Here is a 57,671-nt window from a genome sequence, read left to right as displayed (position 1 = left end):
AAATTGAAGCTGAGCAGTCTGCGCGATGACTACGGCACGAGCGTGGCCACGCTGCGCGAAGTGCTGAACCGGCTCACCTCGGAAGGATTCGTTGTCGCCGAGGGGCAGCGTGGCTTCGAAGTCGCGCCGGTATCGGGCCAGAATGTGCGCGAGCTGGCCGATCTTCGGCTTCTCGTGGAGGGCCGGGCGCTGAAGGACTCCTTCAAGGCAGGCGATGTGGACTGGGAAGCGAGAGTAGTCGCCGCTTACCACAAGCTCGCCACCGTCGACACTGACAAGGCGAGCAGTGACCACCGGGTCGCAGAACTGTGGCAGCGATATGATTGGCAATTTCACCAGGCACTGATTTCGGCTTGTGGTTCCGAGGCACTGATGCACCTGCATAACGCAGTCTTCGACAAGTACCTGCGCTACCAGCTCATCGCCATGACCCACCGGGGCCGCATCGCCGCCGACGAGCACCAGGCACTGCAGGAGTGTGCCCTGCGGCGAGACGCGGAGGGCGCACTGACTATCCTGCAACAGCACCTTCGCGGCGGAACGGAGCACGCCCTGGCGACGGGAACCATCGCTGCCTGAGGATTCTCACACCAGCCATCCTCTCGAGGCGAGCGTTCGCCCGGCCTTGTGGTCGGGTGTTACTTGTCCGTCAGTTGCTCGAGCTCTTCAAGGTAACTTTCCAGCACAAGGTTGGGTGGGGCTCCCTTGCGGGTGATGGCGCTGTAGCGTGTCAGGTAGTGCCATCTATCGGGGTTGATAGCGCGCATTCTTCCGTCACGTACCCATCTTTGCGCGTAATGCGTCGGCAGGTAACCGATATAGCGTCCTGACAGGATCAGAAAGGCGATGCCCTCGCGGTCGGAGGCAGAGGCGGCGGCCTTGAGAGGCTCATGGAGTGCCTTGACCTCCGGCGTCTGCGCGTAGGCAGGCAACACGGCATCGCAATTCGCCAGTTGCTTCTCCGCCACATGTTCAGCACCGAACAGCGGGTGGTCAGTCGCACAGTAAAGCCGCGAGACTTCCTCGTAGAGCGATAGATAGTGCAGACCTGGCAACGACTTGATCGCAGGAACCACGCCAGTATGAAGGCGGCCATCGAGAACGCCCAGCTCGATGTCGTTGGGGGCGATCATGCGGATGTTGATACGCACATCCGGCCCGCGCTCCTTCAGCGCACTGAGGGCATCGGTGATATGCATGTCGGGCATGGTCACCAGGTTGTCGGTGATGCCGATGTTGAGTTCGCCCTTGAGCCAGGCATGCAGGCCATTCACCCGGGTCCGAAAGCCTTCCACCGCCGCCAGTAACTGCAGCGTTGCCTGATAGACCTCGGCCCCTTCGTCGGTCAGTGAGAAGCCGCTGCGGCCGCGTTGACACAGGCGCAGGCCCAGGCGTGTCTCCAGATCGTTCATGGCCATGCTGATGGCCGCGCGGCTGATGCCAAGCTCCACCTCGGCCGCAGAGAACCCGCCGCACTCCACCACCTTCTTGTAGATCCGCAGCAAGCGCAGGTCGGCATCGCTCAACTGACCCGTCAACGCCGTCTTGTGGGGGGCCATGGAATGCTCTCCTTTGCGTCAGGCGTGTGGTTGTCGAGATAGCCAGCCCACGCTGAAAAGTTAAGCGATCGCTTGCATGAGCTTCAACAAACTTGAGTTTAACTTACACAAAGTTCGTCCTAGTCTGCTAGTCAGAATTCCCTGCCACGGCAATGGTTACAGGAGGGTGCTGCCATGACCGATCGTCACTTCACTCAGGCTGCGGGGCTAAGCCCCGAGCAGCTGGATGCTTACTGGATGCCCTACACCGGTAACCGCCAGTTCAAGCGTGACCCACGGATCATCGTGGGTGCCCAGGGCAGCTACCTGACCGATGCACAGGGCCGGCACGTCTTCGATGGTCTCTCTGGCCTGTGGACCTGCGGTGCTGGTCACTGTCGTCCGGAAATCACCGAGGCGGTGTCTCGCCAGCTCGGTGAGCTGGATTACTCGCCGGCCTTTCAGTTCGGCCACCCCAAGGCTTTCCAACTGGCCCATCGTCTTCGCGAACTGACGCCGGCCGGGCTGGATTACACCTTCTTTACCGGCTCCGGCTCGGAGAGTGCCGATACCTCACTGAAGATCGCCCGTGCCTACTGGCGCAAGAAGGGCAAGCCGACCAAGACCAAGCTGATTGGCCGCGCCAAGGGCTATCACGGCGTCAACTTCGGTGGCATAAGCCTGGGCGGTATCGGTGCCAATCGCAGCCTGTTCGGCCAGGGTGTCGATGCTGACCACCTGCCTCATACGCTGCTCCCGGAGAATGCCTTCACCAAGGGCATGCCTGAGCGCGGCGCCGAGAAAGCCGAGGAGCTGCTCGAACTGATCGCCCTGCACGATGCCTCGAACATCGCCGCGGTGATCGTCGAGCCGCTGGCCGGCTCAGCCGGTGTGATACCTCCGCCCCAGGGGTATCTGAAACGGTTGCGCGAGATTTGCGACCAGCACGACATCCTGCTGATCTTCGATGAGGTCATCACCGGGTTCGGCCGCATGGGGGCGATGACCGGCGCCGAGGCGTTCGGCGTGGTGCCCGATATCATGAATGTCGCCAAGCAGTTGACCAACGGCGCGGTGCCCATGGGGGCGGTGATCGTGCAGGGCGAGATCTACCACACCTTCATGGAGCAGGGCGGGCCTGATTACATGCTCGAACTGCCGCATGGCTATACCTATTCGGGCCACCCGGTGGCTTGTGCCGCCGCGCTGGCTGCCCTGGACGTGCTCGAGAACGACCGGCTGATCGAGCGCGTTCGCGAGATGAGCCCGGTGTTCGAGAAGGCGCTGCATTCTCTCAAGAGCGGGGGCAAGGGCACCCACTATATCAGCGACATCCGCAACTACGGCCTCGCGGGTGCGCTGCAGATCGAAGCCTACCCCGGTGAGCCGGCCCGCCGACCCTTTGAGATCGCCATGAAATGCTGGGAGAAGGGGGTCTATGTGCGCTATGGCGGCGACACCATCCAGCTCGGCCTGCCCTTCATCGTCGAGCGGGAAGAGATCGACCGCCTCGTCAATGTCCTTGGCGATGCTATTGCCGAGCTGGACTGACGCTATCCACCCGAAATGTTCAATGCGAGAGGTACCCGCATGCCCTGCTCGACCACCTGATCAACGGCGCTCGTGTCGACAGCGAAGGGCGCCGAGATCGTGGGTGATAGAGTGGCGCCATCAGCGACGTGCCTGATGACCAGAAAAAGCTCGCTATGCCCATCATGCGGCTTGCGCGGCTCTCGACCCCGGACTAGGCTGGCGTGAATGTTTTCTCCCGCGCGGCTCGTCCATGACTTGCAACACACTGTCCTCGTCGCTTCTGAACACGCTGACTCGCCGCCAGGACCTTACCCTGATCCATGAACTCTGGGAGCACTTCCCTGAGCACATGTTCTTGATCCGCGTGGAGTCGTCCCAACGCTTTGTGATCGAGGCGGTGAATCCCGCCCAGCAGGCTACCATCGGCTTCCATTGCATTGGGCTTACCATCGAGGAGTTATTACCCGACCCGGCTCAAGCGCGCAGCGTCACCGACCACTACCGTGACTGTCTGGTGTGCAACCGACCGATACGCTATGAGGAAACCGGCCACTTCGACGAGGAGAGCGGCGAGCCGCTGCACTGGCTGACGATGCTGGTGCCACTCCATGACGATCAAGGACGGACTACCCACCTGTTTGGCATTGCCCAGAACGTCACAGAGCTGCGCCTGGCGCGACGGGCACTGGAAGAGCACAACGCTCACCTTGAGGCCCTCGTGGCTGAACGTACCAGCGAGCTCCAGGCCACCAATGCCCGGCTTCAAGAGTTGGTCAGTCTCGACGACCTCACCGGCATTGCCAACCGACGTGAGCTGATCAGTCAAGCCGGGCCCGCTATGCAGCGTGCCCGGCGTCAGCGGGCCCCACTGTCCCTGTTGATCCTCGACATCGACGGGTTCAAGGAAGTCAACGATACCCAGGGCCACCTGGCCGGCGATGCCATCCTGCGGGATGTTGCGAAAACCCTGGCCGAGACCTTGCGTGAGAGCGACCTCCTCGGGCGATTCGGCGGTGATGAGTTCGTGGTCATGCTTCCCGATACCCCAGCGGAAGACGCCAAGCGGTTAGCCGAGCGGCTACAGGCGGCGGTGGCCCAGCGCTGCGGCTGCACCATCAGCCTTGGCATCGCCGACTTTAGCCCCCATGACGACTTTACTTCTCTGGTGGAGAAGGCCGACCGTGGCTTGTTGCGGGCCAAACGCAGCCGTCAGTCACAACGCTGAGTCGTCCGGGCACTAACGCATGACTGGCAAGGCGTGCCGATCACGTTGAGAATCGGTGTCACCGAGTGCCACCCGTGAGACCCTGATGCGTCGAGCCGACGAAGCCCTCTTCACAGCGAAGCGACAGGGCCGCCATCGCATCATCGCCGAGTAACCGAGAGCACGCCATGCACGCCAAGCACGCCAGGAAGGCCATGCTGTCGGCCGAGGACCGCAACCTCCCCTATCGCATCCGCGATGTGGCCATGGACGTTGGCCTGCTGATGATCGCCGCCACCTTTACCCTGCTTGGCGGTGCCGGGCTTGTCGCCCACCTGCTTGGCGTGGCCTACCCGCTGAGTGGGCTGATGGTCGCTGATGCCGCTCTCACGGGATTTCTGGCCGGGCTGTGCCTGCTGGGCTGGCTCTACCAGGCGCACCGGTTACGCTACCTTGCAGCACTGCCGCTGGCTGCCATCACCCTCTACACCTTGGCTCACAACGCTTGGGTCGGCGATCCCTGGCAGGCAAGTTCCTGGGTGACGGGCGGGCCCAGGATCCTCTCGGTGGCGGCACTTCTCCTGTTTCTGGTCGCCTTGTGCAGCCTCCTGGGAATGGATAACCCTCAACGACGCCGGGTGTGGGTGGCGAGCGGGCTGTTGGCTCTGCTGGCCGGTTGCCTGTCGCTGATCATGTTGCTGCTGCCCGCCAGTCGAACCGGCTGGGCCTCGGGGTTCGTGTCAGCCCCCATGCTGGCCACCCTTTACGCACTGCTCGGAGGTGTTGCCCTGATCGGGGCAGCCTGGAGGGGACCGCGCCGTGTACTGCCGGTGGGTACGCTCCCCCAGGTCGCAGCGATTGCCGGGGTAATGACGAGTTGCCTGGCCTGGTACGTGCTGACCTGGAATGCCCAGAGCGCTATCCATCAGCAGGCCAACACTCTGCTGGATAATGTCGAACTCAATGCGCGCCGGGTCATGAACGCGCAGCTGGAACTGATCCAGCGATTAGCGTGGCGGCACGGAGAAGAACCCGGCAGCCAAGCGTCTGGGCTGTGGGATCACGATGTTGAAACCTACTTCCGGCATGCCCCTTATCTGGAGGCACTGATACTGATCGGCCCGGAGGGTCAGGTCGACGATCTGCGCACGCCTCAGCGTCATGAGCGGCAGGCCTTGCTCCAGTCTCTCTCGACGCTGGAAGTACAGGAGTGGCTGGCCATTCCCTGGGATACGCCGCGCTTGATGCACGCGCCGCTGTCGCAGGACATGTTGTTGCTGTCGGCACCCGTTGGCATTCAGGACCGTCAGCTGATCGCCTACCTCGATCTGCCCCGGCTACTCAGGCAGGAGCTCGGCGTCCAGCTCAACCTCATTCGACTTGCGATCAGCACGTCTCAACCCTTGATGGTGCTTCGCCAGCCTGGTCGCATGGCGCCTGTTCCTCTCAAGCGACCGATGCCGCATCTTGGTACGCGGCACGCTGGGTTGCCGGGTGGAGGACGCCTGACATTCGATGTCTTCATGGACTCTCCGACAGAAGAACTACGGGCTGGGTTGATGCCGGGAGGCTTTGCCATCTCCGGCCTGGTCTTGAGTTACCTGCTGGCGCTCAGTCTTGCCTTGGTCCGGCTGGTCCTGGGTCGCTCCCGGGAGCTGTTGGCGGCCCGCCGTCGATTGGAAGCCCAATACGACCTGGAGCAGCGCTTTCGCTCGCTTTATCTCTACCACCCGGATGGCGTCTTCTCCCTGGACCGTGAGGGACAGCTCGTCTCGGCCAACGATGCCTGCAGCGAGATCACCGGGCGACAGAATCAGGAGGTGCTGAGGTCGCATTTCTCGGTGCTGCTCCGCCCCCAGGACAGCGAGCGCATGCAAGCGCTCTTCGCCACCACCTTGGCGGGAGCGCCGGGGCGTATCGAATTTTCGCTTGAACATCGTGATGGCTACCTGAAATCCATCGACCTGACGACCCTGCCAATCATCGTCGAGGGCGTCACCCAGGGCGTGTTTGGCATCGCCAAGGACATCACACGACAACGGGAGCATGAGGCCCAGATCGCCTACCAGGCCAGCCACGACCTGCTGACTGGCCTGCTCAATCGCACCCTGTTCGATGAGCGCTTGGAGGCCGCATTCCTGTATGCACGAGAGAATGCCGCGCCGCTGCTGGTGATGTATCTGGATCTGGACGGTTTCAAGGCGGTCAATGATGGTCTCGGGCATGCCATTGGCAACCAGCTGCTGGTCGCCGTTGCCGATCGGCTACGGGAGCTGGTCAAGCCGGGCGATACCATCGCGCGGCTGACCGGCGATGAATATGGCTTGCTGCTGCCGACACTCAGCCGACAGGAAGAAGCCATCGCCATCGCTGAGCGGATATTGGCGTCTCTGAGCCAGCCCTATTACCTGGAAGGCGCCGCGGTGCACATCAGTGCCAGTATCGGCATCGCGAGTCGTGATGGAGAGCAGGGCCACGCTCAGGAACTGCTGCAACAGGCTGATATCGCGGTAAGCATCGCCAAGCGCCAGGGACGCAATACCTGGCAGTGGTACCGTGGCAACGGCCAGCAGGTGACGGCCGAGGAAGTCCTGCTACGCCACGACCTCTATACAGCGCTGCGTAGTGAACAGTTCGTGCTGTACTACCAGCCTATCGTCGAGGCCAACAGCGGTCGGGTACGCGGTTACGAGGCGTTGATCCGCTGGTATCATCCAGAGCGGGGGATGATCTCCCCCGGGGTGTTTATCCCCCTGGCCGAGCAGACCGGCCAGATCATCCCCTTGGGGGGATGGGTGTTGCGACGCGCCTGCCAGGATGCCACAAGGCTGCTGGCTGAATCCGATGAGCCGGCCACGATGGCGGTCAATATCTCGTCGCTGCAGTTTCGCCGACCGGGCTTTCTTGAAGAGGTTGAGCGGGCCCTGGCGGAGAGCGGCCTGGCTCCGGAACAACTGGAGCTTGAGGTCACCGAGAGCATTCTGCTGGAGGGAGTCGAGCACGCCAGCGAACTGATCCACCGTCTCGGTACCCTGGGGGTGCGGGTCGCGCTGGACGACTTCGGCACCGGCTTTTCGAGCCTGAGTTACTTGCGCGACCTGCCGGTCTACAAGGTCAAGCTGGATCGTGCCTTCATCCATGATATCGAGTCCAACCCACGTAACGCCGCCATTGTGCAGGGAGTGATCACCATGGCTCACCACATGGAAATGGTCGTCGTGGCGGAAGGTATCGAAACCCGTGAACAGCAGCAGGATATGATCCGCCGCGGCTGCGACTTGCTGCAAGGCTTCTACTTCGCGAGACCTGCACCGCTTATCGACATCACGGGACGGTTCCCAGGAGGCCCCAAGCCACTGTAAACGACCGACCGTTGCCGGTGTTCAGCATCGGTGCCTCGTCAGGCGGCAAGGGGATCGTCACGCTGACCATTTCCCACCCTGGCCTGCAGAGTGTAGTGTCATGGACATTTACCCCATTCAGGAACCCACTTTGCTCGCCGCCGCTCCCGCCTACCTCCTCGCCGCCCTCCGTCGGGCGACCCGCCAGGACCATCATGCTCTGGACCACCACCCCCGCCTGAATCGACTGATCCGCCCGGGTTTGGACAGGGCCGGCTATGCCGATAGCCTGTTGGCCTTGTCGGCCGCCCAGGCGGTGCTGGAGGCTCGGGTAACCACGGAACTCGCCACGCTGGGCCATGGCTATGCGATCATGCCACGCATGCCGTCGCTGGAAGATGATCTGGCCAGGCTCGCCGCCGCGCCGCTCTCCCCGGACGGGCACATGGCGCTGCAAGCGACCGGCGAAGGGGCGCTAATTGGCCGGCTCTACGTCCTGGAGGGGGCCCGCCTGGGTGCCGAACCGATCGCCGCCCGGGTTCGCGCGGCCCTGGGAGAAGACGCGCCGCTGGCCTACTTCGGCACCGCCGAGGGCGAGCGCCACTGGCCGGCCTTCCTGGCCTTCGCCGCTAGGGGTGAAGTCGACGACGACATGGCCGATAATGCCGCGATTGCCGCTCAGGAGGCCTTCGCCCTGTTCCATGCGGCACTTGACAGGCGAATGCCCGTACCGGAAACGAAGCACGTATGACTCAGTCCCCCCTCTACAGCACGGTCGAAATCGAGGAGGCCCTGGCTGCCTGCGCTCGGGAGCCAGTGCATATCCCTGGTGCCATCCAGCCGGTCGGTGCCTTGATCAGCCTCGATGGAAAGCTACAACAGGTCCGCCAGGTCAGCGCGAACCTGGCGGACGTCCTCGGCGTGACGGTAGCGGACGCCTTGGCCAGCACGTCCACCGAGTTGCTGGGAAAGCGGCTGATCGCCGCGCTGCGCCGCGAACTCACCCACCAGGAGCGCCTGCCTAGTGCCCTGAACGTTCGGCGCCGTGTCGGAGGCCACCAGCGGCGCCTGCATGTGGTGGCCTATCGCAGCGGTTCGCGGGTGGTGGTGGAGCTCGAGCCGTTGGCCCACCGGGACGAGCGCCGCCTGCTCGCCGTGGTCAACGAATGGCTTCTTGAGGTTGGCGCCATCGACGACTCCGAGACCCTGCTTGAGGCGCTGACGCGTCGCGTGCGGCATCTCACCGGCCACGACCGGGTGATGGTCTACCGCTTCGACGAACACTGGAACGGCCAGGTGGTGGCCGAAGCCCGAAGCGAGCAAGCCGGCAGCTTCCTCGGTCATCATTTCCCGGCCAGCGACATTCCCGCCCAGGTGCGACACCTCTACGACATCAACCGGGTGCGCAGCATCCCCAATGCCACAAGCGACTCCATCCCCCTGGTACCGCTCCAGGACCCCAAGGACCCCGAGCCTCTGGACCTCTCCCGCGGCGGCCTGCGCGCCGTCTCGCCGATCCACCTGGAGTACCTGCAGCACATGGGCGTCGCTGCCTCGCTATCCGTTGCCATGCACGACGAGCGGCGTCTCTGGGGCCTGCTCGCCTGCCACGGCCTGACCCCGGTCGACCTTCCGGCGGCGGTGCGCGACACGGTGCGGGCCTTGGTGCAGATCGCCATGCCCCGGATGATGCTGCTGAATACGCGCGCCGAGTCACGGCTATTGCAGAGCATCCACGACAGCCGCGAGTTGCTGGTCGGCGAGCGGGGGCGGCTGGAGGAACCGGCCGCCATGCTGCGCGGCCACGCCCAGCAATGGCTTGACTTGCTACGCGCCGCCGGTGTGGCCCTGGTGCGGGATGGCCGGGTCAGCGGCGTGGGCCGATTACCCCACGATGACAGCTTGGTGTGCATGGCGGCCTGGTTGGATGAGGCGGCCTCATTCGGCGGCACCTGGAACACCACCGCCCTGCAGGAAACGCCGCTCGGCCGTTACCAGGTCGACGATCTCTGCGGCATGCTGGCCGCCTCCTTGCCAGGGGATGACGCCTCGCGCGGCTGGCTGATGCTGTTTCGCCCCGAACGCCGCGAGATCCGCCGCTGGGCCGGGAAGCCCGAAGATGTACCCATGTTGCGTGACGGCCGACTGGTCCTCACGCCACGGCGCTCCTTCGCTCAGTGGCAGGATGAGTTTGGTGGCCATAGCCTGCCCTGGACCGTGATCGAACGCCGCGCCGCCAGCGATCTAGCCGAGGACTTCGCCGTGCTGGTCTCTGGCCACGAGATCGCTCAGCTCAACCAGCGTCTCGACCGCGCCAACCGCAAGCTAAAGACGCTGGCCTACAACGATGGCCTCACCGGCACCTGGAACCGTTATCGCATGGAGCAGGCGCTTGACGCCGCCCTGAACGCCGCCGACCGACACGGCCAGCCCTTCGCCGTGCTGTTGTTCGACGTCGACCATTTCAAGGACTTCAACGACACCCATGGCCACGAAGCCGGGGACCGGGTGCTCATCGCCCTCACCGAGACCATCCTGGCCCATCTGCGCGAGACCGACACGCTAGGCCGGTGGGGCGGCGAGGAGTTCCTGGTACTCGCCGACCATTGCGACCACGACGGCGCCATGATGCTTGGCGAACGTCTGCGCCAGGCCGCCGCGGGAGTCAGTCTCGAGGGCCTGGAGCCGGTGACCATCAGCATTGGGGTGGCCGCCTGGCGCCAAGGCGACACCCGCAAGGCCCTGGTCGCCCACGCCGATCGCGCCATGTACGCCGCCAAACAGGCCGGGCGCAACCGAGTGGTCGAGGAAACGCGGGAACCTTAGCCGCCCCGCGACCTCTCAGGCCCCCGCCGTGCGGGTGACGCGCTTCGGTTCCAGGTAGGCATCGAGCCCGGCGGGGCCGAGTTCGCGGCCGATGCCGCTGCGTTTCATGCCGCCCCAGCTCGCGTGGGGTGGGGCTACCTGGTCGCAGTTGCACCATACATTGCCTGCGTCCAGGCGCCGGGCGATGGCTTCTGCGCGGTCCGGGTCACCGGCCACCACGGTGGCCGCCAGGCCGAAGTCACTGTCGTTGGCCAGGGCGATGGCCTCCTCGTCGCTGGCTACCCGCCGTGCGCAGAGCACGGGGCCGAATATCTCTTCCCGCCATAGCCGGCTGGTGGTGGGTACGTCTCGGTAGAGTCGCGGTGCCACGAAGCAACCAGACTCGGGCAGGGCGCGGTGTGGCGTATCGCTGTGCAGCCCCTCCTGGTCGGCCAGGGCCAGGTACTCCTGCACGCGGTCGCGCTGGGTGGCGCTGACCAGCGGCCCCATCTCCGTTTCCGGTGCGAGGGGGTCGCCCAGGCGTAGTGCGCCCATGGCCGCGTCGATGGCTGCATAAAGTTCGTCCGCCAGACGCTCGTGGACCAGCAAGCGGCTGGTGGCGGAGCACATCTGCCCGGCGTTGTAGCAGATACCGGCCATCACCAGGTCGCGGGCGAGCCCGAGGTCGGCATCTTCGGTGACCAGGATCGGCGACTTGCCGCCCAGCTCCAGGGAGACCGGGCGTACCCCATGGGTGGCGGCGTGCATCACCCGCTCGCCCACCGGGTTGCTGCCGGTGAAGGAGAGCTTGTCGATGCCGGGGTGGTGGCTCAGCGGCGCACCTATGCCCTCGCCGTCGCCATGCAACAGGTTGAACACTCCCGGCGGCAGGCCTGCCTCCATCACGACCTCCGCCAGCACCCGCTCCGGCAGGGGTGTGACCTCGGAAGGCTTGAACACAACCGTGCAACCGGCGGCGAGTGCCGGCGCCAGCTTCCAGGCGCTGCTGACCAGGGGGAAGTTCCAGGGGGTGATCAGTGCCACCACGCCGATGGCGTCCCAGTAGCGCCGTGCCGAGAGTCCTTCGATGCCGCTCGCGTCGGCCTGGCCCTGGCGCTCGCCAAGGGCACGAGCCTGGGTGGCGTAGTAGCGATAGCAGGCAATGGCGTCGTCGAGGTCCTGGTGGGCTTCGGCCAGGGGCTTGCCGTTGTTGCGACTCGACAGTTCGGCCAGACCCTCGCGGCGCGCCTCGAGCCCCGCGGCGATGGCGTCCAGGTGCTCGCCACGGCGAACTTCCGCAGTGTCGCGCCAGTCGGGAAGGGCGCGGCGCGCGGCGGCCACCGCGACCTCCACGTCCGCCGTGTCGCCACGGGTTACCTCGCCGATTCGCGTCTCGCGATAGGGGTCGTGAACCGGGTGGCATGTGTCGGCTCGGCTGGGCACCCAGGCGTTGTCGATGAATTGCTCGGTCAAGGAGTGCATAGGGCCTCGTCTTGCTCAGCGAATGGGCAACCAGCGGCGCCGTGTCGGCCGCATGCCGGGGAAGTTCAGTTCCACCAGGCGCAGCACCAGGGTCAGCACGATGGTGGTGGCCAGGTAGATGCCGGCGATCAGCAGCAGCGGCTCGTAGACCAGGAAGGTCTCGTCGCGAATGATGTTGGCCGCCTGCAACAAGTCCATCAGCGCGATGGTGGACACCAGGGGCACTGACTTGAGCAGCAGGATCATCTCGCCGGTCAGCGTCGGCAGGCAAAGCTGGATGGCGCGCGGCAGCCAGAGGCGATAGAGCACCTGAAACCCGGAGAGACCGAAGGCCCGGCCGGCCTCCAGCTCGCCCCGGGGCACGCTCTGCATGGCGCCACGAATCACTTCGCCGGAGTAGGCGCCGACACTGAGGATGAAGGTCAGGGCAGCGAAGAAGAACGGGTCGCGTAGCAGTGGCCAGAACATGCTGTCGCGTATGCCCGGCAGGCCTTCCAGCAGTCGCCCCACCCCGTAGTAGAAGAAGAACAGCTGCACGAGCAGCGGGGTGCCGCGGATCACGGTCGTGAAGGCCCAGGCCAGCCAGGCCAGGGGGCGGGGACCGCGCAGCCGGGCCATGGCCACCCCAACGGCGAGGATCAGTCCGCCCACCGCCGAGACCGCCAGTAGCCACAGCGTATTGATGAACCCCTCCCACAGGTAGCCCTGATAGAAGGGATCGCTTAGCCAGGAAAAATCCATCTCAGGCCTCCGTGGGTTGGCCACGGCGCACATGGCGTTCGAGGCGGGCGAACAGCGCCGTGGAGGTCAGGGTCATCAGCAGGTAGATGACGCCGGCGGCGGCATAGAAGAGAAAGTAGGCGCGGCTGCTGGCGGCGGCTTGCTGAATGGTGAAGAACAGCTCGTTGAAGCCGATCACGCTGATCAGCGCGGTGTCCTTTATCAGGATCAGCCAGAGGTTGGACATGCCCGGCAGGGCATTGGGCAACATGGCCGGCAGCACGAAGCGATGGAAGCGGGTCCAGCGCGAGAAGCCGAAGGCGTCGGCGGCCTCCAGCTGGCCCCGCGGGATGGCCAGGATGGCACCGCGGAACACCTCGGTCATATAGGCACCCTGTACGAAGGCCAGCACGCCCACCGCGGTCGCGAAGCCGGTGATCTGCACGGCCCCGGCCATGCCCAGGTGGGCCAGCAAGGCGTCCAGGGCCTGGGCGCCGGCATAGTAGAGCAGAATGATCAGCAGCAGCTCGGGCACCGCACGGATCAGGGTCGAATAGGCGGTGGCCACGCCACGCAGGGGCGCCCAGGGGCTAAGCTTGGCGCCGGCTCCAAGCAGCCCCAGCACCAGGCCGATGGCGTAGGCCAGTACGGCGATCTGCACCGTGGTCAGAGCCCCGCTCAGGATGGGGCCTGCCCAGTCGCCGAGCCCCTCCGGTGTCATGGCAGTCATGGTTGCGTCTTTCCTCGGTCACAGGACGAATCGCCCCCGACGCCGGCAGCGTCGGGGTAGCGGTGACTGGCGGTGATGGCTCAGTCGTAGACGCAGACGTCGGTGCCCAGGTACTCCTCGGAAAGGCTGGCGCAGGTGCCGTCTTCGATCACCGCGGCGATGGCCGCGTTGAGGTCTTCCTGCAGGGCGTCGTCCTCCTGGCGCAGGCCGATACCGATGCCCTCGCCGTAGGCCTCGTGTTGCGGGGCGGTGGCCTTGATCTCGAAGCCCTCGGCTTCTTCGCGGTCGAGGAACTGCACCATGGCGATCTCATCGGCCAGGATCACGTCCAGTCGCCCGGCCAGCAGGTCGTTGTTGACCTGCTCCGCTTGATCGTAGAGGCGGATGTCCACGCCGCTGTCGCGCAGTTCGCGGCGTGCATAGGTGGCGTTGGTGGTGGCGCTCTGCACACCCATCACCAGGCCGTCCAGGCCGTCGGGGATGTCGAGTTCCCGCTCGCTGGCCGCCACATAAGCGCCTGGGGTGAAGTAGTAGGGGCGGGTGAAGTCGATGACCCGCTGGCGCTTCTCGGTGATCGACATGGAGTTCATGATCATGTCGATGCGGCCGGCCTTGAGCGAGGGAATGATGCCGCTCCAGCCGGTGGGGGCGATCTCGCACTCGCGCTGCATGGTCGCGCACAGGGCGTGCGCCAGCTCTACCTCGAAGCCGGTCCAGTCACCGCTGGCGGCCTTGTAGGTGAAGGGCGGGTAGGGCTCACCGGAGATACCCACCTGGAGGGGGTCGCTTGCCTGGGCGGCCTGGCCAAGGCCCAGGGCGGTTAACGCGGTGGCAATCATCATCGGGAATTTCATGGACTTCTCCTGTCATTATGGTTGGTGGAGCGTTCAGGCTGCCGGGGCCATGAACTGGCGGCAGCGGGGGTCATCGAAGACGTCTTCCGGGGTGCCCGAGGCGGCGATGCGGCCCTGGTCGAGATAGACCAGCTGGTCGGAGACCTCCCGGGCAAAGTGCATCTCGTGGGTGACCAGCAGCATGGTGCGGCCCTCGTCGGCGAGGCCACGAATGACGCCCAGCACTTCGTTGACCCGTTCCGGGTCCAGCGCCGAGGTGGGTTCGTCGAAGAGCAGCAGCCGTGGCTCCATGGCCAGGGCGCGGGCAATGGCCACCCGTTGCTGCTGCCCTCCGGAGAGGAAGCCGGGATAGGCGTCGCGCCGGTCGGCCATGCCGACTCGTTCCAGGTAGTGCTCGCCCAGGGCGGTGGCCCGCTTGCGGGAGAGCCCCTTGACGCGCATGGGGGCCTCGATGACGTTGCCCAGGACGCTCAGATGAGGCCAGAGGTTGAACTGCTGGAAGACCATGGTGACCTTGGCGCGCAGCCGCTGCAGCTGGCGCCGGTCCAGATCGATGATGTCGCCCTGGGGATTGCGGGTGAAACGAATCGTCTCATCCGCAATCGCCAGCTCGCCCTGATCGGGTCTTTCCAGCAGGTTCATGCAGCGCAGCAGGGTACTTTTGCCGGAGCCGCTGGCGCCGATGATGGAGGTGACGGTGCCTTCGGGAACCTCTAGGGAGACGCCCTTGAGCACCTCCAGATCGCCAAAATGCTTGATCAGATGGTCGGCCTTCACCGCGGGGGCGGTGGTGGTCGGGGAATGGGAAGAAGGTGGTGGCGATGATGTCATAGGCACTGGGCCTCCGAGGCCGGGGTCGGTGACAGTTCGGCGCGAGCGCGTTCCGCGCAGGCCGCCAGGCGGCGGCTGGCAGCGGAGAGGCGCTCGGCCTCCACGGTCAGGCTGAGGCGCACGAAGCCCGCCGCCGAGGGCCCGAAGGCCTCGCCTGAGAGCACCGAGATGCCCTCCTCGTCGAGCAGGCGATCGGCGAAGGCCTGGGAGGAGAGGCCGGTCGCGCGGATATCCACCATCAGGAACATTCCCGCCGGTGGGCGAATCGCCGCGACCGTCGGGCTCTCGGCGAGAGCCTCGCAGACGGCGTCGCGGCGCGCCCGGTATATCTCGCGCATCGCGTCGAGTTCGGCGGGGGGCGCCTCGAGGGCGGCGCAGGCGGCGTCCTGGATGAAGTCCGGGCAGCCGTAGAGCATGCACAACGCCAGATGGGTCAGATGCTGGATCAGCGGCTCGGGACCCACTATCCAGCCGAGGCGCCAGCCGGTCATGGCGTGTGACTTGGAGAGGCTGCTGATCACCACACTGCGCTCGGCCATGCCCGGCAGGGAGGCGGGGCAGATGTGCTCCCCTTCGAAGATCAGCTCGGCGTAGACCTCGTCGGAGATCAGCCAGAGGTCGTGGCGACGGCACAGCTCGGCGATGGCTCCCCAGGCCGCGGCGTCGATCAACTGCCCCGTGGGGTTGTGGGGGCTGTTGAGCAGGATGGCGCGGGTGCGCGGGGTGATGGCGGCTTCCAGGGCCGCTGGCTCCAGGCGGAAGTCCGCCTCGCCGCGCAGCGGCACCTGTACCAGCTCGGCACCGGTGGCGCGCAGCACCGCCTCATAGGTCACATAGCCGGGCTCGGGCACCAGCACCTCGTCACCGGGATCGAGCAGGCACTGCGCGGCGGCGTAGAGTCCGCACTGGGCGCCGGCCATGACGATGACATTCTCCGCATCCACCTCGAGCCCCTGGCGGCGATAGTCGCCTGAGATGGCCTGGCGAAGCGTCAGCTTGCCCTGGACGTCGGGGTAGTGGGTGGCGCCACCGCGCAGGCTTTCGACGGCACTCTCGATAATCGGCGCCGGGGTATCGAAGTCGGGATCGCCCACGGAGAGCACGGTGATGTCGTCGCCGGCGGCCTGGCGTGCCAGGGCGCGATAGTGGATGTCCCAGGCCGCGGCGCCTTCGCCGGCGATCCGCTCGGTCAGTCGTGAATAGCGCATGGGGTTCCTCGCTGTGGTAAGCGCTGGGGCCGGATTCCCTCCGGCCCGGCGGACATCACTGAAGGCTGGCGCGTACCGCTTCCAGGCCCGGCTCGCCATCACGGGTGGTGACGCCTTCGAGGAAGGTGCTCACCCGCTCGGGGTTGGCCTGGAGCCAGTCGCGGGCGACGGTCTCCAGGTCACCCTCCTCGAGGCCGTAGTCGCGGATGAACTCGCTCTGCTCGTCCGCAGTCAGCTCGAACTGGTCCAGCAGGCGCACCATGTTGGGGTTGGCCGCATGGTAGTCGCGGGCGACGATGGTGCGCACATCGCTTTTGCCGTTGTTCTCGCCGAACACCCCTTCCGGGTCATCGAGGATCGCCATGTCATACGCCGGCGCCATCCAGTGAGGCGTCCAGCCGTAGAACAGGATCCAGCGTTCCTCGCGCTGGGCCGCGTCCACCTCGGCCAGCATGCCCGGCGTGGAGGACTCACGGAGATCCCAGCTGCCGAGCCCATAGGTATCACCCTCGACGGCGCCGTGGAGGTGGTCGCTCACGGTGGAGCCGCTCTCGATGGAGTAGATTTCACCACCGAAGCGCTCACGCACCTCCGGGTCAGCCAACTGCTCGGCATGGGTGATGCCGGCCTCGTGCACATAGCCCGGCACCGCAAAGCCCATGCGCGCGCCAGTCACGTTGTTGCCCAGGTCGACGATGCCGCCGGCCTCCATGGCGGCGTCGAAGCTTTGCTGCTGGGAAGGCAGCCAGCCGGCCAGGAAGACGTCGCTTTCACCGCTCTGCAGGGTCTGGTACCCCACCGTCGAGCTGATCTCCAGGGCCTCTACCTGGTAGCCCAGCGGTTCGGCCAGTTGGGCCATAATCTCGGACTTGACGGTGACCCCCGGCCAGGGCGGCACCACCAGGCGCAGTTCGTCGCTGGCGTCCTGTGACGCCTGGGCGCCGAGCGGCAGCAGACCGGAAAGGGCCAGGGTGGTCAGGAGGGCGGGTCTACGCATGTCGGAAATCCTCGATGGCGGGTAGTGGGTTGTGGTCTTTGGATGCTGGTCACGGATTGGGGCACAAGGCATGGCAGTCATCGCATGGCCGCCATCCAGGCCTCGGCATCCACCTCGATCAACAGGGGGGAACGCGCCGCATTCAGCTGCCCCAGGGCCTCGCCGAGGGTTGCCGGGCCGTCCACCTTCCGGTAGCGGCAGGCGTAGGCGGCAGCCAGGCCCGCGAAGTCCGGCGCCGTCAGGTCGACGCCGAGCTGCGGCACCTCATGCATGGCCATGTAGCGGCGAATCTCGTCGTAGCCGTGATTGTTCCAGATCACCACGGCCACCGGGTGGTCGAGATCCCTGGCCGTGGCCAGTTCGCCGATCACGAATTGCAGGCCGCCGTCACCGACCAGCGCCACGACTGGCCGCTCCGGGCAGGCAAGCGCGGCGCCCAGGGAGGCGGGCAGGCCATAGCCCAGGGTGCCGTAGCCGGTGGCGGCATTGAACCAGCGGCGTGGCGCGGGCAGCGAGGCGAGAAAATTGCCGGCGTACACCGGCCCGGTGGAATCGCCCACCAGGATCGCCTCGGGCAGCGTTGCCCGGAGCGTGGCATAGAGCGGCGCATAGGGTGCAAGCTCAAGGTCATCGGCCAGTGCCAGCTCGCGGCGTACCTGCGCGGCGCGACCGTCATCACGACGCTCCCCGGGCAGTGCGTCCAGCAAGGCGGTCAGGGTCTCCCCGGCGTCGGCCACCAGGGCCAGGTCGGCGGCGTGGTTGCGCCCCAGTTGCTGGGGATCGATATCCACCCGGATCAGCCGTCCGCCGAGGCGGAAGCCCTCGTCGAACACCAGGTCGTAGTCGGTCTCGCCAAGCTCAGTGCCGATGGCCAGGATGACGTCCGCATCGGCCGCCAGCCGACGCGCGGCGGGCAGGCTGGCGGTGGCGCCCAGATCCTGGGGGTGATCCAGACCCAGCACGCCCTTGGCGTTGATGGTGGTCAGGGTCGGGGCCTGGAGGCGCTCCACCAGCGCGCGAGCAGCGTCGGGGGCGGCGACACAGCCACCGCCCAGCAGCAGCAGGGGGCGCTCGGCGCTGGTCAGCCATTCGGCGGCACGGGCAGTGGCCGCCGGGGCTGGCGCCGGGGGAAACACCTCGATCGGGCGCGGGGAAGACTCGGCCACCGGGGCATCGAACAGGTCGATGGGAATCTCGATGTGCACCGGCCCGGGGCGCGCGCCACGGAAGATCGCGAAGGCGCGGGCCAGGATCTCCGGCAGCGCCGACGGGTCGTGCAGGGTGTGGCTGAAGACGCTGACACCGGCCAGCGTCTGTTGCTGGCTGGGCAGCTCATGCAGGCGCCCCTGACCGCGCCCCAGGGTGTCGCGACGGTTCACGCTCGAGATCACCAGCATCGGCACCGAGTCGGCCAGTGCCTGGCCCATGGCGGTGGCGATGTTGGTCATGCCGGGGCCGGTGATGATAAAGCAGGCCGCCGGCCGGCCGCTGGCCCGGGCATAGCCGTCGGCCATGAAACCGGCGCCCTGCTCGTGGCGCGGAGTGACATGGCGGATCGCGCTGTCGCCCAGCGCACGGTAGAGCTCGATGGTATGCACCCCCGGGATGCCGAAGGCGGTATCCACGCCATAGGCTTCCAGCAGCTGCAGCAGGTGTTGGGCGCAAGTCCGGCTCATCGCAGCGCCTCCTCGGGAAGCGGGTCGGGCAGCCCGCCATGGGGGGTGCGCCCCAGGACCCTTTCCACCATGGGCATGAAATGCTCGAGCGGCAGGGTGTCGTAGTCGGGGTCGAAGCTGGTCTGGTCCCAGTGGTCGCAGAAGCGCACGGTGCGCTCGTAGGCCGGATGGTCGCGGTACTGCTCCCGGACGTGGGGGTCCTGACCGAAGAAGTGGCGGTAATGGTAACCCTGGAAGAGTTCGTGGTGGCGAATCATCCAGGCATTGAGCGGGTCGACGAAGGGCTCGAGAATCGCTGCGGCGATCTCGGCATGGTTGGCCGGGGCCAGTTCGTCGCCGATGTCGTGGAGCAGCGCGCAGACGATCATCTCCTCGTCGGCGCCGTCACGCAGCGCCCGGGTCGCCGTCTGCAGGCTGTGCTCGTAGCGATCCACCGGATAGCCGTGGTGGTCGCCGGCCAGGCGTTGCAGGTGGCCGAGCACCCGTCGCGGGGCGTCGGCGACATAGTCGCGAAAGCGATTGTCGATCAGCGCCCAATCGTCATGCTGGGCCTCGCCGAAGTGGCGGAAGCGAGCTTGATTCATGCGGGCTCTCCATGGGGCTGGGCATTGGCGAGTCGCTGGCGCAGCACGCGGCGGCGGCTGGCGGTGCTGTCGCGGTCGACGTAGCCCTGGCGCAGGTGGCGCACGCCACCGGCGAGCTGAAAGGCGCTGCGGCCGTGCAACAGGCGATAGTTGTCCATGATCAGCATCTGGCCCGGGTCGAGCTTGAGATGCAGGGTCAGTTCTTCACCGGTGATCAGCCGATAGAAGGCCCGGCGGGCGGCATAGAATGCCTCGAGCTGCTCGGCGGGCAGCGCCGGGACCCGCTCGGTGCGGTTGGAGTAACGCACCCGGACTGGCTCGCCGTGGCTGTCCAGCTCGATCAGCGGCCCCTCGCTCTCCAGGTGGGTGTCGCCGTCGCGATAACGGAACCCCGGAGTGATCCGGGTGAGACAGTCGTAGGAAGCCGGGTCCCGCTCGCGCAACAGCCGGGCCGCCATGAAACCATCGGCGAGGGTGCTGTCACCGCCCTCTGCGGCGTTGGTCAGGCAGTGCAGCCAGATATAGCCGGGGATGGGGTCGCGGTAGGGGTTATCCGTGTGCGGCTCCAGGCCGCGCTGGGTCATGGTCAGGTCGTAGGCGTCGGCCACCGACTTGACGTCGGCGATACCGCCCCAGTTGGTGCGCCGCAGCGGACCGATGCGGTCGATCAGCGGCTGCATGCCGTCCGTCTCGATGGGCACCCCGGAGACGATCACGAAGCCGTGGCGATGCAGTGCCTCGAGCATCTCCGACAGCGCCGTGTCCTCTTCCAGCGCGGTGGCGAAGTCCACCTCGGGGCGCGGTGCGCTGGCCGCATCCCAGAGCCTCTGGGGCGGGTCGCTGACCGGGTCGTCGAACAGCGCCGCGAGATCGAAGGTAGTGTGATGCCCGTCACTGAAGCGCATGTTCAACCGGCCATCATGGACCTCGGCGGTCTCGATGCTCAGGTCCAGCGGTAGCTCGGCGGCCTCGATCAGCCGCTGGCCGGTGCGCGGGTCCCGGGTTTCGTCATCCGGGCTGCGTTCGCGCAGCCATAGTGCGGCGAATTCTCGTGTCCGGTCGTGGTGATCGATCACCAGGCGCCGGCGATTGGCCAGGGGGGTGACGTGTGTCATGGCGGCATCTCCACGGACTCTGCTACGGGGTTGCGTTTCACACTACCCCTACCCGCAGAACATGACTTGATTAAATTGGCCGTAGGCTTGATTCTATTGGCCATGACCGACGATGCCAACGCTGCGTGGCCCTACCCGCGCCCTGACTCACCCCCCCTGCTGACCCCGGAGCAGGCCGAACATACCCTCAACGTATGGCTGGTACCCCGCTTCTCCATGCTGACCCTGTTCTGCCTGCTGGAGCCGCTGCGCGTGGCCAATCGCTTTGGCCGCAACCTGTTCGCCTGGCGGCTTCTCTCGGCGGACGGTGAAGCGGTGGTGGCCAGCAACGGCGTCCGCATCGACGTCGACGGCGCGCTGGAGTCGCTGGAGGACATGACGCGCCTGATGGTCGTCTCCTCCTATGAGGCGGAGGCGACGGTGAGCTTCCAGGATCGCGCCGTGCTGCGGCGCATCGCCGCCCACGGCGGTTGGCTGGGCGGCCTGGATACCGCGCCCTTCATCCTGGCCCGGGCCGGGGTGCTGGAGGGGCACCGGGTGGCATTGCACTGGGAGAGCGTGCCGGCCTTTCGTCTCGAGTTCCCGGAGCTGGAGATCAGCCCGGCGCGCTTCGAATTCGATGCCACGCGACTGACCGGCTCGGGCGGCGCGGCGAGCATCGACATGATGCTGGAGTGGATCGAGCAAGCCTATGGACCGGCGCTGGCCGACGCCGTGGGGCGACAGCTGGTTCACGAGCGGGCGCGTGGCGACGGTGGCAGCGATCAACGACACCGTTACCAGGAGCTGCCACGCAGTGTGGTGCGGGCGTTGGCCACCATGGAAGCCAACCTGGCCCAGGCGCTGCCGGTCCCCGAGGTGTGTCGGCTCGCCGGGCAGTCCCAGCGGCAGCTGGCACGACTCTTCCAGCGCCATTTCGGCGAGAGCCCACAGCAATGCTACCTGGGCATGCGCCTCGACCGCGCGCGCCAGCTGCTGGCGGATAGCCGCTGCCAGGTGACCGAGGCGGCCCTGGCCACCGGGTTCACCCAGCCGGCGCACTTCACCCGGGCCTACCGGAGCCGTTTCGGTGAGGCGCCCAGCATCACCGCCGACCGCGGCAGCGGTGCCATCCTCCCTCGTGAAGGGAGTGTGGCATGAGGGGAGCCATGTTGCCCGAGGGTCGACCCCGCCAGGCCACCCCTGGATCTGCGAGGGTGGGCAGGCGAACGGAGGTGGCTGACGTTGCGCCTTGATTATCAAGGGCTGTTGCCTGAAACCGTGGGGTTTCTGTTGCTGCCGCGATTCTCGATGATGGCATTCTTCTCGGCGGTCGAGCCGTTGCGGATCGCCAATCGAATCGCGGCGCGCCCGCTGTTCGACTGGACGTTGATCAGCGAGGATGGCCAGCCGGTCACGGCATCCAACGGCATGACCCTGCTGGCGGATTGCGCCATCGGCGAGGTGCATCACCTACCGTCGCTGGCGGTGTGCAGCGGCTTCGGCCCCGAGCAGGCCTTGAGCCGCCCCCTGATGGCCTGGCTGCATCGACTGGACCAGGCCAACTGCGTGCTGGGGGGAATCGATACGGGGGGCTTCCTGCTGGCCGAGGCGGGGCTTCTGGATGGCGAGCGCGTCACCCTGCACTGGGAAAGCCTGCCGGCCTTTCAGGAGCGTTTCCCGGGCATCGAGACGTCCGACGAGCTATTCGAACTCGGCGAGCGGCGTTTCTCCTGTGCGGGAGGAGCGGCGGCCATGGACATGGCCCTCGAGGTGATCGCGCGTCGCCACGGGTCGCGCCTGGCCATCGATGTGTCGGAACAGCTGGTGCACGAGCGGATGCGTACCCGTAGCGACCAGCAGCGCATGTCGCTGGCCCGGCGGCTGGGCATCCACAATCGACGTCTGGTGGAGGCCATCTCGCTGATGGAGCGGCATCAGGAGGTGGCGCTACCGCTGAGCGAGGTGGCGCGCCGCAGCGGCCTCTCGCCAAGACAGCTGCAGCGACTCTTCGAGCAGACCCTCGGGACGACGCCCCGCGAGTGGTATCTGCACTTGCGGCTGGAGCGCGCCTGGCACCTGCTGCGCGAGTCCGATAGGGAAATCCTCTCGGTGGGGCTGGCGTGCGGCTTCACGTCGGGCTCCAGCTTCTCGCGTGCCTTCAGGACCCGCTACGGCCTGTCTCCCCGGGAAGTGCGCCGCCAGGCCGCCGACTGACGATCCCCGTTGACCGGAAAGGCCGGCGGTTCGAATCCCTGGCTCGCCGGCGCTCAGGCGCGCCGAATGCCGATACGCCGTCCGGCGAGCGGCGGCCAGTCTCCGGACGGCGCGTCGGGCAGGGCGGCAACGGCCTCGGCGACCGGCTCGGGAAAGGCCTCGGGCCTGCCACTGCCCTGATTCATGCCCATCAACATCTGCTCGCTGGTGGCCAGCAGCGTGCCCTCGGCATCGTGCATCTCGAAGAACACGTGCAGGCGCTTGGCATCACGGTCGAGGAGTGTCGCCTCGACCGCCAGCGGTTGGCCTTCGTGGGCCTCGCGCCGGTAGCAGAGGTGGGTCTCCAGCGTGTAGAGCGTGTAGTGGTGGCGGCGCCGGCCGGCCTCGTCGAGGCCGATGGCGTCCATCAGCGCCTCCACGGCCAGGGAGAAGACCCTGGCGTACTCGGCATCGTTCATGTGGCCGTTGTAATCGACCCAGCCGGGCGCCACCCGGGTTTCCAGTAACGGCATCAGATGCGCCCCTCCAGGCCTTCGGCTTCGGGCCAGTATTTCTGCACCAGGTCGAGCATCTCCACCAGGAAGTCGTCGCGACGGCGGTCCAGCTCGGCGACCGAGCGCCCCGCAGCCTGATGCTCGCAGCCCTCCACCACCTTGTCGATCAGCTCATTGGTGAGCTCCGGTGCCTCGAGCTTCGTCCAGGGAAGTTTCAGCGCCGGGCCGAACTGCTCCAGCATGTGGCGCATGCCGGCATCGCCGCCCGCCAGATGGAAGGTCAGGAAGGTGCCCATCAGCGACCAGCGCAGCCCACAGCCGTAGATCACCGCGGCATCGATCTCCTCGGTGGTGGCCACGCCGTCGTTGACCAGATGCAAGGCTTCCCGCCACAGGGCTTCCATGAGGCGGTCGGCGATATGTCCCTCGATCTCCCGGCGCACCACCAGCGGGCGCATGGCCAGCTCCCGGTAGCGTGCCTGGGCCTGCTCGATCTGGCCGGGCTGGGTGACCTCGCCCCCTACCAGCTCCACCAGCGGCAGCAGATAGACCGGGTTGAAGGGGTGGGCAACGATCACCCGTCCAGGCGCGTTCGTGCATGCCTGCTGCAGGTCGCTCGGCTTGAAGCCGGAGGTCGAGGAGCCGATGATCGCGTCCGGTGCCGCCGCGGCGTCGATGGCGGCGAGGATCTCGCGCTTGAGCGCGAGGCGCTCGGGCACGTTCTCCTGGATCAGGCCGGCACCGGCCACCGCTGCCTCGAGGCTTTCGACAAAGGTCAGCCGCGCAGGGTCGGCGCCCTCGGCGAGCCCCCGCCTTTGGAGAGACGGCCAAGCGTTATCGACGAAGGCGCGGGTGCGTGCTTTGGCTGCCGGGTCCGGGTCGAAGGCGACCACGTCCCAGCCGTTGGCCAGTGCCCGGGCGATCCAGCCGTTGCCGATGACGCCGGTACCGATGACGGAGAGTTGGTGGCTCATGCCTCACCTCCCGCGGCGTTGGTAGCGATCTGGCCGGTGTCAGGGTCACGCAGCGACAGGTGCGCGCGGGTCTCGGCCGGGGTCATGACGCGTCCACCGAGGTTCTCGATGAGGGTACCGGCCTTCTCGACCAGTTGGGCGTTGGTCGCCATCACGCCCTTCTTCAGGTAGAGGTTGTCCTCCAGGCCGACCCGGGCGTGGCCGCCCAGCAGCATCGCCTGGGCGACCATGGGCATCTGGTGACGACCGATGCCGAAGGCCGCCCAGTTGGCGCCCGCCGGCAGCTTGTTGCGCATGGCCAGCATGGTCTCGGGGTCGGCCTCGGCCCCCCAGGGGATGCCCAGGCAGAGCTGGTAGAGGGGGGTGCCGTCGAGCAGGCCTTCCTGCTGCAGCTGGCGGGCGAACCAGACGTGGCCCAGGTCGAAGCACTCGAGTTCGGGCTTGACCCCGGCGGCCTGCACCAGGCGGGCGTGCTCGCGCAGCCAGTCGGCGGGATTGACGTAGACCATGTCGCCGAAGTTGAGGCTCCCGCAATCCAGGGTGCACAGCTCCGGCAAGAGCTCGCCGACCGGCGCGTGGCGTTCCGCCGGAGTCTGGATATCGGTGCCCGGGCCGCCGCGGGTCGGGTCCTCGGCGTCGGGGATCCAGTCGCCGCCGCCACCGGCGGTGATGTTCATGACGATGTCGGTATCCGCGTCGCGGACCCGCTCCATCACCTCGCGGAAGTGCTCGGTGGAGTGGCTGATGCCGCCGGTCTCGGGGTCGCGCACGTGGATGTGGGCAACGCTGGCGCCGGCCTTGGCCGCGGCGATGCAGTCATCGGCGATCTGCCGGGGCGTGACCGGTACGTTGGGGTTCTTGCCGGCGGTATCGCCGGCGCCAGTGACGGCACAGGTCAGGATCACATTGCGGTTCACGGTCGGTCTCCTGGGGTACGGTATCGTGTACAGACGTCCCGCGGTGCGCATGACCGGTGGGACGAGGACTGAGTACCCACAGTGTGGTGCCATACCGGCGCGAGATTTTGACTCTAAACGACGACATATAAACTTGATACGACAATTAGGGGGCGGGCGGTGACTTGGCCCATGGTGCCGCCACCTTGCCACGAGGCGCCCCCTGGGCCGGCGCGTGGTGTATCCTGCCCGGATCATGAGACTCCAGCCCCCTGATACCGCACCTGAACGCATCGGCTTCCTGTTGCTGCCGCGCTTCGCCATGGTGGCGTTCTTCTCGGCCATCGAGCCGCTGCGCATCGCCAACCGCATCGGCGGCCAGACGCTGTTCGAGTGGGACCTGATCAGCCGCGACGGCAAGCCGGTCGTGGCCTCTAACGGCATGACCCTGGCCGCCGGCTACGCCCTGCATGAGATGCCCCACGTGCCGAGCCTGGCGGTCTGCGCCAGCTTCGAGCCTGACAGCAGCATCGATGGCGAACTGGTCGGCTGGCTGCAGGCCCGCGCCGCCGATGGCTGTGTGCTCGGTGGCATGGATACCGGCTGCTATGCGTTGGCCGCCGCCGGTCTGCTCGATGACCGGACGGTGACCCTGCACTGGGAGTGTCTCCCCGATTTCCGCGCCCGCTTTCCCAGGGTCGATGCCGTGGAATCGGTCTATGAGGTCACCGCCGAGGGGTTTTCCTGCGCCGGCGGCAGCGCGGCCATCGACATGAGCCTCGATCTGATCCGGCGTCGGCATGGCGACGACCTGGCCGCCCAGGTGCGCGACCAGCTGATCCATGATGAGGGTCGCCGGCCGTCCAGCCGCCAGCGCGAACGCTTGCTTCCCCAGGAGCCACTGCTGCTGCACGCCATCGCCCTGATGGAGGCCAACCTGGAGTCGCCGCTGGGCATTCGCGAGCTGGCGGACGAACTCGGCATCTCCTGGCGCCGCCTGGAGCGCCTGTTCGCTCGCCACCTGCAGCTCTCACCTCAGCAGGCCTACCTGGCCCGGCGCCTGGACCATGCCCACCGGCTACTGCGCGAGACGCCGCACGGGGTCATGGAGATCGCCCTGGCCTGTGGTTTCGCCTCGGCCTCCAGCTTCACCCGTGCCTTCCGGCGCCGCCATGGCCTCACCCCCAGCCGGCTGCGCCGGCAGGCACTGTCGAATCGTGCATAGTCAGCGTCGAATCCCGCCGCGATTCACGACCGCTGCACTGGCACCCTAGGCGGTGACACAAAACGCCAAGGAGGCCACGATGACCACACAACTCCCCCTGACGCCCGACTACGACGCCTGGCCCGTCGAGGCCGAGCTCGAGCGGGTATCCTTTACGCCGCGCCTGGTGACGGTGCGCTGGAGCGACGGCCGCGAAAGCCGCTATCACAGCATCTGGCTGCGCGAGAACGCCGCCGACGAGACCACCGTGAACCCGGCCACCCGCGAGCGAATCCTCGACCTCTCCAGCCTGCCCGGCTGGCCGGAGATCGAAGGCGCCGAGATCGACGCCGCCGGCGCGCTGTGGGTGACCTTCGCCCCGGAGGATCGCCGCCTGCGCTTCCACCCCGGCTGGTTGCGCGCTCATGACTACGACAACGCCGGGGATCCCGAGGCGCCGCTGGTGCCGGTGACGCTCTGGCACGGTGGCCCCGGCGAATGCCCCGACAGCCTCGATGCCAGCGGCCTGCTGGATACGGAGCCTGCGGGCGAAGCCGAGGAAGCGATCCTCGCCCCGGCCCTGGAGAGTGTGCTGGGCAAGGGCCTCGTGCGTCTGCGAGGCCTGCCCACGGAACCCGGTTCGCTGGAGGCCATCGCCCGGCGTATTGGCCCGGTCCGTCCCACCAACTTCGGCCTGCTGTTCGACGTCAAGGCGAAGCCTGACCCGGACTCCAACGCCTACACCTCCATCGCCCTGCCGCCGCACACCGACCTGCCGACCCGCGAATATCACCCTGGCTTGCAGATGCTGCACTGCCTGGAGAACAGCGTGGAAGGTGGCCAGGCAGTGATGCTTGACGGCTTCGCCGTGGCCGAGGCCCTGCGCCAGCGCGACCCCGACGCCTTCGCCACCCTGACCCGGGTGCGCTGGTGCTACGCCAACACCGCCAGGACCACCGACTACGTCTGGTACTCGCCGATGATTCGCCTCGATGAGCGCGGCGAGCTGCTCGAAGTGCGCATCGCCGACTTCCTGCGCGGCCCGCTGCAGGCCCCCTTCGAGGAGGTCGAGCCAGCCTATGAGGCACTGATGACCCTGCAGCGGATGCTCTGCGAGCCGGACTTCGCCATCCGCTTCACCTACCAGCCCGGCGACCTGGTGATCTTCGACAACCGCCGGCTGCTGCACGCCCGTGACGCCTTCGAAGGCACCAGCGGCCACCGCTGGCTGCAGGGCTGCTACATGGAGCGTGACGAGATCCGCTCGAGGTATCGCATGGTGCAGCGCGCCAGGCGTCGCCGGCGACTTACCACCACGGTTTGATACCTCCTTCCAGGGCCATCTGCCGGCCTCGCGATCCGGCGCACCGTGGTAAATCGTGGCTAATAATGGTTCCAGCGACGCGAAGGATCGTTCGGCTCTGGAAGGCGCCCAAGATACGCTGAACCCTGGCTTGGCCTGGACGCTGCTCTTTTTCCGGCACGGCGAAGTGCTACATTAGCTCGGTGTTGGTGAAATCCATGGCCGAGGTGGTGACAATGGGAAAAGGGTGGCGGGTGATGCTGGTGAAGTTGGCGGTTTGTCTGTGGCTCTTGCTGGTCGGCGGTCAGGCCCAGGGCCAAAGCTGGCCAGAGAGCATTGCGGTCGAACAGGACGGGCAGACCACCTGGGTGTCGATGGAGGCACTTCGCGAACAGGCCGATGTCAGCTTCCGCTTCCACGATCCCTATCTCGGTCGTCAGGTCGACATTCGCGGCCATGAACTGGACAGCTGGGCGCGAGACACCTTCGGCGACGGTGTCGAGGCGCTGACGCTGACTGCCATGGATGGTTTCACGGTCGAGTTCGACGAGCTACCCGGCACGAATTGGGTTCTGGTGACCCACCATGATGGCAAGGCCATCGGGTTGCGTGACAAGGGCCCGCTACGCCTGGTGGAGCGCGACTACGGAGAGCGTGATATAGAGAACCTGCGTTTGTTCAACGACTGGATCTGGATGATCGAGCGTATCGAGGGGGCGCCGTGATTCGTCGGTTGTGGGAGTCGCGCAGCGGCTGGCTATGGTTGAGCCTCGCCAGTTTCTCCACCCTGGTGCTGCTGGTGATCTTCGAGATGCGGCTGGTGGCGCCAGAGGTCGATCGCTACTTCAGTCAGCACGATAACGTGACCGGTCACCAGTTGGCGACACGCTCACGCGTATTCGTACACGATACGCTGGAGGAGTTGCTGAAGGATGAGCCCTCCCACGAGGCGGCGTCGATGTCACTGGAAATCGCCTATGGCTTTCTGGACATCGAAATCTATCGTGACCGCTATGCGTGCACGGAGAACTCTCTGGCAGTGCTTGAGTCCTGGCAAAGCCGGTTGATGAGTACGCCTTCTCCCCAGGTAGGGCAGGTCACCAAAGCCCTGTTACCGGTCCTTGAGTGTCTGACCGATATCGAAATCGGGCAGCGGGTGCAGCGTAGCGTGACAGTCAATGAGTTCGTCGATGAGGCGCGCAATCATCAGACGCTGCTGTTGATCGGCACACTGATCGTCTACCTGCTGGGGCTGGTCTTCTGGTGGTTCCATGAAAAGCAACGGCGCGCCACCGAGCGGGCCTCCCGTGAGACCCTGGAGTGGATGGCCAAGGCACTGCAGGATCCGCTTACCGGGGTCGGCAACCGCAATGCCCTGCACCAGCAGATTGCCAAGCAGCCTGATGAGATGGTGGGCCTGCTATTGGTCGATATCGATCATTTCAAGCCCTATAACGACTGCTTCGGCCATCCCGAAGGCGACCGCCTGTTGCGTAAGTTGGTGGGATTGATCGAACTTTCCATGGAAGGGGAGGCCAGGCTCTATCGTATGGGCGGTGATGAGTTTGCAGTGCTGGTGAGCTGCCGCTCGCGCGCGATTCTGCGTAAGCGTTGCGCCGATCTGGTCGACGCCGTGCACCGCCAGGCGATCGAGCACCCTGCCTCGCCGATAGGCGCTATCGTGACGCTGAGTGTCGGTGGTGTGTGGTTCCGCCCCGCGGACATGGAATTCGAGGATGCCTATGCCGCCGCCGATGCAGCGCTGTATCGAATCAAGCAGGCGGGGCGTGATGGATGGGAGGTGGCCGATCCTCCGTATGAAATGGCCACTGCGCCTGTGACAGGGCCAAGTAACGTCGATCTTTGATTTTTGTTGGTTCATTGGCCTTCGGGAATGATTCTTTGGCGATCAGAAAAATAGACCCTCCGGAAGCGGCACCAGCAGGACTTCGGAAAAGACGTAGTAGAGGATGAGTATCTCGACCCAGATCATCACCAACCAAAAACCGGCCTTACCCTTGGTCATGTCTACCGCCGCTTCTGGCGACACCTTCTTTTCCACCTTGGCCACGTAGAACGCCATCAGCGTAAAGGCCAGCACACTTCCGACGACAAAGCCCAGCGTATGGACCAACAGGCTCCACGCCAGCAAGGCGATGCAAGCGAGCAGTATGCGTACCTTGCTTCCTTCGGAGAAAATCTCGTCCTTGCGCTTCAGCATCAACCCCTGCACCAGCAGGATGACACTGAAGATGGCGATGCCATACAGGATGGTCTCTGGCCAGGCGGCGCTCGGCCGACGCCAGTTCTCATCCTGGGCGAACCAGAATATCAAGAAGGTAATGGCACCCGTCAGTGCGACCAGGAAGTAGGTGTTCGCTCTCACGACACTCATGGGCATCACTCCTTAACGGCATTCTTGGAATTGGCTTTCTTGGCTTTCTTGGCTTTCACGGCCTTCATCACGAACGGCCCCGCCAAGGTGATGGCCACGATGACCGCCAGCGTCATCGACAGCGGGCTTTGCAAAAGCACCAGGAACGGATAGTCATACGAGCTACCAATCAGCATCGCCTGGGCAAACCCCTGTTCGGCGATTGGCCCCAGGATCAGGCCAAGCGCAATGGTGGCTGGGCTGACGCCGAAGTTGCGCATGATATAGCCGAAAATGCCCACGCCCACCATGATGAACACATCGGTCATGCTGTTGCGCATGGAATAGGCACCAAGAATGGTCATCATGGCAATCGAGGGAATCAGAAAGCCCAGGGGCACCTTGGTGACCGAACGATAGATCAGTCGCCCGAAGATGACGCCAACCGGCAACAATGCCAGAGCCGCCAGGCCCAGCGAGAAGATGAACCCATAGGTGAGGACGCCGCTCTCGGTGAATAGCCGCGTGCCGGGGGTCAGGCCATGCATCATCAAGGCACCGAACAGAACCGCGGCGGGCGGTGAACCGGGTACTCCCAGGGTCAGCAAGGGCACCATGCTGCCTGGAACGGCAGCGTTGTTGCTGGACTCCGAGGCGATCAGGCCATCCATGCTGCCATTGCCGAACTCTTCCGGGTGTTTGGAGGCGCGCTTGGCTTCACTGTAGGCGAGCAATCCCGCCACATTGTTACCCGCGCCCGGAATCAGCCCGATAATCACACCGATGATGGATGATCGAATGATATTGATGGGCTTTAGCAGCACTTCCTTGGCGGTTTTAATGAAGGATGCCGACTTGGATTCGCCATCGAACTTGACCACTCGCTCGGCGGTGGCCATCAGGCGAATGTACTCAGGCACGGCGAACAGTCCGATCAGTGCCACGATCAGTTCCACGCCACCCTGCAGCTGAGGCGTGCCGAACAGAAAGCGGGCCTCACCGCCCACGGGTGAGATGCCGATGGTGCCCATGAGCATGCCGATGGCACCACCCAACAGGCCCTTGATCACCGAGCCTGTCGAGAGCCCTGCAATCAGCGCCAAACCGAGTACGGCGACCCAGAAGTATTCAGGTGGGCCGAATTTCAAGGCGAAAAGGCTCAGCACCGGCGCCAGAAACAGTAGCGCGATGAAGCCGACGACGCCGCCGAAGACAGATGCCACGGTAGCGCCGATGATCGCTCGTTCCGCCTCACCCTTGGCTGCCATCGGGTGGCCATCCAGCATCGTGGCAATGGCCCCAGGGGTGCCCGGGGTATTGATCAATATTGCCGTGAATGCCCCGCCATACATCGAGGCGGTATAGACAGCGCCCAGCATGACGAGACCATCGAGTGGGTCCATGACAAAGGTGAAGGGCACCAGCAGCGCCAGCGCCATGGTGGCGGTGAGCCCCGGGATGGTGCCGATGACCAGACCAATGACCGTGCCGATCACCACCAGGAACAATGTGTTGAAAGTCAGGATCCCGATAAGGCCCTGGAGCATTAAATCCATATGATCACCTGAAGTTGAGCGGGAAATACTTCACGATAAACCGGACCGACATCTCCGCGCCTGTGGGTTCCTTGGCGGCGACCAGGAATCCTGCCTGCGGTCGGTAGGCTGCGGGGCATGACTGACTCGCTGAGCCCCCGAGTCATGTATAGGATATAATACATATGTTAGTCAATCGACAATCGTCGCGGTGGGGTCGCCATCGCCGTCCTGCCGAGCCACTGTCAGGGATGAAGCCATTTGACACACATCTATACTATATCCTATATATGACCTGTCGATTCAGTGAGCCAGCCATGGCCCGCAACGCCCCACGTGCAGCAAAAAAATCGATAACGAGACGCCGTGAGGAGCACCCAATCGACGACAGAATCGGCGTAAATATTACAATGAATCAAGAGGTTGCTATGAAATCTGTCAAGATACGCAAGATTCCTGCAGTTGCCATGGGTGTGACCCTGGCATCACTCCTGTCCTTCGGCGTGAGCAGCGCCTCGGCCGATTTCCCCGAGAAGAATCTCACCTACATCAACCCGTTCAATCCCGGTGGTGAGATCGATATCGTCGCCCGTCTTCAGCAGCCGCTGCTGGAAGAGTACTTCGACCAGGGGGTGACCATTGATTACCGCACCGGTGGAGGTGGCGCCGTGGGTTGGAGTCATCTCAAGGATCAGCCCGCCGACGGCTACACGATGGCTGGCTTCAGCTTGCCGCATATCGTCGCCCAACCGATCGTCCGTGATCCCGGCTATGCAACGGACGACCTCAAGCTGGTATACACCTTCCACTCCACCCCGCAAGTGCTGGTCGTCAGCCAAGATAGCCCATACGAGACGCTTGATGACTTCCTGGCCGCTGCCGAGGAATCCCCGGGTGCGGTGACTGTGGGTGGCACCGGTGAAGCCACCGGTAACCACCTGGCGGCGATTCGCATGATGAATGCCGCCGACATTGAAGTGACCTGGATTCCGTTCCCCGGCACCGGGCCGACCATTCCGGCCTTGCGCGGCGGGCACGTGGGCGCCCTGATGACCAACTCAACCGTGGCCTTCCAGAATCAGGATAGCTTCCGGGCACTCGCTGTCGCCTGGGATGAGCGCCTGCCGTTCCTTGAAGACGTACCGACCTTTCAAGAGCTGGGCTATGACGTGGTCGAGGCGATCTACCGGGGTGTACTGGTACCCGCGGACACGCCGGACGATGTCGTGGCGACCCTGGCGGAAGGATTCGATGATGTGAACCATCAGATCGCTCAGAAGCAGACGGACATCGGGGCCTTCGTACACTACTGGGGCCCGGAAGAAAGTGCCGAGCTGGTTGAGCGTCTGAAGGGAGAGTACGCGGAGATTCTCGCCGAGGACGAATAACGAGCATAGCGCCTCCGCCACGTGATGGCGGAGGCGGCTATCTAGGCATTATTGATCTATCCAATTGTCCATTGCTCCACCAACAATGATGTTATGGAACAAGATGGTTTCGATGATTGGTCCACAAGAGTTGTTGCAATGACCGATTTAAGAGTTTCCGTTTGGCGTGGTGATGAATCGGGTGATCAGGAATATTTTGATGTGCCGCGCAAAGAGAATCAGACGATACTTGATGTGGTGACCTATATTCAGCGGAACCTCGATCCGACGCTTTCCTACCGCTATGCCTGTCGGGTTGGGATGTGTGGTTCCTGCGCAATGAGTGTCAATGGTGTCGCGCGATGGACCTGCCGAACCCATGTCGACAAAGTCTGCGATACCGATGAGCTGGAACTTCGCCCTCTGGATAATTTTCCGGTGGTCAAGGATCTGGTGTGTGACATGCAGACCTTCTTCAACAAGCAGAAGAAGGCGGGAGGTGCCTTTCAAGGCAGCAAGAGCCGCGATGATGGGCTGGCGATCATCAAGCCCGATTCCAAGGGGCGCATGGCGGTTGATAAGGCAATAGAGTGTATCGGTTGCGGTGTCTGTTATGCCTCCTGCGACATCATCAAATGGAATCCCGACTACCTCGGCCCGGCGGCACTGAATCGCGCCTGGACCCTGGTCGAGGATGAACGCGATACCCGGCGGGTCGATCGCCTGCGCGCGGTCAGCGGCGATGCGGGCTGTCACGCTTGTCATACGCAGATGAGCTGTACGCAGCGCTGCCCCAAATTGCTTTCACCCACCCACTCCATCTCCGGCCTCAAGCGCGAAGTCACCCGCGCCGCGCTGAAGGGGGAGATATGAGCCCACAGCACTCGGCGTATCTCTGGTTGGCACAGCGTGTGACGGCACTGGTCTTGGCGGCGTGTGTCATCGTCCACCTCATTACCATGATAATCGCCGTCCAAGGCGGCCTCACTGCCGGGGAGATTTTAGCCAGAACACAGGGCAGTATCGCGTGGTTGCTGTTCTACAGCGTGTTTGTGGTGGCCATTGTCGTGCATGCGCCTATCGGCCTTCGCAACATCGCCAGAGAGCATCTGAGATGGGCCAAGGGGGCGGATATCGCCGCCGTTCTGTTCGGCCTGCTGTTGCTGGTCCTGGGGTTTCGTGCCGTATGGGGGGTGTTTTCATGACACACAGTGCCAATGCCTTGAAAGCCCGCCGCCATGGTGCGTACATCGCCTTCGTTCTGCATCGTGTTTCCGGCTTGCTGCTGTCGGCTTTTCTGCCACTCCACTTTCTGGCCTTGTCCCAGGCCTTGAACGGTGAGGCCGCGCTGGATGCCTTTCTGAACTGGGCGGATAACCCGCTCGTCAAACTCTCGGAAGTGGGCCTGGTGGTGATGCTGTCACTGCATCTCGGTTGTGGGCTCAGGGTGATGGCACTCGAGGCGCTGGGATGGACGGTTTGGCAGAAAAACATGGTGGCGATTGCCTTTGGTGGTAGCGTGGTGGTGGGAACTATTTTCCTTCTTCAAGTGTTCTGAAAACCAACAAGCAAGCGGGTTGGTTTATGGAGGTTGCGGCAATGATCGTTGATTTAAATCAAGTCGAAGAGGTTTCGAAAGAACTCTACATACGTGCCCTGAAAGTGCTTCCTGATGACGTGAAAGCCGGTTTCGACAGGCTCTCCAGGAACGAGACCAATGACCTGGCAAAAAATGTGCTGGGCACCATGGTAAAGAATATCGCCGTGGCCGAGGAAAACAGCAACATGCTGTGCCAGGACACGGGAATCCCGATTTATAATGTTAAGATCGGTCGCAATGTCGAGGTCGATGGTTACGAACTGAAAGATGCCCTGCGTCGCGGATGCGAGCGTGCGACCAAAGAGCACCCTCTGCGCTCTTCAGTGGTTCATGCGCTTACCCGCAAGAATGAACATACCTCATGCGGCCACCTGGTGCCGGTGATCAATATCGATTTCAGCGCGGAGCAGGAGACCCTGGAAATCGAAATGATCCCCAAGGGTAGTGGCTCCGAGAACAATACCTGGCTGAAGATGGCGTTACCCGCTGAGGGGCGTAATGCCATTTACGAGTTCGTCATCGACTCGGTGCTTGCGGCTGGCGCCAAGACCTGCCCGCCGACCATTGTCGGTGTGGGTATTGGTGGAACGGGTGATCTCTGTGTGCACCTGGCCAAGAAAGCGGCGACGCGACCTCTGGGGTCACGCTGCGAGGATCCGGAAGGCGCGGAACTTGAAGAGAAAATGAGTGAAGCGGTGAACAAACTGGGAATCGGGCCTCAGGGCCTGGGGGGTAACGCCACGGCATTCGCCGTGCATGTTGAACTCGCCGCCACCCATATCACCATGAACCCGGTCGCGTTGAACATGCAGTGCCACTCCGCCCGCCGAGCCAAGGCGACCTTCACTCCCGATGGCATCGAAGTGGGGTTCTGATATGACAACACATCATAATGTTGAGACGCCATTAAGCGAAGAGTTCATACGCTCACTGCGTATCGGCGACACCGTTTCCTTGAACGGCACCCTTTTCGGCATTCGCGACGCTACCCAGATCCACATGTTCGACAACGGCCGCACGACGCGTTTCGATCTGTCCGGGCATGCCGTCATTCATACCGCGCCCAATGTGCAAAAGGTCGAGCCATCTGCGGAGTATCCGGCGGGCTATCGGCCCATCTGCGTGGGTACCACCACCAGTGCTCGAATGGAACGTTTCACCCAGCCGCTGATGCAGCAGTACGGTGTGAAGGCGATTATCGGCAAGGGCGGGCTGATGAACGACTCGCTCGCGGCCTTTCAGGAGCAGGGCGGCGTCTACCTTGCCATCGTTGGCGGAGCAGCGGCCCTGGAGACGACCTGGGTCGAGGCGATCGAGGATGTCGACCTCGATGATCTCAACCCGGAGTCGCTGTGGAAATTCCGGGTGAAGGATTTTGGTCCATTGATGGTGGCGATGGATTCCCATGGCGCGAGTCTTTACGAGAATGTTCGCGAAGTCGCCCAGTCGCATCGTGAAGAGGCGCTGCGGGGCCTGACGGCAAAGGGATAAGAGATGCACGAGATCAAGACTGATATTCTCATCTTAGGCAGCGGCGGGGCCGGCCTCTTCGCCGCCGTTCATGCCAAGGCGGCGGCTCCCGAGGCGGATGTCACCATCGCGGTGAAAGGGCTGTTGGGTAAGTCTGGATGCACCCGCATGGTGCAGGGCGGCTATAACGTGGCGATGGCTGAGGGCGATTCGGTCGAGCGTCACTTCATGGATACCATCGAAGGCGGAAAGTGGCTACCCGACCAGGATCTGGCTTGGACGCTGGTCTCGAAAGCCGTCGAACGCATTCAGGAGTTGGAGAACGAGCTTGGCTGCTTCTTCGACAGAAACCCGGATGGCACCATCCACCAGAAGGCGTTTGCCGGGCAGACCTTCGACCGCACCGTTCACAAGGGCGACCTGACCGGTATCGAGATCATCAACCGTCTCGCCGAGCGTGTCTGGGCCAGTGGCGTGAACCGGCTCGAAGAGTATCGCGCCATCGATCTGATCCCCGCCAGCGATGGCTCGGGAATATCGGGCGTGGTGATGATCAATGTGCGCAGTGGCGAATTCGTCTTCGTGCGTGCCAAGGCGGTGCTGCTTGCCACCGGCGGCGGGCCGACCATGTACCGGTACCATACGCCTTCGGGCGACAAGTCCTGCGATGGCATGGCCATGGCGCTCCGCGCCGGTCTCGTGCTGCGTGACATGGAGATGGTGCAGTTTCACCCCACCGGTCTGTTGGCGGGGGAGGATACACGCATGACCGGCACCGTGCTGGAAGAGGGGCTGCGCGGGGCCGGCGGCCACTTGCTCAACGGCGACCACCAGCGCTTCATGTTCAATCATGACGAACGCGGTGAGCGGGCTACCCGGGATATCGTCTCACGAGGCATCTTCGATGAGATGCGAAAGGGACGAGCGACGCCCAACGGCGGTGTCTACATTTCCATGTCGCATCTGGGGGTGGATCAGGTACGCAAGCAGTTCAAGGGCATGGTCGAGCGCTGCGCCGACTGTGGTTTCGACTTGGCTGGCGGCCTAGTGGAGGTCGTGCCCACCGCCCACTACATGATGGGCGGGGTTCGCTTCGCCCCGGACTGCTCCACCTCCCTTCCGGGACTGTTTGCCGCGGGCGAGGATACCGGTGGGGTACACGGTGCCAACCGGCTGGGCGGCAACGGTGTGGCCAACTCAACGGTGTTTGGCGGCATCGCCGGCGATAGCATGGCGGCCTGGCTGAAAACCGGGGTGGAATTTCGCGACCCGGATCAAGCGGCGATCGACGAGGCGGAAAGGCGCTGCCGCTTTCCCCTCGACAATCCCCCGGGCGATCTCTTCGCCGTGCAGAGCGCGCTGCGTGACCTGATGTGGGAGGATGTTGGCATCATCCGCTCCCGCGAGCGCTTGTCGACGGTCGATCAAAGGCTTGATGAGCTCGAAGCCGAGCTGGACGCCATTGGCATCGGCGGTGCTGAGCAGTTGAGTTACAACGTGACCTGGCACGAGTGGCTGAACCTCAAGAATCAACTGCTGGTGAGTCGTGTGATCACTTCCTCGGCGTTGCGGCGTGAAAACTCTCGTGGCGCGCATTTTCGGGAAGACTTTCCCGATAAAGGCGATCTCGAAGCCTCCGCCTTTACCTGTGTGAAGCTGTCGGGTGATAAAGAACTGAATGCCTGGGAGGAGCCGGTCTCGCACAACAGGGTGAAGCCGGGTGAGAGCCTGATCAAGGACTAAGAAATGGCTCCGAATTAATGGTTCAAGGTAAAGACACCAGCCATGCTGGTGTCTTTTGTTTTCTTGATGACACAATGTTCTAGGCGGCCTGGCATGGTTGATCTGACTGGTTATGAGTTTTTCCTGGTATTCCTGGCGTTCTTCCTGGGGGGATTGCTGAAAGGAATCCTTGGCATCGGGCTGCCCCTGATGGTGCTTTCCATCCTCGGGGTGATCTTGAGTCCGACGCTGGTCGTCGCACTGCTGGTGATGCCGATCGTGACAACCAACTTATGGCAGGCGTTTCGGCATGGCTTGCCCGACGACGGTATCCGTAGGCTGCTACCCATGTCCCTGGTCTTCGTGGTGTTTACCGCCCTCGGTGCCATGCTGCTGACCAGTATCGAGGAAGAGCTGCTATTCATCTCATTGGGTGTCATTGTCGTCGGCTTTTCGTTGCTGAATCTGCTGGGATCAACGCTTTCCGTGCCTCCCCGGCATGAAGTATGGGCTGGCCCCTTTACCGGGATGGTGGCCGGCTTGCTGAACGGAATATCGACCGTCAATGGCCCACCCTTGGCCATGTACCTGGTGGGCATCCAGCTTGCCAAGGATGATTTCGTCAAGGCGTATGGCCTGGTCGCGTTGTTTGGTTCTGTGCCGCTCGCCCTCTCATATATCGGTGTCGGTATTTTCGGCTTTCACGAGTTCGTCATTTCTTCCATCGCGCTGGTGCCGGTATTCCTGGGCATGTGGGCAGGCCAGACCGTCAGAAACCATATCGACAAGGAGTTGTTCAGGAAAGTATTGCTCGTCGCGCTGGTCCTGCTGGGGGCCAACTTGATTCGGCGGGGGCTGTTTTAATTTTCAAGTCTTAGTGATTATTCATGCGGGACCTGACATTGCCATTGTTTCGCCAGTGGGGGACGAATTTTGCTGCAGTTGTTCGGAAGCACGTATGGGACTGAATCATTATTTGCCCTGTTTTCTGACAAGGGGTTCGCGTCGGCCTTTCTCGAGTTCGAGCGGGCGCTACTGGACTCACAGGAGGAGCTAAGGCTTGTGCCTTGCGGTGAAGCCGAGAAACTGGCAGCAATCTGTGCGTCCGATCTTGATCTGGCAAGTGCGGGTCAGAGCGCCCTGGACAGCGGCAACCCAGTCTTGGGGCTCGTGGACCAAGTGCATGCACGGGCGCCGTATGCCCATTATGGCGTGACTGCGCATGACGCCTGGGATGTCGCCCATGTGCTGCAATTGCGGGATGCCACGACATTGATCTTCCAGGATGTGCGAGCGGCCGCGGCCTCGCTGGCCGACCTCGTGGAGGCCTTTGCCGAAACACCTATGGTTGGGCGAACCCAGGGACAGGCCGGCGCGCCGACAACGGTGGGCTTCAAGCTGGCCACGTGGCTTGATGAAATGTTCCGGACGGCAGGGCGGTTGGAGCGGGCCGGAAAGGATGCATTCGTCATCACTATTGCCGGTGCGGTGGGAACCGGGTCGTCTTTCGCCGCGATGGGAGGAGACCCGGAACAGGTGGAGCGAGCTGTTGCGAAACGACTTGAGCTGGGAACCACACGCACATCCTGGCATACGGCCAGGGACCGCCTCGTGGAGTTTGCCAGTGCACTCGGGCAGCTCTGTACCCTGGCAGGCAAGGTTGGCCACGAGATTTACAACCTGCAGCGCACCAGCATCGGTGAGCTGGCGGAAGGAGGCGCTTCGGGGAGTTCCTCTGTGCCGCAGAAGGTGAACCCCTGGATAGCTCAGCGTATGCATGGGCTGGCAGTGGTTGGGCGGGGGCTTTCCGCAACAGTCGGTGCAGCCGCCAGTCTACCGGAAGGGGAGCGTGAAATCGGCTCCGCCTATGCAGAATGGCATGGCCTTGCACATCTTTGCCTGATAAGTGGCCGGCTTGCTGCCGATCTGGTCGGAATGATAGCTCGCCTCGAAATTCATGCTGACGTAATGCAATCCAATCTGGACGCACATCCCTCCGTGCTATCGGAAAGCTGCAGCATGATTCTCTGCCAGGTGGTAGGCAAACAGCGCGGCCACGCCATGATGAAGGAGGCCATGGCGCGGCACGCACAGGGGATGCCCTTTCAACAAGCCGTCATCGACGTATTTGAGCAGGTGGGCTTGGAACTTCCAGACGACACCCTGTTTTCGGTAGGAGTGCCGGGGTGGGCGCCGCATCGTGCCCGAGAGGTGGCAGCGGTTACCAGGAAGTGGTTGGAGGAGGGTGTTGCTGCCACGACGATATGACAAGGAAAACGCATGAAAACATTGCTGGAGAACGTCAAGCTGGCGCTGCCGTTGTGTGCCAAGTGCTTTTCGAGTCTCTGATCTTGCATGGATAGGTTTGGCTGGCTCATGGAGAACGTAACGCGCATTAAACGCTACAGGCGCCAGGGGCGAGCGCCGGGGCATGGCGCTTTTAGGCAGGCAGGTCGGAATCTTTGCCACCAGGTGGCATGCTACTCGTCCGTCAACCGGCAATATCGTCTTCGGGTCGTTGAGCACAACCCGCGTCTGAACGCCTAAGCTTGAGGATGTCTCATCGATGAGAACGACAACATCCGAGCCGATGCATCGACGCCTTGTGTCGGGTAGCCAGGAGAGATCGACCATGAATGAAGCCAACCATTTCCCGCATGACGCCTTGAGCGAGAGTCGAGCCCGTATCCGCGCCAACTATGCGGCCGACGAGGCAGCGGTGCTGCATGGGCTGGTCGGACGGATCAAGCTGTCGGAGGATGACCGCCGCAAGGTGGCCGATGTCGGCGCCAAGTATGTGGAACGCGTGCGCAAGGAGACCTCGCCCTCGATGATGGAGGCGTTCCTCGCCGAATATGGCCTCTCGACCGCCGAGGGGGTCGGCCTGATGTGCCTTGCCGAGGCGCTGCTGCGCGTGCCCGACGCGGAAACCATCGACGATCTGATCCACGACAAGATCGAGCCCTCGGATTGGGGCTCGCACCTCGGCAAGTCGTCGTCGTCGATGGTCAATGCCTCGACCTGGGCCCTGATGCTGACCGGCAAGGTGCTGGATGACGACCCCAAGGGCCCGGTACGCGCGCTGCGCGGCCTGGTGCGCCGAATGGGCGAGCCGGTAGTGCGTACCGCGGTCGGCCAGTCCATGAGGATCCTCGGGCGCCAGTTCGTGCTCGGCCAGACCATCGAGGAGGGCATGAAGAATGCCCGCGAGCTCGAGAAGCAGGGCTATACCTACTCCTACGACATGCTGGGCGAGGCGGCGCGTACCGACGAAGACGCCTTGCGTTATCACGAGGCCTACGCCAAGGCGATCACCGCCATTGCCAAGCAGGCCAAGGGCGACGTGCGCGGCAGCCCCGGCATCTCGGTGAAGCTCTCGGCGCTGCATCCGCGCTATGAATACACCCACCGTGAGACGGTGATGGAGACCCTCGTGCCCCGCGCCCAGGAACTGGTGCGGCAGGCGGCCAAGGCCAATATCGGCTTCAATATCGACGCCGAGGAGCAGGACCGGCTGGATCTGTCTCTGGACGTGATCGAGGCGCTGCTCTCCGACCCCAGCCTCGATGGCTGGGACGGCTTCGGGATCGTGGTTCAGGCCTACGGGCGGCGCGCCGGGCCGGTGATCGAAGCGCTCTACGAGATGTCCGAGCGCTACGACCGCAAGATCATGGTGCGGCTGGTCAAGGGCGCCTACTGGGACACCGAGATCAAGTTGTCGCAGGAAATGGGCGTCGAGACCTTCCCGGTCTTCACCCGCAAGGTCAACACCGATGTCAGCTACATGGCCTGCGCCCAAATGCTGCTCGATAGGCGTGACCGCATCTATCCCCAGTTCGCGACCCACAATGCCCATACCTGCGCCGCTGTCGTCGCCATGGCGGGCGACGACAAGGACAGCTACGAGTTCCAGCGCCTGCATGGCATGGGCGAATCGCTGCACCACATCGTCAAGCAGTCGGAGGGTACGCATTGCCGCATCTATGCCCCGGTCGGCGCGCACCGTGACCTGTTGGCCTACCTGGTACGCCGTCTGCTGGAGAATGGCGCGAACTCCTCGTTCGTGAACCAGGTGGTGGACGACTCGATTCCCCCGAGCGAAGTCTCGAAGGACCCGGTGGCCGGGATGCAGCGCCTGGGCGACGCCATCTCAAGCCCGTTGATTCGCCAGCCCGGCGAGCTGTTCGCCCCCGAACGCAAGAACTCGCGTGGCTATCGGATCAACGAACCCGCCTCGATTCTGCCGCTGCTGGCGGCACGCGAAAGATTCGCCGACACCACCTGGACCGCCGGGCCCATGCTGGCGGGAAGCCCGGCCCCCAAGGGGCCTGCGCGCGATGCCCTGTCGCCCGCCGATACCTCGCGGGTGGTCGGCCAGGTGCATGAGGCGACACCGGACGAGGTAACGGCGGCGCTGGACGCCGCCGAGGGCGGCTATCAGGAGTGGTCGGCGCAGCCGGCGGCGAAGCGGGCCGAGGTGCTGCGCCGCATCGCCGACCTCTACGAGGAGCACATCGCCGAGCTGACCGTGATCACCACGCGCGAGGCCGGCAAGATGATGTTTGACGGCATCGCCGAAGTGCGCGAGGCGGTGGATTTCCTGCGCTACTACGCCAACGAGTGCGAGCGGCTGGAGGCGGAAGAGCCCGGCAGCGCCCGCGGCATCTTCGTCTGCATCAGCCCGTGGAACTTTCCCCTCGCTATCTTCACCGGCCAGCTCGCGGCGGCCCTGGCGGCCGGTAACGCGGTACTCGCCAAGCCTGCCGAGCAGACACCGCTGATCGCCGCGCGTGCCGTCGAGCTGATGCGCGAGGCCGGCCTGCCCGAGGCGGCACTGCAGTTGCTGCCCGGGGACGGGCCCACGGTGGGCGGACCGCTGACCAGCGATCCGCGAATCGCCGGCGTCTGTTTCACCGGTTCGACCGAAGTGGCGCAGATTATCCACAAGGCTTTGGCGCAGAACGCGGGGCCTGATGCGGTGTTGATCGCCGAGACCGGCGGGCTGAACGCCATGATCGTGGACTCCACGGCACTGACCGAACAAGCGGTCCGCGATATCCTGATCTCGTCGTTCCAGTCGGCCGGCCAGCGCTGCTCGGCGCTGAGAATGCTCTATGTGCAGGAAGAGGCGCGCGAGCGTCTGCTGACCATGCTCGATGGCGCGATGGACGCGCTCACCATCGGCGATCCCTGGAACACTGATACCGACGTTTCGCCGGTGATCGATGCCGAGGCCAAGGCCGACATCGGCGCCTATGTAGAGGCGCAGGAGAAGGCCGGCAAGGTACTCAAAAAGCTGCCCGCGCCGGAAGTGGGTACCTTCGTTACCCCGGCGGTGGTCGAGGTCGGGGGAATCGAGGATCTCGAACGCGAGATCTTCGGGCCCGTTCTGCACGTGGCCACCTTCAAGGCGCGCGATATCGACAAGGTGGTCGACGACATCAACGACAGGGGCTATGGCCTGACCTTCGGCCTGCATACCCGTATCGATGACCGCGTGCAGCAGATCGTCGAGCGTGTTCACGTCGGCAACATCTACGTCAACCGCAATCAGATCGGCGCCATCGTCGGCTCCCAACCCTTCGGGGGCGAGGGCCTCTCGGGCACCGGGCCCAAGGCGGGTGGCCCCCACTACGTCAATCGCTTCCGCCGCACCGCCGCCATGGAAATCCACGAGGCACCGACGGGCAGTGCCGTGTCCCTCGGTGATCTGCAGTCGGCCCTCGATGGGCTGGATGCGCGCAACTGGTCGGCGCGCACCAATCGGGTCGAGGTGCTGCGCAAGGCACTCTCCGGTCAACGCGGTGTCGTCCGCAAGGCGCTCGCCGAGACCGCGGCACTGGACATGACACCACAGACGCTGCCGGGGCCGACGGGGGAGAGCAACCGGTTGGCGTTGTATCCAAAAGGCCCGGTACTGTGCCTTGGGCCAACGCTGGACATCGCTATTGCCCAGGCCGTGCAGGCACTCGGGGCGGGCAGTCCTGCGGTGCTTGCAGCCCCTGGTGCGTCGCAAGCCGTGCAGCCGCTGATCGATGCCGGGGCGCCTGTCGCTGCGCTCGACGGTAGCGTCGCGGCCGATACCTTGACCGCGATCAGGGGGATCGATGCCGTGGCCGCCGCTGGCGCCAGCGACTGGACCCGCGAGCTGCGTATCGCACTGGCCAAGCGCGAAGGTGCCATCGTGTCGCTCGAGACCCAGGTCATCTCGCCGGAGCGCTATGTGGTGGAACGCCATCTGTGCATCGATACCACCGCCGCGGGCGGCAATGCCAGCCTGCTGGCAACGGCCGAGTAGCGTCGACGGCTCTGCCACTTGCATTCAGGCCGGATGAATCGGCCATTCGCATGAAGCCCCCGACAGTTGGACAGGCGTCCAACTGTCGGGGGTGTTGGTAGTGCCGGATCACAGGTTGCATGACGTCTGTGTTCTTGCCTTGAGCCATGTCGTGAGGCTACCACCTTGAACTCCAGTTCCAGGTGATTTGGATCAAGCCCCCTCCGCCATACAGGCGGAGCGGGTTCGAAAGTTTGCGCTGTTATACACCTTTAGGCGGGATGTGCAACCACATCGGCACAGTTTATTCAAGCGTATGGAAGAGGACCCCGAGTCGCGACCTGCTCTTCGATTTCGCTTTCTAGTTAAAGAACTATAAAGAAAAGCCGATACCTACTGTTCCAGGGGAGGTCAGCGTCATTATGAAGTGATCATCTCAAGTTCTATATATATAAAAGAGGATGGCATGAGAAACATCACATTGAAGGCACTCCTGACCATTCTGTTGCTGATCATGGTTGGTATGACGGCGATCATCGGCGCGGTGTCTATCCGTGGTCAGCTTGCCCTCGAAAGCGACATCAACGAATTGGCGGAGATCAGCGTCGATCAGGCCAACACCGCCAATCGCATGGAATCAAACCTCCTGGAGATGCGACTCCGCATGGCGCGCTATGCAGAGTTCTCACGGCGCGGCGACGATGAGATGGCCGCGACGGCTCTCGACCAGACGCAAGAGAGTCTCAGGCGCACCAGAAGCTGGTTTGAGGAGTTTCAGGGAATCGATATCACGTCCTCTCAGCGTCGCTACCCCTACTTTGAAGCCGTGGTGGAGGGCTTCGAAGCGATGATTACACCAGAGCTGGTTGACGCCATTGAAAGTGATGATGTCGCCGAGGTGCAACAGGAAAACCAGCGGCTAACCGCTCTAGGCCCAGCCTTCTCCGAAAGCGTGCGCGCGTTTGCGGGTTACGCCGAGCAGCGCGCCGATGAGATGAAGGTAGACGCCAACAACAGCGTGCAGCAGTCCATCATGGTGACGGCGGCTCTTCTGCTGGTGATCGCCTTGTTGACCCTACTGGCCTATGTCGGCGTGCAGAAGCTGCTGGTGGCGCCACTCAGGCGCGCCGGCAAGATATGTACACAGATCGCCAAGGGGGATCTCACCAACCAGATCGAGATTCGTGGACGGAACGAGATCAGCGCCCTGAACCAGGCGTTGCAGGGGATGCAAGCCCGTCTGATCGACATCATTGGCTTGCTGCGTCAGAGCGGTAATCAAGTGGCACACAGTTCGCGAGAGATAGCGGCTGGCAGCGAGGACCTGGCAAGCCGTACCGAAGAACAGGCCTCCGCTCTGCAGGAAACGGCGACCAGCATGGAGGAGATGAACTCCACCGTGCGCCAGACCAGTGAGTCCGCCACGTCGGCCAGCCAGCTCAGCGAAGAGACGGTCGACAAGGCCAGCGATTCCCGCGAAGCCGTTATCCGCACCTCGCAACTGATGGAAACCATGGAAGCCAGTTCTCGTCGGGTACAGGACATCATCGGCACCATCGAAGACATTGCCTTCCAGACCAATCTGCTGGCCTTGAATGCGTCGGTTGAGGCCGCCAGAGCCGGTGAGCATGGCCGGGGCTTCGCGGTGGTGGCAGACGAGGTACGCAAGCTGGCGGCAAAATCCACGGATTCCTCCAAGGAAATCCGCACCATTATCGAGGAGATCACCCAGAATATTGCCGCCGGCGCCGAGCAATCAGGCCAGACGCGCGAGGAAATGGAAGCCACCATGCAGTCGATCCAGCAGGTCTCGGCGATGATGCAGGAGATCCTGAATGCCGTGCAGGAGCAGGAAAGCGGCATCAGCCAGGTAACGACCGCTGTCAATCAGATGGACAGTGCTACCCAGCAGAACGTCTCTCTGGTCGAGCAGACCAGCACCGCCGCCGCCTCGCTGGAAGACGAGGCCGTTCGCCTGGCGGATCTGGTAGGCACTTTCCAGCTCCGTGAAGCGGGCGGGTCACCGGTGCGCCCGCTCCCCTCCGGCAAGGCGAAGGAAACGCCTGCCAGCGATGGTCAAGCGCTCTTGGGGGCCACACCTCAGGAGAGTCGGCAGCCACGCAAGGCCACAGGCAACTCGAACGCCAATGGGGAACATCATAAGTACGAAAGACCTCGGCATGAGGTGGAGGAGTGGGAGTCCTTCTGAGGCACCCAACGCTGTGTGAGCAGGGACGCCGCAATGGCGTCCTTGCTGGTGGAAGCATCCGGCAGCCTGACAGACAGAAGGCGCGGTCCAATCGATTCGACGTTTTCCCGCCCCCGATGCTTTCGGTGACACCGTCGGCCCAATACGCAGCAGGCCAATGCGGATTGCAATTAGGCATTATCTATCGAATCGATTGCTCTGCTAAATAAAGCGTATATAGTGTGCATGTAAAAGAAAGGATATATGTTGTTGATATAATTTAATTAAAATCCATATCCCATGCGCAGGTGTCGCAGATGGCCCACCCGGCTCAATACGAAAATCCCTCGGCTGGCGTGATCCGTTCACTGCTTCAGCATGCCCATGAGCTGTCCGTCTACGCCAAGGATATGCCCTTCGCCTTGAAGGCGGAGGTGGTGGAGCTGGACCTGAGTACCGGATACCTGGTGCTGGAAGTGGAGTACGCCGGGCCGGATATCGAGCGGTACCTGGCCAGCGGCGGTCTGAGCTTCGACCTCGAGGCCCTGAAGGGACCGCAATCCATCGAGCGCGAGACCTACACTCTCAGTAACATTCCCGCCAAGCTGCTGAAGACCGATAGCACGCTGTATCGGCTGGAGTGCCAGCTCCCGGAGTCGGTCTTCGTCCAGGAAACCCGGGGCGCGGTCCGCATTCCCTTTATTCTCGGCATGCAGGCCCGCGTCGGTCTCGAAGTCTACCTGCATGAGCTCAGCATACCGGGCAGACTGCGCAACCTGTCGGTGGGTGGCTGCCTGGCCGACATCGACCTCGCGGAGAGCATCGCGATCAGCGTTGATCAGGACGTCCCAGGCGTGACGCTGGAGTTTCCCAACGGCGAGAGCTTCTTTGCGCAGGGCAAGATCCGCCATGTCCGCCCCTTCGGTAACCATGGCTATGCGGCGGTCGGTATTCAGTTCATCAATCTGTCGACCTCCCAGACAGAAGCGCTGTTTCGGTACGTGAATGAGGCGGAGCGAGAGGCCGCCTACCGTACCGGGGCCAACGACAAGCTGACGTATCATTCCCCCCTGTTCATACCAGGCGCCAAGGAGAAGAAGATTCTGCAGCGAGAGGCCCAGGACCGGGAGAAGCGCGCTCGGCAATCGCCGATGGAACGCGGTGTGATGGACGTGGCGCATCAGCTCCAGGTGGGGTTGATGTACATGAAGACCCGCAATCTGTTCCCTGGCGAGTTCTTCTACGATTGCGTCGACACCTTGCTCTATCTGGTGGAACGGGACCGCAAGGCCCTGTTGTATGCTCTGGTATTCCTGCGCGACGAGCCGGACTGGGTCAGGCATGCTGTCCAGGTCGCCAGCCAGTTGGCTGATTTCATGCTGAGCCGTGATCCCCATGACTCCCAGGTGCGCGAGGCCGTGCTGGGTGGGCTGCTGCACACCATGGGCAAGCCACTGCTGGTCAGTGCGGCGTTGCCGTCACTCAAGGTGAACATGAGTCCGTCACAGAAGGCGATTCTCAGAGGCCATGTCGGTGCGCTATGCGAAAAGCTGCATCAACTGGGCTGGGAGCCAAGCCCCACCTGCCGCGATGTCATCGAGAATGCCAACGAACGCCTGGATGGTTCCGGCTACCCAACGGGTAAGCGGAGCGGGCAGCTCACCGAGCTGATTCGGCTGGTGGCTGTCATCAAGGCGATCAACAAGCTGATGCATGCGCGCAACGGCGTGCCACCTCGTTCACCTCTCGATGCCTATCGCCGCATCCATGAGGCGGACATCGCCTATGACAAGACGGTACTGGTCGAGTATATCCAAGTGTACGGCCTCTATCCGATCGGTAGTCTGGCCAAGTTCTCGGGTGGGTTTCTTGCCTGGGTGATGGACATCGACGGCAAGGGAATGCCCATCCAGGTCCATCTCGTCAAAAACCTTCGCTTTCCTGATACCAATATCAGCAATGTGATCACCAAGACGGATTTCTCGCAGATCGGTAAGCTCGAAGATATCGTCAATCCGTCGGACTACGGTGTGAAGGTCATCAAGGTAGCTTAGTCACTCGTCAGCTTCACCAGCGACTCAAGATTGCACGCCAGTATCCGGTTGGGAGGAGCTCCCTTGCGGTCGGTGGTGGCAGCGTCGGGCGGGGGCACGCTATGGGTCAGCTGCATCGCCAGGATGGAAAGCGACACGGCCAGCATGACCGCAGGGCAGCGGGCCACTGCCCCCGGCGTGAACGCTTGATTCCGACGCTGGACAAGGACCTGCTACCTCAGAAGGCTTCCCATTCGGGTTCTTCGTTGCGTGCTTTGTGCTGGCTTTTGGATACGCTATCACGCTGCGTGGTGGGTTGGGGCAGGGCAAACGTATCCGCTTGCGCCGCGTGCTGGCCCCCGCTGAGCTTGAATGCGCTGACGAGTTGCGTGAGTTGAGTGGCTTCCTCTTTCAAGGAGGAGGACGAGCGGCTGGTCTGGGAGACCAGCGTGACGTTTTGCTGGGTGGCGGAATCCATCTGCGTGACCGCCGTGCCGACCTGCTGGATACCGGCTTCTTGCTCACGCACCGCAAGCGATATCTCGTTCATCAAGCCTGACACCTGGCGGATTGCCTCCACCGTTTCCTGGATGCCTTCGCCGCTGCGTCCCGCCTGTTCGGCACCGCTGGCGATTCGCTGGGAAATCTCCTCGATCATCAGGCGGATCTCCTTGGAGGAATCAGCCGTTCGGCTGGCCAGATTACGGACTTCGCTTGCCACGACCGCAAACCCCTTGCCGTGGTCTCCGGCCCTGGCGGCTTCCACCGAGGCGTTGAGGGCCAGAATGTTGGTCTGGAAGGCGATCGAATCGATGACCTCGATGATTTCGCCAACCTTGCGTGAACTGACCTCCAGCTCGCGCATCAGCTCGACCGTCAGGTTGACGTCACGCGTGCTGACGTCAGCCTTCTCGGCCGCCAGGCTTGAAAGCGAGTCGGCGTTGCTTGCCGACTCGCTGTTCTGTCTGACGATCGATGACATCTCCTCCATGCTGGAGGCGGTTTCCTGCAGGGCGGACGCTTGCTGTTCGGTCCGTGACGCCAGCTCTTCACTGCCGGCGGCGATCTCGCCGGCCGCGCGGTTGACATTGAACGCCCCGCTTCTGACGGCCTGGAAGCTGTTGTCCATGCGCGCGATGAATGCATCGAATTCGCGCGCCAACTCGCCGATCTCGTCGCGACGCTGGCTATTGATCCTTGCGGTCAAGTCCCCTTCACCCTTGGTGATATCGCGAATTCGGCCACTGACCTGGGTGAGCGCACGAGACATCAGTTTCGGTCCGATCAGGGCGATGGCAAGCGTGGCGAGAAGCACCAGCACGGTGAAGGCAATGACCCAGCGTTGTTGCGCGGCAACTTCCGAAAGCGTTTGTTGTTCCAGTGCCAGGCCTCGTGCGTCGGCACTTTCCCCGGCAGTGTTATAGAGCTCTCGCAAGGCGTTGAACGTGGTCAGTGATTCGCTCCCCAACTGCGATGCCGCGGATGCCGTGTCACCGTCTGCATGCAACTCGAAGACGGTTTGCGAGGCTTGCTGCCACTCGGTGAAGCGTTGTTCGAAGTCTCCAAGTCCCTGTGAGACAAGCGGATAGGCTTCGAGTAATGACAGGAAGTCATGCATCCGATCATAGGCCTGCTGGGCATTCTCACGGTAATCGTCATATTGGGCCTGAGCGGCCTGGCTGCCGGCTTGTGTGCGAAGCACCTCGAGTTCGGCGGCACGCGCCTGGTAGAGGTCGCGATCCGCATTGAGTACCGCAGACACTGCCGGGTTGAAGGAACTACTGAAAGCGACCATGCGTTCTCGTATGGACTGAACCAGCAGGGTATCCACGATCACCACGCTCAATAGCGAGAGGGCGATGAGAAGAAATGCCATCGTATATTTCACGCTTATCTTATGTAGTTGGTTCATCATTGCCTCACCTTCCTGACATGCACTTGCGGCCTTTGGGTACGCATCATCTGACCGTGGGTATTCAGACACCACTTGTCATGACTATCGACCCGGCAAGCGGAAACTGAAGCGATGGCGTCTTGCAGTCAGCGGTAAACGCTCGGCATGATGGCATGACACCATCACGATAAGAGGACACCCATGTCGACGTTACTGGCTCGCTTGAAGCACGTGGCTTCACCCCCGATTGGCCTGGGCTGCATGAATCTCTCGCATGGGTACGGCGCCCGAGTACCCGAAGCCGAGGCGCTGCGGGCGCTCGATGCCGCTTTCGACATGGGCTACCGCCACTTCGATACCGCCACGTTGTACGGTGCCACGGCCAATGAGCAGCTGGTGGGGCGCGCCTTGCGCGGCAAGCGCGATGAGGTGTTTCTGGCGAGCAAGTGCGGCATGGCCATGGACCCGGAGAGTGGCCAGCGGGTGATCGATGGCCGCCCGGCGACCATCCGGCAGCAGTGCGAGGCGAGCCTTTCACGGCTGAACACCGATCACCTGGATCTCTATTACCTGCACCGCCTGGATCGCCAGGTACCGATCGAGGAGAGCGTCGGGGCGCTGGCAAGGCTGGTGGATGAGGGCAAGATTCATGCCCTTGGGCTTTCCGAAGTCTCCGCCACGACCCTACGCCGTGCCCGGTCTGAATATCCAGTGGCGGCAGTGCAGTCCGAATACTCGCTGTGGACGCGCAATCCCGAAATCGCGCTGATCGAGGCGTGCCGCGAGGCGGACACGACGCTGGTGGCATTCAGCCCCCTGGGGCGGGGCTTTCTGGCCGGTGCGGTTGCGGACCCGGCCACTCTGGAAGAGGGCGACATTCGCCGTGGTATGCCGCGCTTTTCGGCCGAGAACTTTCCCCACAACCTGGCGTTGCTAGAGGAGCTCAAGGCCCTTGCCCGCTCCCTGGATTGTAACTCCGGGCAGCTGGCACTGGCCTGGCTGCTGGCACAGGGCGATGACATCGTGCCGATACCCGGCAGCCGATCCATCGACCACATGCGTGAAAACCTGGCGGCGCAGTCGCTCAGGCTTTCGCCTTCGACGTTGACTCGGTTGAACGCCATGATGCAGCCAGGCCAGGTGGCGGGAGCGCGCTATGGTGCGGCACAACAGGGGGACATCGATACCGAGGCGTTTACCAGCGAAGGGGGCTGAGGGGGCAGGTGCCTGTGTGCCGGTGCCTGTGCATAGTGCGCAGCAATGGCAATGGTCGTCACGGCTCATCGGCGGGCTGCATGGATTCCCGCCAGGCAGCGCTGAATTCCTCGGCCGGCAGCGGGTAGCCGAACAGGTAGCCTTGCGCCTGGTGACATCCCATCTGGTCCAGCATGGCGGCCTGCTCGAGCGTTTCCACGCCCTCGGCCACGGTTTTCATGCCAAGGGTCTTGGCCATGGCGATGATGGTCTGGACGATGGCCCGATCGTGGTGGCTTTCGAGCATCTCGCGCACGAACGAAATATCGATCTTCAAGGTATCCACATCGAACTGGCGTAAATAGGAGAGTGACGAGTAACCGGTGCCGAAGTCATCGATCGACAGCGCGTAGCCGGCATCGCGCAGGGCGCGGGTGATCCCCACCGCCTGCTCCGGGTCGCGCATGAAGTCGCTTTCGGTGAGCTCCAGGGCAATGCTCGAGGCGGGAACATCGCAGGCAAGGCTGGCGATATGGTCGGCCAGCCGCGGGTCGGTGAACTGTTGCGCTGAAATATTGATCGAGAGGCGCCCGGGCAACACGCGCCCGGCCCGGCGCCATTCGGTCATCTGGCGAGCCGCCTCCCGCAGTACCCAGTCACCCAGTCGTCGCATCAGGCCGCGCTCCTCGGCCAGCGGTATGAACTCGCCCGGACTGACCCAGCCCCACTCGGGGTCGTGCCAGCGACACAGTGCTTCGGCGCCGGTCAACTGGCCGCTCGCCAGGTCGACCTGGGGCTGGTAGTAAAGCATCAGCGCACCCTGGTCGAGCGCCTGGTTCAGACGTTCGGTCATCTGCTGGCGGCGTTGCAGCGCCTGGGTCATCGATTCATTGAACGGGCAGACTCCCGCATCCTGTTGCTTGGCGTGATAGAGGGCGATACTGGCCGCCTTGAACAGCTCACCCGCCGTCACGGCATCGCCCGGATATAGCGCCGAGCCGATACTGACCTCAAGCGAAAAATGGCGATGCCCAAGCGTGATGGGCCGCGAAATTGCCTCGCTCATGCGCGCAAGGCATCCTTGCAGGGTCGCCTCGTCGGCCTTCGGCACCAGGACGGTGAACTCGTCACCGGAGAGCCGTGCCAAGACTTCCTCGGTGCCGATGGCGCGTTGCAACCGTCCGGCCACGGTGGCCAGCAACTGGTCCCCGACCTGATGGCCGTGGATATCGTTGATTTCCTTGAAGCGCCGAATGTCGAGCAGCAACAACGCCAACGGGCGCTGTTGCTTCTCGGCTTTCTGTCGCAGCCGGGTGAGGTCTTCCATGAAGCGGACCCGGTTGGGTAGCCCGGTGGTGCCATCGGTGTAGGCGAGCTGGTGCATGCGGCGGTGATCGCGTCGGCGCTCCAGTTCGGCGGCCGCACCGGTAGAAAGGATTCGCAGCACGGAGGTGGCGAAAGAATTAGCGTCGAGGGGACGGTGGTAAAGCACCATGATCACCCCGATCGGCTCCCCCCGGGCGTTATCCAGACGACGGCCGATCCAGGCGGACGCATGCAGCGAAGTGCCGGGCAGGTGCAAGCCGCTGCCGTTCTGGACGATAGTCTCGACCTCTTCGATGACTCGTTCGCAAGGCGTGCCGGCCATCGCGAAGGTGACGCTGTCGAGTCGCTTGGTGTCGGATATTCCGCTGATCATGCTCATGGTGGAGGCCGGGCGATCGCCCCGGGAATGTTCATCCAAGGGGCCGTTGTCATCGAGCAGGGCGATGAAGCCGGCATCCGCTTCGAGAATCTGGATCAAGCTTGCCAGCAGTTGGTGAAAATAGTCATCGCCGAGGCGGGTGGTCACCGTGGAGGCGATTCGCACCACGGCATCCTGCACTCGCTGCGCCTCATGCTGCTCGGTGATATCGGTGATGAAGCCTTCCAGGTGAAGCACATTACCCTGCGCGTCGAACATCGCCTGGCCCTGCTCCCACATCCAGCGCGTGCCGTCATGGGCATGCATCAGCCGGTAGATGACTCGAAAGGGTTCGCGGGCGTTGATCGCGGCCTGGACGTCAGCGAATACGCGGTCGCGGTCGGCGGGGTGGATCAGGTTGGCGTAGCAGGCCGAGTGGCTGCCGACCAGTGCCTCGGCCGGATAGCCCGTCAGTTCCTTGGCTCCCTGGCTGACAATCAGCATGGTCCATTCGGGGTCGTTCAGGCAGCGATAGGCCATCCCCGGCAGGTGGTTGAGCAGGGTATCGAGCCGCCGTTCGCTTTCCCTGGCCGCAAGCTCACTTGCCTGCAGGGCGACCTCGGCCTGCCTGCGGCCCAGCTCCGCGCTGGCCTGGGTGGCCGCGATACGCAGAATTTCTTCCTCGAGGCCGGCGGGCCGCATCGGCGAATTCTTCAGCACCGCCATCAGGCCCATGGTGGAACCATCCACCGCCTGCAGTGGCAAGCCGAGATAGCTTTGCGCGCCTAGCGCTTCCAGCAGGTGATCGTCGGGAAAGCGTCCCTGAACATCGCGCTCGATCAGGCAGGCCTGATACCCGACCACGGATTCACAGGGAGTGCCCTCCAGCGGGTAGCTGATATTGGGGGACAGCTGATTGTCCGACCACACGGCAAGGGTGCTGGCGGTGCCATTTTCCACCGCTGCGATCAGCACATGATCGACATCCAGGATACGCGCCAGCTGTTCCACGAGGGAGTCGAAGAATCCCGCTGAACCGCTCGTGCCGAGCCCTTCGGCCAGCTTTCGAAAGGCGTCCTCAGCACCGATCCTTGCCTGCATGGTCGTGCTTCCTCATTGCCAACATCGTGTTCTTATACCTGTTCTTTTAACGAAGATGACAGGTCGAGAATAAATGGTAAATCATTGCGTTACTTTGTTGGCGTCCACTCGATCGTCTCGCGCTCGGCGATGGTTGGCCAATCGGCATTGAATGAACGGTGGTGGAAACCGTCATGGCGCCATGTCCACGTGGCGACGGTTAGGGAAACACTGCACAAATGCCTGCGCGAGCGAATCGCTGCGTTGCGCGGTGCGCGGAATCCTCACATATACCCCATATGCTCCGGTTCCTGTGCTCCGTGCGCCTTGCGCTTCATCTCGCTCGTCGATTTGTTCAGTGCTTCCTTAGCCGGGGCGTGCAGGAAAAACGCCAAGCGAGCATGGGAAAAACAAAAAATAAAATGCCCGGAAACAGGGGCTTGGGCACTCGGGGGCGAGGGGGGAAGTCTGCTATCGTCTGGGATTGAACACACCCCCTGGTCGGCGCTGGCGCTGTTGCCAGGATTGCCGAGAGGAGGCAGTAGATGGCTGGCCAATCCCCCGCAGCACCCCTTCACGCCACATCCGTTCCCGCCACCATGTCAGCCATGCTGCTGACCGGGCATGGTGGAGTCGAAAAGCTGGTTTATCGAGATGACGTGCCGACCCCGCGCCCCGAGGCCGGCCAGGTGCTTGTCCAGGTGACCGCCACTGCCAAGAACAACACCGACCGCAAGGCGCGCGAAGGGCTCTACCCGACCAAGGACAAGGGCGAGGTGACCTCGTTCGCCATGGGCGGCGAGCCGACCCTGACCTTTCCGCGTATTCAGGGCGCCGATGTCGCCGGGCGCGTGGTCGCCGTGGGCGAGGGCGTCGATGCCGCACGAATCGGCGAGCGGGGGCTGCTCGATTTCAACCTCTACGCCGATGCGCGCCGCGACATCAACCTGACCCCTGACTACTACGGCCACGGTGCCGATGGCGGTTTCGCCGAGTATGTCGCGGTGCCATCGGAGCAGTTCCATCAGGTGCCGAATCCCGAGCTTGCCGACGCCGAACTCGCCGCCATGGGCATGTGCTCCTACCAGACCGCTTACCACATGATGACCTCGGCGGGGGTCAAGGCCGGGGAGCGGGTGCTGGTCACCGGCGCCAGTGGCGGGGTCGGCACGGCGTTGATCCAGTTGTGCCGGGTGGTGGGTGCCACCCCCTACGCCGTCAGCCAGCTCGACAAGGCCGATGCCCTGTTGGCGCTGGGCGCCGAGGCGGTGATCGACCGCGGCGACCTGCCAACCTTCGTCGAGCGTGTGCTCGACGCCACGGGTGGCAAGCCCATCGATGCGGTGATGGACCTGGTCGGCGGCGAGATGACCGACCGCTTCATCGACACCATGATCGTCGACATGGCGTCGCGCCAAAGCTACCCGCGGCTCTCCATTGCCGGCGCCAGTGGCGGCAACCTCAGCGAGATCATGTGGACGCGCGTCTATCTCTACCAGGTGCAGATCTTCGGGGTCTCCCACGGCACACGCGAGGAAGCGGAGCAGCTCGTCGCGTGGATACGCGGCGGCCAGCTCAAGCCGGTACTGCATGCCGCGTTCAAGCTCTCCGAGCTGCATGAGGCGGAGCGCTACTTCGTCAACCGCGGCAGCAACTTCCTCGGCAAGATCGTCATCGTGCCGGATGCCCAGTGGGACACCCATGGCGCGCCGTTTGCCCTGTGAAACACATGTTCTCGGAACACATGCCTTCCAGAACACATGCCCTCGCTTCGGAGCACCCTCTCATGAGTCAGTCGCCCATTCCCTATCGGCCGACCATTCGCCTGATGGATACCCACGCCGGTGGTGATGTCAGCCGCATCGTCATCGGTGGCATCTCGCCGCTACCCGGCGACACCGTGCGCGCGCAGATGGAGTACCTGCGCGACGACGCGGACGGCCTGCGCAAGTTGCTACTGTTCGAGCCCCACGGCATCCCGGAGATGTCGATAGACCTGATCGTGCCGGCCACCGACCCTGCGGCGGCGGCCGGCTATATCATCATGGAAGTGATGGGTTACCCGATCTATTCCGGCTCCAATACCATCTGTACCGCCACGGCGGTACTCGAGGCCGGCATCGTGCCGAAGCGCGAGGGTATCCAGCATTTCACGCTGGAAGCCCCGGCGGGACTGGTGAAGATCGAGGCGCGGGTCGAGAACGGCGTGGTGGAGGGCATCACCTGCGAGGGGTTACCGAGCTACATCGACACCCATCGTGCCACGATCCATGTGCCGACGATCGGTGATGTCACCTACTCGGTGGCCTACAGCGGCGGCTTCTATGCGCTGGTGGACGCCACCGAGCTGGGGTTCTCGTTGACCCTCGATGAAGAGCGCGCGCTGGCCGCGTGCGCCCACAAGATCGTCGAGGCGATTCAGGCCGAGCGCGGCTTTTCGCACTACACCCTGGGCGATGTTGGGCCACTGCCGTTCCTGCATTTCATGGGGCCCGTGGAGCAGGTGGCCGATGACTTCTATCGCTCGCGTTCCACCACCTATGTGCACCCCGGGGTGATCTGCCGCAGCACCACCGGCACCGGCACCTCGGCGCGTCTGGCGCTGATGAACCTCGAGGGGCGAATCAACCCCGGCGACCGCCTGGAGACCATCTCGCTGCGCGAGACCGGCTTCATCGGCAAGTTCACCGGCACCCGCCAGGAAGGCCCCCACCAGGTGGTGGAGAACACCATCACCGGCAAGAGCTACGTGCTTGCGCATTCCGATATCGTGGTCAACTGCGATGACCCGATGGTCGAGTGCGCCGGGCTGCTCCCTGTTCTCTCCCAGCGTCGCGTTGATCAAGGCTGACGACTGAGGGCTTCCCCGGTCGGTTAGGGGCGCGTCATGGCTTCCATAGGGTTGAATTATCAGCCTCATGGCACCATTCAATTTACGCTATCGGGCGCCATGGACTACCATGCGCTCCGTATTGTCCCAGCCATTCAACGAAAGTCGTAAGGAGCATCACCGAATGTCCCTGATCAACACCGAAGTCAAGCCGTTCAAAGCCACTGCCTACCTCAACGGTGAGTTCATCGACGTCACCGAAGAAAGCCTGAAGGGCCAGTGGAATATCTTCTTCTTCTATCCGGCCGACTTCACCTTCGTCTGCCCGACCGAGCTGGGTGATCTGGCGGACAACTACGAGGAATTCAAGAAGCTGGGCGTCGAGATCTACAGTGTCTCCACCGATACCCACTTCACCCACAAGGCCTGGCATGACAGCTCCGAGACCATCGGCAAGCTGCAGTACCCGATGCTGGCCGACCCGACCCTGCAGATCTCGCGCAACTTCGGCGTGCTGATCGAAGAGGCTGGCCTGGCCGAGCGCGGTACCTTCGTGGTCGACCCCGACGGCAAGATCCAGATCGTCGAGATCAACGCCGGCAACATCGGCCGCAACGCCGAAGAGCTGCTGCGCAAGGTCAAGGCCGCCCAGTACGTGCGTGCCAACCCCAACGAAGTGTGTCCGGCCAAGTGGAAGGAAGGCGAGGAGACGCTCGCACCTTCACTGGATCTAGTCGG

General features: G+C 63.6%; 46 protein-coding genes (2 of these 46 only partly in view). 28 read left to right on the top strand and 18 right to left on the bottom strand.

Annotated features, from left to right (window positions below):
• Positions 1 to 579, top strand: the 3' portion of a protein-coding gene (locus tag C6V82_RS18165) for a GntR family transcriptional regulator (protein WP_219724469.1). It extends 795 nt beyond the left edge of the window; the window shows 579 of its 1,374 coding nt (coding positions 796-1,374); its start codon lies off the left edge, out of view; the stop codon is at positions 577 to 579.
• Positions 580 to 638: 59 nt separating this feature from the next.
• On the opposite strand, the gene C6V82_RS08365 is transcribed toward C6V82_RS18165, so the two are convergent.
• Positions 639 to 1,559, bottom strand: coding sequence for a LysR family transcriptional regulator (locus C6V82_RS08365; protein WP_102586689.1), 921 nt, complete (start codon positions 1,557 to 1,559; stop codon positions 639 to 641).
• 174 nt (positions 1,560 to 1,733) lie between these two features.
• Between C6V82_RS08365 and aptA the strand changes: the two genes are divergently transcribed.
• From aptA to C6V82_RS08340, 5 genes are all read left to right on the top strand, one after another.
• Positions 1,734 to 3,089: an omega-aminotransferase AptA gene (aptA, locus tag C6V82_RS08360; protein ID WP_102586690.1), complete on the top strand. Its 1,356-nt coding sequence runs from the start codon at positions 1,734 to 1,736 to the stop codon at positions 3,087 to 3,089.
• A 232-nt stretch (positions 3,090 to 3,321) separates the two neighbouring features.
• Entirely contained in the window at positions 3,322 to 4,296 is a 975-nt protein-coding gene (locus C6V82_RS08355; RefSeq protein ID WP_102586691.1) for a sensor domain-containing diguanylate cyclase, read from the top strand.
• A 167-nt stretch (positions 4,297 to 4,463) separates the two neighbouring features.
• Positions 4,464 to 7,637, top strand: a complete 3,174-nt coding sequence (locus C6V82_RS08350; protein ID WP_102586692.1) for a putative bifunctional diguanylate cyclase/phosphodiesterase — start codon at positions 4,464 to 4,466, stop codon at positions 7,635 to 7,637.
• A 100-nt stretch (positions 7,638 to 7,737) separates the two neighbouring features.
• Entirely contained in the window at positions 7,738 to 8,367 is a 630-nt protein-coding gene (locus tag C6V82_RS08345; protein ID WP_102586693.1) for a biliverdin-producing heme oxygenase, read from the top strand.
• The gene (locus C6V82_RS08340) at positions 8,364 to 10,442 is read left to right on the top strand and encodes a sensor domain-containing diguanylate cyclase (RefSeq protein WP_102586694.1); all 2,079 of its coding nucleotides are present in this window, start codon (positions 8,364 to 8,366) and stop codon (positions 10,440 to 10,442) included. The genes C6V82_RS08345 and C6V82_RS08340 overlap by 4 nt, the downstream gene beginning before the upstream one ends.
• Positions 10,443 to 10,457: 15 nt before the next feature.
• On the opposite strand, the gene C6V82_RS08335 is transcribed toward C6V82_RS08340, so the two are convergent.
• The 10 genes from C6V82_RS08335 to tmpA all read right to left on the bottom strand — a co-directional run bounded on the left by C6V82_RS08335 (position 10,458) and on the right by tmpA (position 20,618).
• On the bottom strand, positions 10,458 to 11,903 hold the full coding sequence (locus C6V82_RS08335) for an aldehyde dehydrogenase family protein (protein ID WP_102586695.1): 1,446 nt from the start codon (positions 11,901 to 11,903) through the stop codon (positions 10,458 to 10,460).
• A gap of 15 nt (positions 11,904 to 11,918) precedes the next feature.
• Positions 11,919 to 12,644: an ABC transporter permease gene (locus C6V82_RS08330; protein ID WP_102586696.1), complete on the bottom strand. Its 726-nt coding sequence runs from the start codon at positions 12,642 to 12,644 to the stop codon at positions 11,919 to 11,921.
• 1 nt (position 12,645) lies between these two features.
• Positions 12,646 to 13,353 (bottom strand): ABC transporter permease, encoded by a 708-nt coding sequence (locus C6V82_RS08325; RefSeq protein ID WP_102586697.1) that lies wholly within the window; start codon positions 13,351 to 13,353, stop codon positions 12,646 to 12,648.
• Between the two features lie 80 nt (positions 13,354 to 13,433).
• On the bottom strand, positions 13,434 to 14,207 hold the full coding sequence (locus C6V82_RS08320) for a transporter substrate-binding domain-containing protein (RefSeq protein WP_180978203.1): 774 nt from the start codon (positions 14,205 to 14,207) through the stop codon (positions 13,434 to 13,436).
• A gap of 33 nt (positions 14,208 to 14,240) precedes the next feature.
• Positions 14,241 to 15,038, bottom strand: coding sequence for an ABC transporter ATP-binding protein (locus C6V82_RS08315; protein WP_102586698.1), 798 nt, complete (start codon positions 15,036 to 15,038; stop codon positions 14,241 to 14,243).
• Entirely contained in the window at positions 15,035 to 16,246 is a 1,212-nt protein-coding gene (locus C6V82_RS08310; RefSeq protein ID WP_102586699.1) for a pyridoxal phosphate-dependent aminotransferase, read from the bottom strand. The genes C6V82_RS08315 and C6V82_RS08310 overlap by 4 nt, the downstream gene beginning before the upstream one ends.
• 55 nt (positions 16,247 to 16,301) lie before the next feature.
• Entirely contained in the window at positions 16,302 to 17,243 is a 942-nt protein-coding gene (locus C6V82_RS08305; RefSeq protein WP_102586700.1) for an ABC transporter substrate-binding protein, read from the bottom strand.
• Positions 17,244 to 17,320: 77 nt separating this feature from the next.
• Positions 17,321 to 18,919 (bottom strand): 5-guanidino-2-oxopentanoate decarboxylase, encoded by a 1,599-nt coding sequence (locus C6V82_RS08300; RefSeq protein WP_102586701.1) that lies wholly within the window; start codon positions 18,917 to 18,919, stop codon positions 17,321 to 17,323.
• Positions 18,916 to 19,503, bottom strand: a complete 588-nt coding sequence (locus C6V82_RS08295) for an HD domain-containing protein (protein ID WP_102586702.1) — start codon at positions 19,501 to 19,503, stop codon at positions 18,916 to 18,918. Before C6V82_RS08295 ends, C6V82_RS08300 begins: the two co-directional genes overlap by 4 nt.
• The gene (tmpA, locus tag C6V82_RS08290; RefSeq protein WP_102586703.1) at positions 19,500 to 20,618 is read right to left on the bottom strand and encodes a 2-trimethylaminoethylphosphonate dioxygenase; all 1,119 of its coding nucleotides are present in this window, start codon (positions 20,616 to 20,618) and stop codon (positions 19,500 to 19,502) included. The genes C6V82_RS08295 and tmpA overlap by 4 nt, the downstream gene beginning before the upstream one ends.
• Before the next feature lie 102 nt (positions 20,619 to 20,720).
• Between tmpA and C6V82_RS08285 the strand changes: the two genes are divergently transcribed.
• Positions 20,721 to 21,758, top strand: coding sequence for a GlxA family transcriptional regulator (locus C6V82_RS08285; protein ID WP_102586704.1), 1,038 nt, complete (start codon positions 20,721 to 20,723; stop codon positions 21,756 to 21,758).
• Between the two features lie 84 nt (positions 21,759 to 21,842).
• Positions 21,843 to 22,814 carry a GlxA family transcriptional regulator gene (locus C6V82_RS08280; RefSeq protein WP_102586705.1) on the top strand — a complete coding sequence of 324 codons (972 nt, stop codon included), beginning with the start codon at positions 21,843 to 21,845 and terminating at the stop codon, positions 22,812 to 22,814.
• Positions 22,815 to 22,867: 53 nt separating this feature from the next.
• Here the strand turns inward: C6V82_RS08280 and C6V82_RS08275 are convergent, their stop codons facing one another.
• From C6V82_RS08275 to C6V82_RS08265, 3 genes are read right to left on the bottom strand one after another with little or no spacing between them, the layout of a single operon-like run.
• Positions 22,868 to 23,326, bottom strand: a complete 459-nt coding sequence (locus C6V82_RS08275) for a thioesterase family protein (protein ID WP_102586706.1) — start codon at positions 23,324 to 23,326, stop codon at positions 22,868 to 22,870.
• Positions 23,326 to 24,282 (bottom strand): L-carnitine dehydrogenase, encoded by a 957-nt coding sequence (locus C6V82_RS08270; protein WP_102586707.1) that lies wholly within the window; start codon positions 24,280 to 24,282, stop codon positions 23,326 to 23,328. The genes C6V82_RS08275 and C6V82_RS08270 overlap by 1 nt, the downstream gene beginning before the upstream one ends.
• Complete coding sequence (locus C6V82_RS08265; RefSeq protein ID WP_102586708.1) at positions 24,279 to 25,199, bottom strand: beta-keto acid cleavage family enzyme; 921 nt, start codon at positions 25,197 to 25,199, stop codon at positions 24,279 to 24,281. Before C6V82_RS08265 ends, C6V82_RS08270 begins: the two co-directional genes overlap by 4 nt.
• 235 nt (positions 25,200 to 25,434) lie before the next feature.
• Here C6V82_RS08265 and C6V82_RS08260 point away from each other — a divergent pair, with 235 nt between their 5' ends.
• From C6V82_RS08260 to C6V82_RS08245, 4 genes are all read left to right on the top strand, one after another.
• Entirely contained in the window at positions 25,435 to 26,403 is a 969-nt protein-coding gene (locus C6V82_RS08260; RefSeq protein WP_102586709.1) for a GlxA family transcriptional regulator, read from the top strand.
• A gap of 79 nt (positions 26,404 to 26,482) precedes the next feature.
• The gene (locus tag C6V82_RS08255; protein WP_102586710.1) at positions 26,483 to 27,706 is read left to right on the top strand and encodes a TauD/TfdA family dioxygenase; all 1,224 of its coding nucleotides are present in this window, start codon (positions 26,483 to 26,485) and stop codon (positions 27,704 to 27,706) included.
• A 215-nt stretch (positions 27,707 to 27,921) separates the two neighbouring features.
• Positions 27,922 to 28,410 carry a hypothetical protein gene (locus C6V82_RS08250; RefSeq protein WP_146009658.1) on the top strand — a complete coding sequence of 163 codons (489 nt, stop codon included), beginning with the start codon at positions 27,922 to 27,924 and terminating at the stop codon, positions 28,408 to 28,410.
• Positions 28,407 to 29,552: a GGDEF domain-containing protein gene (locus tag C6V82_RS08245; protein WP_102586712.1), complete on the top strand. Its 1,146-nt coding sequence runs from the start codon at positions 28,407 to 28,409 to the stop codon at positions 29,550 to 29,552. The genes C6V82_RS08250 and C6V82_RS08245 overlap by 4 nt, the downstream gene beginning before the upstream one ends.
• Before the next feature lie 42 nt (positions 29,553 to 29,594).
• Here C6V82_RS08245 and C6V82_RS08240 read toward each other — a convergent pair whose 3' ends face one another.
• Positions 29,595 to 30,080, bottom strand: a complete 486-nt coding sequence (locus C6V82_RS08240) for a tripartite tricarboxylate transporter TctB family protein (RefSeq protein WP_180978204.1) — start codon at positions 30,078 to 30,080, stop codon at positions 29,595 to 29,597.
• A 5-nt stretch (positions 30,081 to 30,085) separates the two neighbouring features.
• Positions 30,086 to 31,615 carry a tripartite tricarboxylate transporter permease gene (locus C6V82_RS08235; protein ID WP_102586714.1) on the bottom strand — a complete coding sequence of 510 codons (1,530 nt, stop codon included), beginning with the start codon at positions 31,613 to 31,615 and terminating at the stop codon, positions 30,086 to 30,088.
• Between the two features lie 407 nt (positions 31,616 to 32,022).
• On the opposite strand from C6V82_RS08235, the gene C6V82_RS08230 reads away from it, so the two are divergent.
• The 12 genes from C6V82_RS08230 (at position 32,023) to C6V82_RS08175 (ending at position 48,272) form a co-directional block, all read left to right on the top strand.
• Positions 32,023 to 32,982, top strand: coding sequence for a tripartite tricarboxylate transporter substrate binding protein (locus C6V82_RS08230; RefSeq protein ID WP_180978205.1), 960 nt, complete (start codon positions 32,023 to 32,025; stop codon positions 32,980 to 32,982).
• A gap of 138 nt (positions 32,983 to 33,120) precedes the next feature.
• Entirely contained in the window at positions 33,121 to 33,834 is a 714-nt protein-coding gene (locus tag C6V82_RS08225) for a succinate dehydrogenase/fumarate reductase iron-sulfur subunit (protein WP_102586716.1), read from the top strand.
• Positions 33,831 to 34,166 (top strand): succinate dehydrogenase, encoded by a 336-nt coding sequence (locus C6V82_RS08220; RefSeq protein ID WP_102586717.1) that lies wholly within the window; start codon positions 33,831 to 33,833, stop codon positions 34,164 to 34,166. Before C6V82_RS08225 ends, C6V82_RS08220 begins: the two co-directional genes overlap by 4 nt.
• Complete coding sequence (locus C6V82_RS08215; protein ID WP_102586718.1) at positions 34,163 to 34,519, top strand: succinate dehydrogenase, cytochrome b556 subunit; 357 nt, start codon at positions 34,163 to 34,165, stop codon at positions 34,517 to 34,519. Before C6V82_RS08220 ends, C6V82_RS08215 begins: the two co-directional genes overlap by 4 nt.
• 41 nt (positions 34,520 to 34,560) lie before the next feature.
• Positions 34,561 to 35,436, top strand: a complete 876-nt coding sequence (locus C6V82_RS08210) for a fumarate hydratase (RefSeq protein ID WP_102586719.1) — start codon at positions 34,561 to 34,563, stop codon at positions 35,434 to 35,436.
• Complete coding sequence (locus tag C6V82_RS08205; RefSeq protein WP_219724471.1) at positions 35,414 to 36,052, top strand: FumA C-terminus/TtdB family hydratase beta subunit; 639 nt, start codon at positions 35,414 to 35,416, stop codon at positions 36,050 to 36,052. Before C6V82_RS08210 ends, C6V82_RS08205 begins: the two co-directional genes overlap by 23 nt.
• Before the next feature lie 3 nt (positions 36,053 to 36,055).
• Positions 36,056 to 37,774, top strand: coding sequence for an L-aspartate oxidase (locus tag C6V82_RS08200; protein WP_102586721.1), 1,719 nt, complete (start codon positions 36,056 to 36,058; stop codon positions 37,772 to 37,774).
• A gap of 42 nt (positions 37,775 to 37,816) precedes the next feature.
• Complete coding sequence (locus tag C6V82_RS08195) at positions 37,817 to 38,617, top strand: sulfite exporter TauE/SafE family protein (RefSeq protein WP_102586722.1); 801 nt, start codon at positions 37,817 to 37,819, stop codon at positions 38,615 to 38,617.
• Between the two features lie 69 nt (positions 38,618 to 38,686).
• Positions 38,687 to 40,021, top strand: coding sequence for a lyase family protein (locus C6V82_RS08190; RefSeq protein WP_180978206.1), 1,335 nt, complete (start codon positions 38,687 to 38,689; stop codon positions 40,019 to 40,021).
• Between the two features lie 364 nt (positions 40,022 to 40,385).
• Positions 40,386 to 44,051 (top strand): bifunctional proline dehydrogenase/L-glutamate gamma-semialdehyde dehydrogenase PutA, encoded by a 3,666-nt coding sequence (putA, locus tag C6V82_RS08185; RefSeq protein ID WP_102586724.1) that lies wholly within the window; start codon positions 40,386 to 40,388, stop codon positions 44,049 to 44,051.
• Between the two features lie 445 nt (positions 44,052 to 44,496).
• On the top strand, positions 44,497 to 46,239 hold the full coding sequence (locus C6V82_RS08180) for a methyl-accepting chemotaxis protein (RefSeq protein ID WP_102586725.1): 1,743 nt from the start codon (positions 44,497 to 44,499) through the stop codon (positions 46,237 to 46,239).
• Positions 46,240 to 46,535: 296 nt separating this feature from the next.
• Positions 46,536 to 48,272, top strand: a complete 1,737-nt coding sequence (locus tag C6V82_RS08175) for a PilZ domain-containing protein (RefSeq protein WP_102586726.1) — start codon at positions 46,536 to 46,538, stop codon at positions 48,270 to 48,272.
• Positions 48,273 to 48,489: 217 nt separating this feature from the next.
• Here C6V82_RS08175 and C6V82_RS08165 read toward each other — a convergent pair whose 3' ends face one another.
• Complete coding sequence (locus tag C6V82_RS08165) at positions 48,490 to 50,127, bottom strand: methyl-accepting chemotaxis protein (protein WP_180978207.1); 1,638 nt, start codon at positions 50,125 to 50,127, stop codon at positions 48,490 to 48,492.
• Between the two features lie 219 nt (positions 50,128 to 50,346).
• Here C6V82_RS08165 and C6V82_RS08160 point away from each other — a divergent pair, with 219 nt between their 5' ends.
• Positions 50,347 to 51,360 carry an aldo/keto reductase gene (locus C6V82_RS08160; RefSeq protein WP_102586728.1) on the top strand — a complete coding sequence of 338 codons (1,014 nt, stop codon included), beginning with the start codon at positions 50,347 to 50,349 and terminating at the stop codon, positions 51,358 to 51,360.
• A gap of 58 nt (positions 51,361 to 51,418) precedes the next feature.
• Here C6V82_RS08160 and C6V82_RS08155 read toward each other — a convergent pair whose 3' ends face one another.
• On the bottom strand, positions 51,419 to 54,124 hold the full coding sequence (locus C6V82_RS08155) for an EAL domain-containing protein (protein WP_102586729.1): 2,706 nt from the start codon (positions 54,122 to 54,124) through the stop codon (positions 51,419 to 51,421).
• Positions 54,125 to 54,648: 524 nt separating this feature from the next.
• Here C6V82_RS08155 and C6V82_RS08150 point away from each other — a divergent pair.
• The 3 genes from C6V82_RS08150 to ahpC all read left to right on the top strand — a co-directional run.
• A complete protein-coding gene (locus C6V82_RS08150; RefSeq protein ID WP_229843134.1) occupies positions 54,649 to 55,827 on the top strand; it encodes an alcohol dehydrogenase catalytic domain-containing protein in 1,179 nt (392 codons plus the stop codon).
• A gap of 62 nt (positions 55,828 to 55,889) precedes the next feature.
• On the top strand, positions 55,890 to 56,954 hold the full coding sequence (locus C6V82_RS08145; RefSeq protein WP_102586730.1) for a proline racemase family protein: 1,065 nt from the start codon (positions 55,890 to 55,892) through the stop codon (positions 56,952 to 56,954).
• 163 nt (positions 56,955 to 57,117) lie between these two features.
• Positions 57,118 to 57,671, top strand: partial view of an alkyl hydroperoxide reductase subunit C gene (gene ahpC / locus C6V82_RS08140; protein WP_102586731.1) — the 5' portion only. The gene runs 10 nt beyond the window's last position; 554 of the gene's 564 nt are visible here — the first part of the coding sequence; it begins with the start codon at positions 57,118 to 57,120; the stop codon falls past the right edge of the window.

Source organism: Halomonas urumqiensis, assembly GCF_003028575.1.
In the GTDB taxonomy this organism is placed as follows: Bacteria; Pseudomonadota; Gammaproteobacteria; order Pseudomonadales; family Halomonadaceae; genus Halomonas; species Halomonas urumqiensis.
Note: the sequence above shows the minus strand (reverse complement) of the source record. Positions and strands in the feature narration are given on the sequence as shown.

What these genes read in the sequence shown, in the direction of transcription:
- C6V82_RS08365 (WP_102586689.1), bottom strand. Translation starts at nt 1,559, where the DNA reads ATGGCCCCCCACAAGACGGCGTTGACGGGTCAGTTGAGCGATGCCGAC.
- aptA (WP_102586690.1), top strand. Translation starts at nt 1,734, where the DNA reads ATGACCGATCGTCACTTCACTCAGGCTGCGGGGCTAAGCCCCGAGCAG.
- C6V82_RS08355 (WP_102586691.1), top strand. Translation starts at nt 3,322, where the DNA reads ATGACTTGCAACACACTGTCCTCGTCGCTTCTGAACACGCTGACTCGC.
- C6V82_RS08350 (WP_102586692.1), top strand. Translation starts at nt 4,464, where the DNA reads ATGCACGCCAAGCACGCCAGGAAGGCCATGCTGTCGGCCGAGGACCGC.
- C6V82_RS08345 (WP_102586693.1), top strand. Translation starts at nt 7,738, where the DNA reads ATGGACATTTACCCCATTCAGGAACCCACTTTGCTCGCCGCCGCTCCC.
- C6V82_RS08340 (WP_102586694.1), top strand. Translation starts at nt 8,364, where the DNA reads ATGACTCAGTCCCCCCTCTACAGCACGGTCGAAATCGAGGAGGCCCTG.
- C6V82_RS08335 (WP_102586695.1), bottom strand. Translation starts at nt 11,903, where the DNA reads ATGCACTCCTTGACCGAGCAATTCATCGACAACGCCTGGGTGCCCAGC.
- C6V82_RS08330 (WP_102586696.1), bottom strand. Translation starts at nt 12,644, where the DNA reads ATGGATTTTTCCTGGCTAAGCGATCCCTTCTATCAGGGCTACCTGTGG.
- C6V82_RS08325 (WP_102586697.1), bottom strand. Translation starts at nt 13,353, where the DNA reads ATGACTGCCATGACACCGGAGGGGCTCGGCGACTGGGCAGGCCCCATC.
- C6V82_RS08320 (WP_180978203.1), bottom strand. Translation starts at nt 14,207, where the DNA reads ATGAAATTCCCGATGATGATTGCCACCGCGTTAACCGCCCTGGGCCTT.
- C6V82_RS08315 (WP_102586698.1), bottom strand. Translation starts at nt 15,038, where the DNA reads ATGACATCATCGCCACCACCTTCTTCCCATTCCCCGACCACCACCGCC.
- C6V82_RS08310 (WP_102586699.1), bottom strand. Translation starts at nt 16,246, where the DNA reads ATGCGCTATTCACGACTGACCGAGCGGATCGCCGGCGAAGGCGCCGCG.
- C6V82_RS08305 (WP_102586700.1), bottom strand. Translation starts at nt 17,243, where the DNA reads ATGCGTAGACCCGCCCTCCTGACCACCCTGGCCCTTTCCGGTCTGCTG.
- C6V82_RS08300 (WP_102586701.1), bottom strand. Translation starts at nt 18,919, where the DNA reads ATGAGCCGGACTTGCGCCCAACACCTGCTGCAGCTGCTGGAAGCCTAT.
- C6V82_RS08295 (WP_102586702.1), bottom strand. Translation starts at nt 19,503, where the DNA reads ATGAATCAAGCTCGCTTCCGCCACTTCGGCGAGGCCCAGCATGACGAT.
- tmpA (WP_102586703.1), bottom strand. Translation starts at nt 20,618, where the DNA reads ATGACACACGTCACCCCCCTGGCCAATCGCCGGCGCCTGGTGATCGAT.
- C6V82_RS08285 (WP_102586704.1), top strand. Translation starts at nt 20,721, where the DNA reads ATGACCGACGATGCCAACGCTGCGTGGCCCTACCCGCGCCCTGACTCA.
- C6V82_RS08275 (WP_102586706.1), bottom strand. Translation starts at nt 23,326, where the DNA reads ATGCCGTTACTGGAAACCCGGGTGGCGCCCGGCTGGGTCGATTACAAC.
- C6V82_RS08270 (WP_102586707.1), bottom strand. Translation starts at nt 24,282, where the DNA reads ATGAGCCACCAACTCTCCGTCATCGGTACCGGCGTCATCGGCAACGGC.
- C6V82_RS08260 (WP_102586709.1), top strand. Translation starts at nt 25,435, where the DNA reads ATGAGACTCCAGCCCCCTGATACCGCACCTGAACGCATCGGCTTCCTG.
- C6V82_RS08255 (WP_102586710.1), top strand. Translation starts at nt 26,483, where the DNA reads ATGACCACACAACTCCCCCTGACGCCCGACTACGACGCCTGGCCCGTC.
- C6V82_RS08250 (WP_146009658.1), top strand. Translation starts at nt 27,922, where the DNA reads ATGGGAAAAGGGTGGCGGGTGATGCTGGTGAAGTTGGCGGTTTGTCTG.
- C6V82_RS08240 (WP_180978204.1), bottom strand. Translation starts at nt 30,080, where the DNA reads ATGAGTGTCGTGAGAGCGAACACCTACTTCCTGGTCGCACTGACGGGT.
- C6V82_RS08235 (WP_102586714.1), bottom strand. Translation starts at nt 31,615, where the DNA reads ATGGATTTAATGCTCCAGGGCCTTATCGGGATCCTGACTTTCAACACA.
- C6V82_RS08230 (WP_180978205.1), top strand. Translation starts at nt 32,023, where the DNA reads ATGAAATCTGTCAAGATACGCAAGATTCCTGCAGTTGCCATGGGTGTG.
- C6V82_RS08225 (WP_102586716.1), top strand. Translation starts at nt 33,121, where the DNA reads ATGACCGATTTAAGAGTTTCCGTTTGGCGTGGTGATGAATCGGGTGAT.
- C6V82_RS08220 (WP_102586717.1), top strand. Translation starts at nt 33,831, where the DNA reads ATGAGCCCACAGCACTCGGCGTATCTCTGGTTGGCACAGCGTGTGACG.
- C6V82_RS08215 (WP_102586718.1), top strand. Translation starts at nt 34,163, where the DNA reads ATGACACACAGTGCCAATGCCTTGAAAGCCCGCCGCCATGGTGCGTAC.
- C6V82_RS08210 (WP_102586719.1), top strand. Translation starts at nt 34,561, where the DNA reads ATGATCGTTGATTTAAATCAAGTCGAAGAGGTTTCGAAAGAACTCTAC.
- C6V82_RS08205 (WP_219724471.1), top strand. Translation starts at nt 35,414, where the DNA reads ATGGCATCGAAGTGGGGTTCTGATATGACAACACATCATAATGTTGAG.
- C6V82_RS08200 (WP_102586721.1), top strand. Translation starts at nt 36,056, where the DNA reads ATGCACGAGATCAAGACTGATATTCTCATCTTAGGCAGCGGCGGGGCC.
- C6V82_RS08195 (WP_102586722.1), top strand. Translation starts at nt 37,817, where the DNA reads ATGCTGGTGTCTTTTGTTTTCTTGATGACACAATGTTCTAGGCGGCCT.
- putA (WP_102586724.1), top strand. Translation starts at nt 40,386, where the DNA reads ATGAATGAAGCCAACCATTTCCCGCATGACGCCTTGAGCGAGAGTCGA.
- C6V82_RS08180 (WP_102586725.1), top strand. Translation starts at nt 44,497, where the DNA reads ATGAGAAACATCACATTGAAGGCACTCCTGACCATTCTGTTGCTGATC.
- C6V82_RS08175 (WP_102586726.1), top strand. Translation starts at nt 46,536, where the DNA reads ATGGCCCACCCGGCTCAATACGAAAATCCCTCGGCTGGCGTGATCCGT.
- C6V82_RS08165 (WP_180978207.1), bottom strand. Translation starts at nt 50,127, where the DNA reads ATGGCATTTCTTCTCATCGCCCTCTCGCTATTGAGCGTGGTGATCGTG.
- C6V82_RS08160 (WP_102586728.1), top strand. Translation starts at nt 50,347, where the DNA reads ATGTCGACGTTACTGGCTCGCTTGAAGCACGTGGCTTCACCCCCGATT.
- C6V82_RS08155 (WP_102586729.1), bottom strand. Translation starts at nt 54,124, where the DNA reads ATGCAGGCAAGGATCGGTGCTGAGGACGCCTTTCGAAAGCTGGCCGAA.
- C6V82_RS08150 (WP_229843134.1), top strand. Translation starts at nt 54,649, where the DNA reads ATGGCTGGCCAATCCCCCGCAGCACCCCTTCACGCCACATCCGTTCCC.
- C6V82_RS08145 (WP_102586730.1), top strand. Translation starts at nt 55,890, where the DNA reads ATGAGTCAGTCGCCCATTCCCTATCGGCCGACCATTCGCCTGATGGAT.